The organism is Streptomyces sp. NPDC051987 (assembly GCF_040680735.1).
GTDB lineage: Bacteria > Actinomycetota > Actinomycetes > Streptomycetales > Streptomycetaceae > Streptomyces.
On record NZ_JBFAXI010000073.1, the window covers coordinates 1 to 41,980 of the forward strand.

Below are 41,980 nucleotides of genomic sequence, written 5' to 3' on the forward strand. Positions count from 1 at the left end.
GCGGCGCCCCCCCGCTCTCGCCTCCCACTGCCCCCGCTGCGGGTACCACCGACCGGGGCGGCCGGCCGCCCCACCGCCCCCCCCGCCCCTGCCGCGTTCCCCTGCCGCTTTCCCCTGGCGGGTGCTAGTCCAGCCAGTGCTGGCGGCCGAGGCTGATCAGCCGCATCTGGCGGGTGGCGATCCGGGCGACGCGCTCCCGCTCGGCCTCCGAGGGTTCCGGGGACTCCAGGGTCTCCAGGAACAGTGAGGCGGTGACCAGCATCTGGTCCACGTAGAGGTGGGCGAGCATCAGCAGGTCGTCGTCGTTCCACCCCTCGGCCTCGGGGTCCTTGGCCAGCTCGGTCTTGACCTCGGCGGCGAACCGGGCGAGTTGGTCCCGGATCGCCTTGCGCACCGGCTGCACGCCGCCGTGCCGCTCCCGGGCGATGAACCGGACGTGCGCGGGGTGCGCGGCCACGTGATCGGCGATCAGGCGCACCGCCCGGGGGATGCGCTCCGCGCCGGGTGTGCCGACCGTCGTGCGGACCGTCGGGTGCAGGCTGCCCAGCGCCTCGTCGACGAGGGCGACGCCGAGGTCGGCGGTGGAGCGGAAGTGCCGGTAGAAGGCGGTCGGGGCGACGCCCACGGCCCGGGTGACCTCGCGCAGGCCCAGGCTGCTCAGGCTCTGCTCCTCCAGCAGGGTGAGCGCCGCGTCCAGGAAGGCCTGGCGGGTCTTCTGCTTCTGGGCCTGTCGGATGCCGAGGGTGTGACTCATGTCATCCAGTTAACAACTGTTCTCCGGAATTGGAAAGCCGTGGGAGTTGCTAGACTCGAAGTCAGTGAACAACTGTTACTACAACCGTTCACCCAAATGTAACGGAGGGGGATCGACCCCATGCTGTTCCTCGTCGCCGCACTGATGCTGCTCGGCGTGGTGCTGGGCACCGTGGCCCACGCGCCGCTCGACGTCACCGCCGGCCTCGCCGCCGTGATCGTCGTCTGGCTGGCCGTCTTCGCACTCCGCGAGCGCCTCGCCCGTCGCCGCCACACCTCGGCCAACTGACCGACCGCCCCCGCTCACCTGAGGAGCTGAGCATGATGCAACTCACCGCCCCGGCCACCGCCCGCCCGCAGACCCGCACCCGCGACGCCGACGGCATGGCCGTCGCGTCCTTCATCCTGGGCCTGCTGGGACTCCTCGTCCTGAACCTGTTCCTGGGCCCGATCGCGATCATCCTGGCCCTGGTCTCCCTGTGGCGCGGCACGAAGCGCAGGGGCCGCGCGTACCTGGGCCTGGCCCTGGGCGTGGCGGACCTGGCGGTCCTGGCCGTCGCCATGGAGATGTCGAACACGATCTCCTGGAGCCTGTAGACGTGATCTTTGAAGCGCCGTTCGCAGGAGCGCCCCTTCAGGGGCGCGGGGAACTGCGCGACCAGCCACGGCGTACCGGTAGCCGCACACGGTGATCGCCTCCTACGGCGGCTGGGCGACCCTCATCCCGCCCCCCGTAGAATCGGTCCCACCATGGCCTACCTCGACCACGCCGCCACGACCCCGATGCTCCCGGAGGCAGCCGCGGCCCTCACCGCGCAGCTCGGCGTCACCGGCAACGCGTCCTCTCTGCACGCCTCCGGCCGCAAGGCCCGCCGCACGGTCGAGGAATCCAGGGAGACCCTCGCGGAGGCGCTCGGCGCCCGTCCCAGCGAGGTCGTTCTCACCTCCGGCGGCACCGAGGCCGACAACCTCGCGGTGAAGGGCCTCTACTGGGCCCGGCGCGACGCCGACCCGGCCCGCACCCGGGTCCTGGCCAGCCCCGTCGAGCACCACGCGGTCCTCGACGCCGTCCACTGGCTCGGCGAACACGAGGGCGCCACGGTGGAGTTCCTCCCCGTCGACACCTACGGCCGGGTCCACCCCGAGGCGCTGCGCGAGGCGATCGGCCGCAACCCGGACGACGTGGCCCTGGCCACCGTCATGTGGGCCAACAACGAGATCGGCACGGTCCTGCCGGTCTCCGAACTCGCCGCCGTGGCGAACGAGTCCGGCATCCCCCTGCACGCCGACGCGGTCCAGGCCTTCGGCCAGGTCCCGGTGGACTTCGGCGCCTCGGGCCTCGCCGCGATGACCGTCTCCGGCCACAAGGTCGGCGGCCCGTACGGCATCGGCGCCCTGCTCCTGGGCCGTGAGCACAGCCCCGTACCGGTCCTGCACGGCGGCGGCCAGGAACGGCACGTCCGCTCCGGCACCCTCGACGTCCCGGCGATCGCCTCCTTCGCGGTGGCGGCGCGGCTCGCCGCCGAGCGCCGGGAGTGGTTCGCCCGGGAGATCGGCGCCCTGCGCGACGCGCTGATCGCCGCCGTCCGTGTCGCCGTACCGGAGGCGATCCTCGGCGGAGACCCGGTGGACCGGCTGCCCGCCAACGCGCACTTCACCTTCCCCGGGTGCGAGGGCGACTCCCTGCTCCTGCTGCTCGACGCCCAGGGCATCGAGTGCTCGACGGGCTCCGCCTGCACGGCCGGGGTGGCCCAGCCCAGTCACGTCCTGCTGGCCACCGGCACCGACCCGGACCTGGCTCGGGGCACCCTGCGCTTCTCGCTCGGCCACACCTCCACCCAGGCCGACGTCGAGGCGGTCGCGAAGGCGATCGGCCCGGTCGTGGAGCGGGCGCGGGCCGCCGGGCTCAGCTGACCGGACCGGCGTCCGCGGACGCCGACGGCGGCCGCCGGCAGGGGAGTGCCGACGTCCGCCGTGCGCGGGGCCCCGGGGCGGCGGCTAGCTGTCCGTGACCATGAGGGAGGCCATCATGCCCTCGTCCTCGTGCTGCAGCAGATGGCAGTGCAGCATGTACATGTAGGTGTCGTCGGAGAAGTCGGTGAACTCCATGGCGATCTTGATGGAGCCGCCGCCGACCACCTCGTAGGTGTCGTACCAGCCGAGTTCGACGCCGGTCGGGTCCTCGCCGTTGACGGAGATCAGCTGATACGGGACGTCGTGCAGGTGGAACGAGTGCTCCAGCTGCGTGCTGTTCTTGATCGTCCAGATCTCCTTGGAGCCCAGCGTGGTGCTGATCATGGCCATGGAGGACATGCTCGTGCCCGCCGAGCCGTTGATCAGCATCGTCGCGCCGGACTGGCCGAGGGTGATGGTCCGGGCGGTGAAGTCGCTGGTGTCGTACCGGTCGATGGTCCGCAGCGAGCTGGGCAGGTCGGACGGGGTGTCGGTGCCGCTCGCGGTGACGGTCAGGAAGTCGTACGTGCCGCTGCCGCCGCGCACCCAGCCGGTGGTGACGACGGCCTGCAGCGTGACGTCGTCCGACAGGTCCATCACCATCTCGGCGCGCGCGCCGGCCACCAGGCGGATGGAGGTCACGTCCGCCGCCTCGGCCAGGTAGCCCTGGTCGGTGGCGATCTGCGTCATCGTGCCGCCGTCGCTGCGCTGGATCGTGATGATGTCCGACGGGGAGGCGTTGAGCAGCCGGAACCGGGTCCGGGTCTTGGTCGCGGTGAAGGTGAGGGTGGTGTCGTCGACGTTGGTGCCGTTGACCAGCAGTGGATAGCTCAGACCGCTGCCGAGATAGCCGCTGAGGTTGTACTTGATGTCGCCGGAGCTGTCGACGGCCAGGCACTGGAAGATCAGCGGGATGTCGTCGGTGCCGTAGGTGGTGGGCAGCGCGGCGCTGGTGGTGTTGTCGCTGTCGTCGACGATGATCATGCCGGCCAGACCGTGCACCGCCTGCTTCGCCGTGGTGCCCAGGGCGTGCGGGTGGTACCAGAGCGTCATCGGCTCGTCCTTGACCGTGAAGGTCGGCGACCAGGTGTCCCCGTCGGAGAAGGCGACCTGCGGACCGCCGTCCATCTTGGCCGGGACGTGCGCGCCGTGGAAGTGGACGGTGGTGTCCTCGCCCAGGCTGTTGGTGATGTTGAGGACGTTCGTGTTGCCCTTGGTCCACTTCATGGTCGGGCCGAGGAAGGACTGGTTGTAGCCGGCGGTCGTGCTGGTGACGCCGCTGAGCACCTCGGCGCTGCCGGTCTTCGCCTCCAGCGTGAAGGTGGTGGTGCCGTCGGAGGTGGTGCCCTCCAGGAGGTCCGGGACGGTCAGGGTGGCGGTGTTGGTCGCCGCGCCGGCCTTGTTGCCCTTCGCGTCGGTCAGCAGGGCGAAGGTGGAGCCGGCCGCGGCGACGGCGCCCAGACCGACGCCCGCCATGCCGCCGAGGAACTTGCGCCGGTGAACGCCTTTGCCGCGCTTGGCCTTTGCCTCCTTGGTGTGCTCGCCGTCCGTGCCGCGCCCGGCCTTGGAGTGCTCCGCCTTGGCGGTCTCCGCGCCCTTGACGCGCCGACGCCTGCCGCCGCCGGTGACCTGCTCTTCGCTGCCGTCCGCCTCGAAGGCGGGATCCGTGGTGTGGGTCATGGCCCCGGATGTTTGACCTGAGGACTGTGTGAGATCTGAGGCGAAGTTAGGAGGACGCCGGTGGGACTGTGAAGCAGCCGTGGACGCCAGTGGCGGCGAACTTCCCTGGATCGAAACCGAGTTGAGCAGACGCAGCTGGCGCCCCGGGTGCGGGACGCAACGGACACAGGCGACGCGCAGCGCGGGCACAGGATAACGATCGGGTCACGGGCGGAACCCGGACTCAGGTCTGTCCGACGCGCCGAACAAGCCCCATGTAGCGATCCCAGTCCCAGTACTTCCCCGGGTCGGTGTGGTCCGTCCCCGGCACCTCCACGTGACCGATCACGTGCTCGCGGTCCACGGGCATCGCGTACCGCCGGCATATCGCGGCCGTCAGCCGCGCAGAGGCCGCGTACATGGCGGCGGTGAAGTCCTCCGGGCGGTCCACGAACCCCTCGTGCTCGATCCCGACACTGCGCTCGTTGTACGACCTGTTCCCCGCGTGGAACGCCACGTCCAACTCGCGCACCAGCTGGGTGATCCGCCCGTCCTTGCGCACGATGTAGTGCGCCGCCGCCCCGTGCCCCGGATCCTGGAACGCCTTCACCGCGCTCGCGTAGCCGCCCTGGGTGACGTGGACGACCACCCGGTCGATCGGGTAGTCGTCCGGCCGGTCTGCCGTGCGGTAGTTCGCCGGGGACGCCGCCACCCAGCGCGCACCCGTGAAGTCCACCGCCCCCGCGACCCGCGCTCTGCGCACCCCCGGCAGCCGCCAGTACAGCCGGGACAGCTCGTCCCTGGCCAGCACCGCCGTGCCCACGGCCGCCGCCGCCCCGCCGATCAGCAGCGCCCGCCGCCCGATTCGCCGGTCCTGATCACCCGCCACTGCCCCGTCCACGTCCGATCCACCCCCATGTGACCTCCAACGGATACTCGTGGGCCCCGGTTCCCGCGTCCCCGTACCCTGGAGGGGCTATGACTGACACCCCGCAGCGCATCCGTCCCCTCCGCGTCCTCGCCGCCATGTCCGGCGGCGTGGACTCCGCCGTCGCCGCCGCCCGCGCGGCCGAGGCCGGCCACGACGTCACCGGCGTCCACCTCGCGCTCTCCGCGAACCCGCAGTCCTTCCGCACGGGCGCCCGGGGCTGTTGCACCATCGAGGACTCCCGCGACGCCCGCCGCGCCGCCGACGTCATCGGCATCCCGTTCTACGTCTGGGACCTCGCCGACCGCTTCCGCGAGGACGTCGTGGAGGACTTCGTCGCCGAGTACGAGGCGGGCCGCACCCCCAACCCGTGCCTGCGCTGCAACGAGAAGATCAAGTTCGCGGCGCTGCTCGACAAGGCCCTCGCGCTCGGCTTCGACGCCGTCTGCACCGGCCACTACGCGAAGATCGTGACGCTGGCCGACGGCTCCCGCGAGCTGCACCGCGCCTCCGACATGGCGAAGGACCAGTCGTACGTCCTCGGCGTCCTGGACGACCGGCAGCTCGCCCACGCGCTCTTCCCGCTCGGCGACACCCTCACCACCAAGGACGAGATCCGCGCCGAGGCCGAGCGCCGGGGCCTCGCGGTGGCCAAGAAGCCCGACTCGCACGACATCTGCTTCATCGCCGACGGCGACACCCAGGGCTTCCTCGCCCGGCGGCTCGGCAAGGCCGAGGGCGACATCGTCGACGAGTCCGGGGCGAAGGTCGGCACCCACGAGGGCGCGTACGGCTTCACCATCGGCCAGCGCAAGGGCCTGCGCATCGGCACCCCCGCCGCCGACGGCAAGCCCCGCTACGTCCTCGACATCTCGCCGGTCGACAACACGGTGACGGTCGGCCCGGCCGCCGCCCTCGACGTGACCGGACTGACGGCGATCAAGCCGCGCTGGTGCGGCACCGCCCCCACCGGCCCCGGCGTCTACACCGCCCAGCTCCGCGCCCACGGCGGCGAGACCGAGGTGAGCGCGGCACTGGTCGACGGCGAACTGCGCGTCACGTTCACCGAGCCGGTCCGCGGCGTCGCCCCCGGCCAGGCGATCGTCCTGTACGACGGCACGCGCGTGGTCGGCTCGGCGACCATCGCGTCGACGGTCCGGCGTCAGCCGGTGACCTCGACCTCGTAGAAGCAGAAGTGGTCCTTGATCCGGGCGACGTCGGGCTTCGGCTCCGGATAGGCCCAGACCAGGTCCGGCGCGTCCGGCAGGGACCAGTAGGAGGCGGTCCCCTTGAAGGGGCAGACCGTGTGCGTCTCGGAGGGCGTGAGGAGATCCAGGCGGACGTCCTCGGCGGGGATGTAGTAGCGCACGGGCGACCCGGTCTCCCGCAGGACGAGGGGCCGGTCGCTCTCGGCGAGGACCAGATCGCCGTGCGTCACGCGCACGTGCTGGTCACTGTTCTCGATGGTGATCGTGTGTCCTGAGGTCATGTAAGGGTGACGCCGAGGGACGCCCACTTGTTCCCGACGCTCGGTGCGGCGCCCCCAAGGGGGCGCTGGGGGCACCCCCGGCCGAAGGCTGGGGGAGGAACCGCGCGACCAGCCACAACGCATCCGCGGCCGCCAAGGTCAACGCCTACCCTTTCCCCATGCGCATCTGTGTCTTCCTCTCCGCCGCAGACCTGGACGACCGCTACACCCGCCCCGCCCGCGACTTCGCGAGGCTCATCGGCAAGGGCGGCCACTCCCTGGTCTGGGGAGGCTCCGACGTCGGCCTCATGAAAGTCGTCGCCGACGGCGTCCAGGAAGCCGGCGGCAAGCTGATCGGCGTCTCCGTCGGCTTCCTCGCCAACAAGGCCCGCCCCGGCGCCGACGAGATGATCGTCGCGGCCGACCTCGCGGAGCGCAAACGGCTCCTCCTGGAGAAGGCCGACGCCGTCGTCATCATGGTCGGCGGCACCGGCACCCTCGACGAGGCCACCGAGATCCTGGAGCTGAAGAAGCACGGCCGCACCGACAAACCCGTCGTCCTGCTCAACACCGCCGGCTTTTACGACGGCCTGAAGGAACAGTTCCACCGCATGGAGGCGGAGGGCTTCCTGCCCCGCCCCCTGGCCGAGCTGATGTTCTTCGCCGAGGAACCCGCACAGGCCCTGGCCCACCTGGAGCGCGGTTCCGCCGCCCGCTGATGCGAGCATGGGCCCCATGGCAACTCATGTGATCACCGGTGCCGGTTCCGGCATCGGCGCCGCCGTCGCCCGCCGCCTGCACGCGCGCGGGGACGAACTCGTGCTGCACGCGCGCGACGCGGGCCGCGCGAAGGAACTGGCGGCCGCCTTCCCCGGCGCCCGCACCCTGGTCGGCGACCTGGCGGACCCGGACCGGCTCTCCTGGGCCTTCTCCCACCAGACCCTCCCGGACCGGGTGGACACACTGCTGCACATCGCGGGCGTCGTCGACCTCGGCGAGGTCGGCGAGCTGACCCCGAAGTCCTGGCGGCACCAGCTCAACGTCAACCTGATCGCCCCCGCCGAGCTGACCCGGCACTTCCTGCCCCAGCTGCGCGCCGCTCGCGGCCAGGTGCTGTTCGTGAACTCCGGCGCGGGACTCAGCGCGCACGCGGGCTGGTCGGCGTACGCGGCCTCCAAGCACGGCCTGAAGGCCCTCGCCGACTCCCTCCGCGCCGAGGAGCACGGCAACGGCGTCCGGGTCACCTCGGTCTACCCGGGCCGCACCGCGAGCCCGATGCAGGCGAAGGTGCACCAGCAGGAGGGCCAGGAGTACGACCCGGCGCGCTGGATCGACCCGGAGTCGGTCGCGACCACCGTCCTGACCGCCCTGGACCTGCCGAGGGACGCGGAGATCAACGACGTCACCGTCCGCCCCGGCCCGCGCTAGGACCGCGGGGGGCGCCGGTCCCGCTCAGCGCAGCACCAGCCGCCCCCGGAAGTTCTCCGGCACCGGCGCGAACCGCAGGGCCATGGTGACCGCCTCCGGGCGGTCCACGGTCAGCCGGTAGCGGGTGCACAGCAGGTGGCACAGGGCCATCAGCTGGACGACGGCGATGCTCGCGCCGACGCACTTCTTCGGCGCCCAGCCGAACGGCACGTAACAGGTCCGGTCGGCCGGGCCGTGCGGCGCGCCGGGGAGGAAGCGGTCCGGGTCGAAGTCGTCGGGCCGCTTCCAGACCCGCTCGTCGCGGTGGATCAGGTGCGGGCTCAGCAGGTACCACTGCCCCGGCTCCAGCCGGGTCGTCCCCAGGTCGAACCCGAACGCGGAGCGGCGCACCAGCACCAGCGGCGGGCTCCACATCCGCAGCACCTCCTTCACGAACCGGTGGGTCACCGGGGCCGCCCGGGTGGGCGCCGTACGGAACGCCACCGGGTCCACGGCGCTCAGCTCCGCTTCGAGCCGCCGCCGCCACTCCGGCTGCCGCACGAACTCGTACAGCACGCTGGCCGCGGCGGTGCCGGGCGGGCCGCCGATGGCGGTGAGGACGGTGGTCACCACGTCCAGCGCACGGTCCATGCCGAGTTCCGGCAGCAGGTCCACGAAGGGGTCGGCGAGGTCCGGCTCGCGGCCGCGCCGGCCCCGCGCCCGCTCCCGCAGGACCCGGCGCACCACCAGCCCGGCCCGCACCTGGACCACGACGTGCCGCAGGTGGTGCAGGACGCCGCCCGGCGCGGGCGAGACCAGCCGCGCCAGCTTCATCTCCAGGTCACGGCGGACCAGCTCCGCCTCGCCGCCGGTGAGCCCCGCGAGCGCCAAGGGCAGCAGCGACCGCAGCGCCACGTCCTGCGTCAGCATGGTCAGGTCGGTGTCCTGCCCGAGCCGCGCGTCCAGCACCCGGGTCATGCGCTCGATCAGCAGGCCGTGCTGCTCCGCCGTCGCGAGGGTGTGCAGCTGGGTCATCCAGGCGGCGCGGATCCGGCTCCACCGCATCTCGGGGCTGCGCCGCCGGCGCACCATGTCGACCAGCCGGTCGTGCATGACGTACCGGTGCCAGTTGACGGCGCTGACCCGGCGGGCCGCCTCCGGCTCGAAGACCCCGAGCCGCTGGTCGTCGACCCAGAAGATCCCGTCCTCCTGCGCGCTGCGCAGCCGCAGGGCACTCAGGAAGTCCTCGGGGTGCTGCGGGGTGGTCATCGTGGGCGTTCCCCTCGTGGGAGCGCGGGGAGCCGACCGTCCGTCGCCTCCCCGCGCGGGCCGGTCAGATGTGGTGGTACAGGTACCAGAACTGCCCGTACGTGCGTCGGACGTTGAGGACCGACTTCGTCTTGAGGTAGAGCGCGCGCATGTTCGTTCACCTCCTCTCGGGACAGCCGCCGGGACGGCTCAGCGTCGCGGTGAACCGCGGCGGAGCCAGCGCCGGACCCACCTGGGGCCCGCCGCCGTCAGGGGTGACCGACACCCGCCAGTCACGGGTCAGGAGGCCGACCAGGTCCTCCAGCAGCCGTACGGTGACGGTCGCGCCGGCACAGGTGTGCGGACCGAGCCCGAAGGGCAGGTAGGCCCCTTCGGGCGCGCCCTCGGCCCAGCGCTCGGGGAGGAACTCGTCGGGCCGCTCCCAGTACCCGGGGTGGCGGTGCACCAGGTAGCTGCACACCACCAGCCGGTCCCGCGGCGTGACCGGCGTTCCGCCCAGCTCCTGCGCACGGCTCGGGGTGCGGGCGAACAGCCACGCCACGGGCCACAGCCGCAGTGCCTCGCGGACCGTCCGGCCCGGGTCCGCGGCGGCCCGCTCCGGGTGCGAGCCCAGCAGCAGCACCGACCAGCCGAGCGCGAACCCGATCGACCCGGCCGTGGCGAACAGGAACGACAGGTAGACCTCGACGAGTTCGCCCGGGTCCGCGTCCGGGCCGGCCCCGCCGACGACGACGTCGAGCAGGTCGCGCGGCCCCGCCGGGTGGTCGAGCGGCCGGTCCGCGTGCTGCCGGGCACGGATCTCCGTGCGCAGGGCGCGCAGCGCACGGTGCCGGAACAGCAGCCGGGACGGGGCCGGGTGGCGCCGCCGGGCCCCCGCCAGCACCGCGCGGGAGACGATCGCCTCCACCGTCCGGTGCAGCGGGGGCGGGGCGTCCGGGTGCAGCAGCGCATCGCGCAGGTGGCGCAGGACGAGCAGGTTCCCGGCGTCCGGCCACTCGCTGCGCGGTGCCAGCCGCTCCGCGACCAGCCGCGGCAGGTCGGCCCGGCGGTCGTCGAGGTGACGCTGTATCAGGCCCCGGGCCGCGCGGCCGATGGTGATCTGTGCCGAGCGCGGCCCGAAGACGCCGTGCCGGTGGTGGTAGAAGTCGGAGGTCTCCGCGACGACGCCGTGCCGGTTGCCCATCACCGCCCGCACCGTCGCGGGATCGGCCACGCAGACCGCGCCGCCCCGCGGCGAGCGCCACACGTCCAGGCCGCCGTCGAACTCGGCCTTGAGCAGCGCCAGTTCGTCGTCGGGCGCGGGGCGTTGCGGCGGCGACGTCATGGGTGTCCTCCCTGAGCGGTGGCGGGGACGCGGTCCTCGGGGAGCCGCGGAAGTCAGCGTGCGCGGCGGCCCGCGCCCTGTCGTCCGGTGTGCCGTTGAGCGGAACGGGCGGGCGGGCACGGGCGACGTCAGGCGTGGCGGCCGAGCCCTGCCGTGACGGCCGACGCCGCGCGGCGGGCCGCGTCGGCGAGGCGCTCCAGACGGTGGCCGGGGCCGGTCAGCACGCACAGCGCCGCCACCGGGAGCCCGTCCGCCGCGGTCACCGGTACGGCGGCGCAGCACACCCCCTCCAGGACCTCCTCGTGGTCGTAGGCGGCCCCGGACGCACGGATCCGAGCGGCCTCCTCCGGCCAGCCGCGCGGCAGCGGACCGAGCGCCGGGCCGGGGTGCGTCCAGGCGGCCAGCACCTTCCCGGCCGCCGTGTACCAGGGCCAGACCGCCCGGTCGTCGGGCAGCAGGGACCGCGCGTCCGCGGGCGCCGTCCAGTCCAGGATCAGCGTCTGACCCCGGTGCAGCACGGCGAGCGCCGCCGTCGCCTTGGTGACGGCCGTCAGCCGCCGCAGCGGCCACCGGGCCGCCGCGCGCAGTCCCGGGTACGGCTGCCAGTCGTGGCCCAGCCGGAACATGCCCGGTCCGATGCGGTAACGGCCCGCGCTGCGCTCCACGGCGCCCAGCTCCGCCAGTTGGTCGAGCAGCCGGTACGCGGTCGTCTTGGGCAGACCGCACACCTCGGCCAGCACGGTCACGCCGGCGTCCTGCTCCTGCCGCACGGCGTCCAGCAGCGCGAAGGCCCCCTCCAGGACCCCGCGTCCGGCCACACCCGACAGGGACCCGCCGGGGCCGGTCAGCGGCGCGGTGTCCAGCGGTCCGGTCCGTGGCGGTGCCGAAGCGGTCGCGGTCACCCTCTCCGATCGATGCACGTGTCTACCCCCGTGGTCACGTGTGAGCCCCGGCCGGTACCGGCCGGGGGAGTGCGGTGGCGGGAGCGGAACGCCGACGAACCGGTACGCCGCCACCCGGACCAGGGTGGGCCGCACGCATGGGCCGATTCTTTGCCGAAAGGTTGTCGCCCAGCCCAGGGAGGGGAGGCGACCGTGCAAGCGGGGGCGGCCGCGGATCCCGGGCCGCCCCCGGACGAGGGCCCGTGCCCAGGTTCGACGACGCACGGGTGGCCGCCCCCGCATCACCCGCCCCGGCTTAGGCTCCTCACGTGAACGCACTCTCCGACTTCGGCGCCGCCACAGGCGTCGGCTCGCTTCCCGGCACCGATGCCCGCGAGGCCGCCAAGACCGCGACCGGCAGCTTCGAGGACTTCCCCTTCCTGCCCGAGCTGCCCGCCCGCGGCCCCGGCGCCGACATGATCGGCCGCACCGCGGGCCTGCTCGTCGAGCTGTACGCGCGCGTGGAGCCCAGCGGCTGGCGGATCGGCGACCGGCCGGGCCGGGACACCCGGCGGGCCCGGTCCTGGCTGGGCGAGGACCTGGACGCGCTGGAGGAGTTCACCCAGGACCACCAGGGGCCGCTGAAGGTCCAGGCGGTCGGGCCCTGGACCCTCGCCGCCGCCCTGGAGCTGCGCAACGGCGAGTCGGCCCTCTCCGACCCCGGCGCCTGCCGCGACCTTGCCGCCTCCCTCGCCGAAGGACTGCGGCTGCACCTGGCCGAGGTACGGCGGCGCATCCCCGGCGCGCGCCTGGTGCTCCAGCTCGACGAGCCGTCCCTCACCGCCGTCCTGCGCGGCCAGGTGAAGACCGCCTCCGGCTACCGCACCCACCGCGCGGTGGACCGCCAGATCGTCGAGTCCACCCTGCGCGACGTGCTCGGCGCGCACGCCGACGGGCCGGTCGTCGTCCACTCCTGCGCCCCCGACGTCCCCTTCGCGCTGCTCCGCCGTGCCGGAGCGGCCGCCGTCTCCTTCGACTTCTCGCTCCTCACCGAACGTGACGACGACGTCATCGGCGAGGCGGTGGAGGCGGGGACCCGGCTGTTCGCCGGTGTCGTGCCGGGCACGGACACGGCATTGTCAGACCCTGCCGGTAGCGTCATGGGTGTCAGGACGCTGTGGCGCAGGCTGGGGCTGCGACCGGGGCTTCTCGCGGAGTCCGTCACGGTCACCCCGCCGTGCGGGCTGGCGGGTGCTTCCCCCGCATACGCCCGGCAGGCGCTCGCCCACTGCGTCCGGGCGGCGAGATCACTCGCGGACAACCCAGAGTAACGGGAGGAACACGGTGGCCGGCGACAAGCAGCAGGCTCAGACGGCAGTGCCCGCCGAGGCACGGGAGAAGCACGCGCGGCTCGCCGAGCAGATCGAGGAGCACCGCTTCCGGTACTACGTGAAGGACGCTCCCGTCATCAGCGACGCGGAGTTCGACCAGCTCCTGAAGTCCCTGGAGGCGCTGGAGGAGGAGCACCCCGAGCTGCGCACGCCCGACTCGCCGACCCAGAAGGTCGCGGGCGCGTACGAGACGGAGTTCAAGGCGGTCGAGCACCGCGAGCGGATGCTGTCGCTGGACAACACGTTCAACGACGACGACCTGGCCGCCTGGGCCGACCGGATCCACCGGGAGCTGGGCGAGCAGGAGTACCACTTCCTGTGCGAGCTCAAGGTCGACGGTCTCGCCGTCAACCTCACCTACGAGCACGGCCGCCTCACCCGCGCGGCGACCCGCGGCGACGGCCGCACCGGCGAGGACATCACGCCCAACGTCCGTACCATCGCGGAGATCCCGGACCGGCTGCACGGCGAGCGCGTGCCCGACCTGGTGGAGATCCGGGGCGAGGTCTACTTCCCGATGGAGAAGTTCGCCGAGCTCAACGAACGCCTGGTCGCGGCCGGCGACAAGCCGTTCGCCAACCCGCGCAACGCGGCGGCCGGTTCACTGCGCCAGAAGGACCCGCGGGTCACCGCCTCCCGCCCGCTGCACATGGTCGTGCACGGCATCGGCGCCCTGGCGGGCTTCGCGGGCCTGAACCGGCTCTCCGAGGCGTACGACCTGCTGAAGACCTGGGGCCTGCCCACCTCGCCGCACAACCGGGTGGTCGACGACCTCGACGGCGTACGGGAGTTCATCGCCTACTACGGCGAGAACCGGCACTCCGTGGCGCACGAGATCGACGGTGTCGTGGTCAAGCTGGACGAGATCCGGCTCCAGGGGCGGCTCGGTTCCACGGCCCGCGCGCCGCGCTGGGCGATCGCCTACAAGTACGCGCCGGAAGAGGTCAACACCAAGCTGATCGACATCAAGGTCGGCGTCGGCCGCACCGGCCGGGTCACCCCGTACGCCCAGGTCGAACCGGTCACCGTGGCGGGCAGCGAGGTGGAGTTCGCCACCCTGCACAACCAGGAGGTCGTCAAGGCCAAGAACGTGCTGATCGGCGACACCGTGGTGCTGCGCAAGGCCGGTGACGTGATCCCGGAGATCCTCGGCCCGGTCGTCGACCTGCGGGAGGACGGCAGGGAGCTGCGGGAGTTCGTGATGCCGGCCGAGTGCCCCGAGTGCGGGACCCCGCTGCGGGCCATGAAGGAGGGCGACATCGATCTGCGGTGCCCCAACGCCCGCACCTGCCCTGCCCAGTTGCGCGAGCGGGTGTCGTACCTCGCGGGCCGCGAGTGCCTGGACATCGAGAACTTCGGCGCGGTGGCGGCGGCGGCGCTCACCCGGCCGCTGGAGCCCGCCGACCCGCCGCTGGTCGACGAGGGCGACCTGTTCGACCTCACCGTCGAGAAGCTGCTGCCCATCAAGGCGTACGTCCTGGACCCCGACAGCGGGCTGCCCAAGCGCGACCCCAAGACGGGCGAGGAGAAGGTCGTCACGGTCTTCGCCAACCAGAAGGGCGAGCCCAAGAAGAACACCCTCGCCCTGCTCCAGCACATCGAGGAGGCGAAGACCCGCCCGCTCGCCCGCTTCCTCAACGGCCTGTCCATCCGGCACGTCGGACCGGTCGCCGCCCAGGCGCTGGCCCGCGAGTTCCGCTCCATCGACCGCATCGAGCAGGCGACCGAGGAGGAGCTGTCGCACATCGACGGCGTCGGCGGCATCATCGCGGCCGCGCTCAAGGAGTGGTTCGCCGAGGAGTGGCACCGCGAGATCATCCGAAAGTGGAAGGCCGCCGGAGTCCCGCTGGAGGACGAGTCCACCGGGGAGGACGAGGGGCCGCGTCCGCTGGAGGGCCTCACCGTCGTGGTGACCGGCACCCTGGAGCACTACACCCGGGACGGCGCCAAGGACGCGCTGCAGAGCCGCGGGGCCAAGGTGACCGGCTCGGTCTCGAAGAAGACGTCGTTCGTGGTCGTCGGTGACAACCCCGGATCGAAGTACGACAAGGCGATGCAGCTGAAGGTTCCGGTCCTGAACGAGGACGGATTTGTCGTCCTTTTGGAGCAGGGACCGGACGCGGCGGCCGAAGTCGCCCTTCCGACCGAGGAGTAGGGGTTGAAGGCCACCCGTTCGGCGCATACCAGATGCATACGGGTGGCCGGTACGCAATCGGGCAACCGTCGAAGACCGCTGCCCGTGGACGCCTTCCGCGGCCTACTGTTGAGTTGTGCGCCTGCCGTGCCCGGCTCGGTCGGGGCATTCCCGTGCTCCGGCAGGGCACGGACCGCATGGCGTGGGCACCGCCGGCTGTGAGAGGGACGGGAATGGAACCGACCGAGAGCGCCGCTCCGGGCGCGCGGCTGCCGCTGCGCCGCCGGGCGTGCGCGTGGCGGGGGAGCCGGTGGACGGTGCGGGGCGATCGCCGCTCGGCGGTGCCGGCCATGCCGGGCGTGCCGGTGGTGAGCCTCGCGGCCCAGGCTCGCGACCCGCTGCCGCTGGCCGCCGTCGAGCCGCCGTCCGACCTGGCCGGCACCGGACACGAACGGCACCTGTCCTGGCAGGCGCTGCCCGCGGGCGTCGTCGCGGCCGCGGCGTTCCTGCTCGGCGCCGGTTTCTTCCGCGCCTTCTCCGACAACCACGCCCTCTTCCCGTCCGGCACGGTCGGCTGGTCGCTGGCCGTGCTGACCGGCATCATCGTCGGCCACCTCGTCCTGCTGGGGCGCGCCCGCTGGTGGGGCGGGACCGGCTCGGGCGCCGCCCTCACGCTCGCCGTCCTCCTGCTGTACGGGTGGGTGCCGGCCGGCATGGTCAGCCTCACCGTCGTCGTCCTGGTCGGCATAGCCAGGCGCCACCGCTGGCGGCAGGGTGTCCTGCACGGCGCGGTGGACCTCCTCGGCATCGGGGCCGGTGCGCTGGTGCTCGGCGTGTTCGGCCGCGTCCCGACCGTCGAGTCGCCCTGGGACCCGGCCGGCTGGAGCGTCGCCGCCGCCCCCGAGGTCGTGCTCGTCGCGGTCGCCTACCTCGCCGTCACCCGCGCCCTGCTCTGGTACCTGCACGCCCCGCGCGGCGGCGGCCTGCCCACCGTCGCGCGCACCGCCCTGATGCGCCAGGGCCTGGTCGCCGTCGCCCTGCTCGGTATCGCCCCGCTGATCTGTGTGGTCACCGTCGCCCAGCCGCTGCTGCTGCCGCTCTTCTCCATCCCGCTGGTCGCCCTCGACTCCACCCTGTGGATAGCCCGCGCCCGCGCCGAGGAGCAGCTGCGCGACCCGCTGACCGGACTGCCCAACCGACAGTGGCTCCTGGAGCGGATCTGGACCGCCCTCGACGACGCCGAACGCATCGGCGCCCGCTCCGCCCTCATGCTGATCGACCTTGACCGCTTCCGTTCGGTCAATGACACGCTCGGTCATCTCGCCGGTGACCGGCTGCTGCTGCAGATAGCCGACCGGCTGCGGGCCGCGCTGCCGCGCGGTGCGGAGGCGGCCCGGCTCGGCGGTGACGAGTTCGCGGTCTTACTGCCGGTGGCCGACTCCACGACCTCGGCCACCAGAGTGGCCCGGGGCCTGGTCACGGCCCTCTCCTCGCCGCTCGACCTGGACGGACTCACCCTCGTGCTGGAGGCCAGCGCGGGTGTCGCCGTCTTCCCCGACCACGCGCTCGACGCGGAGGGGCTGCTGCGCCGGGCGGACGTGGCGATGTACCAGGCCAAGCGGGACCGCACCGGCGTGGAGGTGTACGAGTCCAAGCGGGACTCCAACACCCCCGACCGGCTGGGCCTGCTGGGCGACCTGCGGCGCGCCCTGGACGCCCACGAGGTGCAGCTGCACTACCAGCCGAAGGTCCGCTTCGACGGGCAGGTGGCCGGACTCGAGGCGCTGGTGCGCTGGGTGCACCCCGAGCGGGGCAAGGTGCCGCCGGACGAGTTCATAGCGATCGCCGAGTCGTCGGGGCTGATGCCTCATCTGACGGAGTACGTGCTGGAGACCGCGCTCGGTCAGGTCGCCGAGTGGCGCGCGCAGGGGCTGCGGGTGCCGGTGGCGGTCAACGTCTCGCCGCGTGACGTGCACACGCCGGGGTTCGCCGGCCTGGTGGCGGCGCGGCTGGCCCGGCACGGCGTTCCGGCCGGGGCGCTGCAGCTGGAGATAACCGAGCACGTCCTGCTGGAGGACCCGCAGCGGGCCGCCGACACCCTCGCGGGGCTGAACGGGCACGGCGTGAAGATGTCGCTGGACGACTTCGGCACCGGGTACTCGTCGCTCGTGCACCTGCGGCGGCTGCCGGTGAGCGAGCTGAAGATCGACCGGTCCTTCGTGGCCCGGCTGGCGGTCGACAACGAGGACGCGGAGATCGTGCGCTGCACGGTGGACCTCGCGCATTCGCTGGGGCTGCTGGTCGTCGCGGAGGGCGTGGAGGACGACGAGACGTGGGAGCGGCTGCGGGACCTCGGGTGTGACGCCGTGCAGGGGTGGCTGGTGGCCGCGGCTATGCCGCCGGAGGAGACCACGGCGTGGCTGCTGGCCCGGGGGGCCCGGGGGTGGCAGCGGCCGCGGGCGGCGTTGCCGGCCGCCGAGTAGTCGCCCACCTGCCCGCCCGTTCACCTTTCGTCGAGAGCCGCACGTCTCCCGTGGGGGGTGCTGCGCCGTCGGCGGCTGTCGGGGGGACGGTGGCGAGTTCCGCTGTGGGGCCGCTCGCTGTGTTCGGCCGCGGGTCTGCCGTGGGGCGCGGTGGGGTGCGGTGGTGTCGGCGGGTGCGGCGCCGTCGTGGTTGCTCGCGCAGTTCCCCGCGCCCCTGACGGGGCGCTGCCCTTACCGAGTGACGAAGTGGTTGACCAGGAGGGTCAGCCTCGTCTCGTGGGCCTCCTCCGGGAGGCGGCCCGCTGCGCATCAGGGTGACCAGGCCGTGCAGGGCCGCCCAGAACGTCTCGGGCAGGATGCCCGGGTGCTCTCCGTCGGCGGTGATCGGCCCAACCGCCCCGAGGATCTCGGCGAACGCCGCCTGGAGGGGCTCCGGGGCCTCGGGGGTCGCGAACGGGAGGTCCACCAGGTGGGTGAACATCGCGTCGTAGAGGGCCGGGCGGCGGCGGGCGAACGAGGTGTACGTGGCCGCCACCGCCGCCAGTGCCTCCCGGGTGCCCGTCGCCGACGCGCGGGCCGCCCGTAGCTCCACCGCCAGGTCCGCGCAGCCCTGGACAGCCACCGCCGCCATGATCGCGTCCCTGCCCTTGAAGTGGCTGTACAGAACCGGCTGGCTGTACTCGATCTCGACGGCCAGGCGACGGGTCGTCACCGCCTCCCAGCGCTCTGTCTCGGCGAGTTCGCGGGCGGCCGTGACGATCAGCTGCTCCCGCTCCGCCCGCTCGCGCTCCCGGCGGTTCTGAATCGACACGCTTCGGATTCTAGCAGTGCTAGCCAAGCTGTCGATGATCTGATATCTTCGCTATCAGTCCTAGCGATGCTAGAAAACTCTCAGGGGGAGAAGACCATGACCGTCACCGCGTACACCCTCGCGATCCTGCTCGACCTGTTCTGCCTGTTCCTCGGCTACCGGTTCCTGTTCCAGCCGGGCCCCGCCGCCGCCGGTTACGGCGTGCCCGCCGACCCGAAGGGCGACGCCGGCGCCTACCTCACGATCAAGGGCCTCAGGGACGGCACGTACGGCGTCGTGGGGCTCGCGCTGCTGGCCTTCGCCGGTGCGCACGCCGAGGCCTGGTTCATGCTCTGCGTGGCACTCGTACCGCTCGGGGACATGGTGAACGTGCTCCGCAACGGCGGGGCGAAGGCCGTCGCCTACGGGATCCACTTCGCCACCGCGATCGTCGTGCTGATCAGTGCCGCCCTGCTGTTCCTCGTCTGACCGCGCGGCGCACCGTCTTCGACCGGGGGTTCTGCAATGTCGTTGTTCGTACCGAAGTTCGATGAGTCCGTGATCGTGCGGGAGGCCGGCGCCGAGGTGGTCGGCGGTGACCCGGTCGGCGTCAGGCTGCTCGCCGACAGCAGTGCCACCGGCGGCGCCCTGTCCACCGTCCGCGTCACCCTCGGCGAGGGAGCCGACGGCGCCGTACCGCATCTGCACCGCAACTCCGCCGAACTGTTCTACCTGCTCGACGGCGCCGCCGAACTGCTCTCCGGCGACGACGTCGTCACCGCCGAACGCGGCGACCTGGTCGTCGTCCCGCCCGGCAAGCCGCACGCCTTCGCCGCCGTCCCGGGCGCCACCGCGGACATCCTGATCGTCATCACGCCAGGCGTGGAGCGCTTCGAGTACTTCCGCCACCTCCAGCGGCTGCGCCTCGGCGAGGTCACCCCGGAGAGCCTCCTGGAGGTCCAGGAGGTGTACGACAACCACTTTCTGCGCAGCCCGGCCTGGGAAAAGCGCCGCTGAAACCCGATGGATACGGAGCCCGGCCAAACCGTTTAACAGCCACCGGGCCCCGCCCCATAGGATTGGGCACTGGCGTCACATTTCCGCCCGCCTCGCGACGCCTGGCACGCACGCTCGCCGCGTTGCCGAATCGCCCACGTGGCTCCGCCACGAGGGCGCTCCGGCGCCTTGCGATCGCACGCACCGGACGCCGCGAGGCCCGCCCTTCGGACGGACGGCGTAAACGTGACGCCGGCACCCGGCCCCCAACCACACCCACTCACCCCAGAGGAACGCTGCATGCCTGGCATCACGCGCGAGGAGGTCGCCCACCTCGCCCGGCTGGCGCGTCTGGAGCTGAAGCCCGAAGAACTCGAACACTTCGCCGGCCAGCTGGACGACATCATCGGCGCGGTCGCCCGCGTCAGCGAGGTCGCCGACCAAGACGTACCGCCGACCTCGCACCCGCTGCCGCTGACGAACGTCATGCGCGCGGACGAGGTCCGTCCCTCGCTCACCCCCGAGCAGGCGCTCTCCGGCGCCCCGGCCCAGGAGCAGCAGCGTTTCAAGGTGCCGCAGATCCTGGGGGAGGACTAGACAGCCATGACGGACATCATCAAGCTCACGGCCGCCGAGACCGCCGCGAAGATCGCCGCCGGCGAGCTCACCGCCGTGCAGGTCACCGAGGCCCACCTCGCCCGCATCGAGGCCGTAGACGAGAAGGTGCACGCCTTCCTGCACGTCGACCGCGAGGGCGCCCTGGCGCAGGCCCTTGCCGTCGACGAGAAGAAGGCCCGGGGCGAGAAGCTCGGCCCGCTCGCCGGCGTCCCGCTCGCGCTCAAGGACATCTTCACCACCGAGGGCATCCCGACCACCGTCGGTTCGAAGATCCTGGAGGGGTGGATCCCGCCGTACGACGCCACCCTCACCAAGCGGCTCAAGGCGGCTGACGTCGTCATCCTCGGCAAGACCAACATGGACGAGTTCGCCATGGGGTCGAGCACGGAGAACAGCGCGTTCGGGCCGACCGGCAACCCCTGGGACCTCACCAAGATCCCCGGTGGTTCGGGCGGCGGTTCGTCCGCGGCCCTCGCCTCCTTCCAGGCGCCGCTCGCCATCGGCACCGACACCGGCGGCTCCATCCGCCAGCCGGCCGCCGTCACCGGCACGGTCGGCGTGAAGCCGACGTACGGCGCGGTCTCCCGGTACGGCATGGTCGCCTTCTCCAGCTCCCTGGACCAGGGCGGCCCGTGCGCCCGTACGGTCCTCGACGCGGCCCTCCTGCACGAGGTCATCGCCGGACACGACCCGCTCGACTCCACCTCCGTCGACGCCCCGGTCCCGCCGGTCGTCGAGGCCGCCCGCAACGGCAGCGTCGAGGGCATGCGCGTCGGTGTCGTCAAGCAGTTCCGCGGCGAGGGCTACCAGGCCGGCGTCATCCAGCGGTTCGACGAGTCCGTCGCCCTGCTGAAGGAGCTGGGCGCCGAGATCGTCGAGCTGGACTGCCCGTCCTTCGACCTCGCCCTGTCGGCGTACTACCTGATCGCCCCGAGCGAGTGCTCCAGCAACCTCGCCCGCTTCGACGGCCTGCGCTACGGCCTGCGGACCGGCGACGACGGCGGCCACTCCGCCGAGGAGGTCACCTCCCTCACCCGTGAGGCGGGTTTCGGCCCCGAGGTCAAGCGCCGCATCATGCTCGGTACGTACGCCCTGAGCTCCGGCTACTACGACGCGTACTACGGCTCCGCCCAGAAGGTCCGCACGCTCATCACGCGCGACTTCGAGAAGGCCTTCGAGCAGGTGGACGTCATCGTGTCGCCCACCACGCCGACCACCGCCTTCCCGATCGGCGAGCGCGCCGACGACCCGATGGCGATGTACCTGGCCGACCTGTGCACCATCCCGACGAACCTCGCGGGCAACGCGGCGATGTCGCTGCCCTGCGGCCTCGCCCCGGAGGACAACCTCCCGGTGGGTCTGCAGATCATCGCCCCGGCGCTCAAGGACGACCGCCTTTACAAGGTCGGAGCCGCCGTCGAGGCCGCCTTCGTGGAAAGGTGGGGGCACCCGCTCCTGGAGGAGGCACCGTCGCTGTGAGCAACGCACTGTCGAAGGCCAAGGGCTTCAAGAAGTCGAAGTCCGGTACGTACCTGTCCATGGCCACCACCGCGTTCGGCGCGGTGAGCGTGGCCAAGCAGATCAAGAAGGCCCGCGCCGAGCACGACACGCTCCGGCTGATCGACGCCACGGTCTCCGCCGTGGCGATCGTGACCGGCCTCGCGATCCTCTACCGCGAGCTGAAGCGGCTGGGCGACGACGACGTCCTGCTGGGCTGAGAGGGAAGTTTCACCGTGACCACCACGACCGACCTGGTGTCGTACGAGGACGCGCTGGCGTCGTACGACCCCGTCATGGGCCTTGAGGTCCATGTCGAACTCGGCACCAAGACCAAGATGTTCTGCGGCTGTTCGACCGAGCTGGGCGCCGAGCCCAACTCGCAGACCTGCCCGACCTGCCTCGGCCTGCCCGGCGCGCTCCCGGTCGTCAACGCGACCGGCGTCGAGTCCGCGATCAAGATCGGTCTCGCGCTGAACTGCGAGATCGCCGAGTGGTGCCGCTTCGCCCGGAAGAACTACTTCTATCCGGACATGCCGAAGAACTTCCAGACCTCCCAGTACGACGAGCCGATCGCCTTCAACGGCTACCTCGACGTGCAGCTGGAGGACGGCGAGACCTTCCGGGTGGAGATCGAGCGCGCCCACATGGAGGAGGACACCGGCAAGTCCACCCACGTGGGCGGCGCGACCGGCCGTATCCACGGCGCCTCGCACTCACTGCTCGACTACAACCGCGCGGGCATCCCGCTCATCGAGATCGTCACCAAGCCGATCGAGGGCGCGGGGGAGCGGGCTCCGGAGGTCGCGCGGGCGTACGTCCGTGAGCTGCGCGAGGTGATCCGGGCGCTCGGCGTGTCCGAGGCCCGCATGGAGATGGGCCAGATGCGCTGCGACGTGAACCTGTCGCTGCGTCCGCACGGGACCGAGAAGTTCGGCACCCGCTCCGAGACGAAGAACGTGAACTCGCTGCGGTCCGTGGAGCGTGCGGCCCGCTTCGAGATCATGCGGCACGCGGCCGTGCTGAGCGGCGGCGGGACGATCGTCCAGGAGACCCGGCACTTCCACGAGGACACGGGGTCCACGACCTCCGGCCGCGTGAAGGAGGAGGCCGAGGACTACCGGTACTTCCCGGAGCCCGACCTGGTCCCCGTGGCACCCTCGCGCGAGTGGGTCGAGGAGATCCGCGCCGCGCTGCCCGAGATGCCGCTGGCCCGCCGCACCCGGCTGCTCGCGGAGTGGGGCGTCTCGGCGGTCGAGATGCAGGCCATCCAGAACGCCGGCGCGCTGGACCTGATCGTCGCCACCATCGACGCCGGGGCCGACGCGGCCTCCGCCCGCAAGTGGTGGATGGGCGAACTGGCGCGCAGCGCCAACGAGTCGGGCACCTCGCTGGACGAACTGGCGATCACCCCGGCGCAGGTCGCCCGGGTCACCGAGCTGGTCACGAAGGGCGACCTGAACGACAAGCTGGCCCGCCAGGTCATCGAGGGCGTCCTCGCCGGCGAGGGCACCCCGGACGAGGTCGTCGACCGGCGCGGCCTGAAGGTCGTCTCCGACGAGGGCGCGCTGACCGCCGCAGTCGAGGAGGCCATCGCAGGCAACCCGGGCGTCGCCGACAAGATCCGCGGCGGCAAGGTGGCCGCGGCCGGTGCCCTGGTCGGCGCCGTGATGAAGGCGACCCGCGGACAGGCCGACGCGGCCCGCGTCAAGGAGCTGATCCTGGAGAAGCTGGGCGTCAGCGAGGGCTGAGCCGCAGGCGCACCGCCACGGCCCCGGAGGCAGCCCCTCCGGGGCCGGACCGCGTTTCAGGCGGAGGTCCAGACGGGCGGTGAGAGAGGCGTCCTTCGAGTATGCCGGCCGCGGGTGGTCCGTGGCTGGTCGCGCAGTTCCCCGCGCCCCTTTCAGGGGCGTCCACTCGGCGCCCTTCAAGGGCGCGACCAGCCCCCACCGGCCCGCACCCGGCGCCCGGTGCGGGAGAGACGGCGTCGGACCTGACTGAACGGGCTCCTTGTGATCTTCGTAGTGGAAGGCGATGCGTAGCACATCGTTCGGACCGTCAGACAATGCACCCGCCCCGGTCGTCGGCGAGGTGCCGGTCGAGGCTGACCAGCGGAAGGCGGCAGTCGTCGACCTGGTCCGCAGCCGACTGCCCCAGCTGCGGGTCCCGCGCTCGCCCGCCGTGACCGCACCCGCCGATTCCGACACCGACCCCGAGATCACCGGGGCGGAGGCCGCGGACGACGCGGACGTCGAGGACGAGGATCTCTACGAGGACGCCCGCCGGGCCCGCTGGACCGCCACCGTGACCGGGGTGCTGCTCGCCCTGATGGGGCTCACCGCCGCGTCGATGAGAGTGGGCGGCGGCGTGCCCGCCCGGGTGCCGGCCGCCTACGGCTCCGGAGCCGCCGTGTGCGTGCTGGCGGGGACGCTCGGGGCCCGCGGCCGGACCCGCTGGGCCCTGTGGCTGATGATCCTGGGCGCCATGGTGATGGCGCTCGGTGACCAGTTCGACTGACGCGTGTTCCAGTGACGCGTGTTCCAGTGACGCGTCCGCCCCGGACCGGCGCCGACCGCCCGGGTGCCGTGCCGCGCATGAGAGGCTCGGCGGGCCGACCGAGGACGTGATGGAACGGGAGAAGCAGGATGTACGCGATATCGCTGGGTGACGACGGCGCCGAGCTGCGCCCGCTGGAGCCCTGGCACGCCGAGGAGTTCCTGGCCCACCTCGATCGCGGGCGGGAGTTCATCGGACGGTTCATCCCCTTCGGCACCAAGGAGACGGACGTGCCCGCCGCACGGGCCCTGCTCCAGCGGTACGCCGACATGCGCGCCGCCGACACCGGCTCCCTGCACGGCCTGTGGCTGGAGGGCACGCTCGTCGGCGGGGTGCTCTTCCTGAACTTCGACGCCGAACACGGGAACGCCGAGGTGGGCTGCTGGCTGGAACCGGCCGGCACCGGGCGCGGACTCGTCACCCGCGCGATGCGGGTGCTGCTCGACTTCGCGGTCGACCGGCGCGGCATCCACCGGATCGAGTGGGTCGCCGCCTCGGGCAACGAGCCCAGCCTGAACGTGGCCCGGCGGCTGGGGATGACCCGCGATGGCGTACGCCGCCAGGCGCACCCCTATGGTGGCCTACGGCACGACCTGGAGGTGTGGTCGATCCTCGCCCCGGAGTGGCGTGAAGCACGCGCGCGTGCCGCAGCGGACGATCATTAAGACGCCTCTCAGACAGGATCCGTACGGTGCCGGACATGGGAACCAAGACAGCTGACGAGACCGGTGCCGAGACGGGCGCCGAAGCGACGACCGACGAGGAGAAGGTGAGCGTCACCAAGACCGCCGACGACGTGGCGGAGTCCGGCACCGAGGCCGCCGGCGGCACGGCCGCCGGACTCGACGCGGAGGGCGCCGGGGACGTCGAGGACGTCGAGGACACGGACGCCGAGGACGTGGTGGACGACGCCGATCTCGCCGAGGGGCCGTCCGGGGTCGGCCAGGGCGCCGGTGCCGTCGTCTCCGTCGCACTCGGCCTGGTCTCCCTCACGGGTGGCTGGATCGGTACGGTTGCCGCCGCCCGCGAGACCCTCATAGGCCAGCTCCAGACCTCGTCGTCCGCGAGCGTCGCCAAGCAGGTCAAGGAGGTGTACGGCGACGCGTGGGCGACCACCGCGCTGTGGGCCGGCCTGTTCGCGCTGGCCGCGCTGCTCACCGGCGTCGTGGTGCTGGCCCGGCCCGCCTTCGGTGCCCCCGGCAGGCCGCAGGCGCCGTGGATCAAGTCGGTCGCCTGGGCCGGCGTCGCGCTCGGTGTCATCGGCCTGCTGCTGGCCGTCCTCAAGTACTCCGACGCACTCCTCGGACTGCCGTCGACCAGCTGACCGGTCCCCCGACAGCCCAGCTCAGCAGGGGCCTTAGGCCGTCCGTAAGCACCTCGACGGCGGCCTGAGGCCCCTTATGCGTGTCCGGGACCCGGCGGCCCCGCGAAGATGCGGAACTCTCCCGATGTGGCGCACCCCCCTGGGAGAGGAAGGTGGAGGCATCGCAGGAAGCGAAGCCCAACCACCCTCTCTCACAAGGGAATCCACCATGTTCGAGTACGAACTCCACCGGATCCGTTCCGCCGAGCTGCGCCGCCAGGCCGACGAGGCCCGTCTGGTCCGCGAGGCCGTCCGCTCCCGCCGCGCCGCACGCCGTGACGCGGTGCCGGGTGACACGGCGGCGCAGGAGGCCCATACCGACCGTCACGCCCGGCGCCGGCTCCCGCGCGCCGCGTGACCACCGGCCGGCCGGGCGGCGCCGACCGTCCGAAGGCCGGGATCGTGAAAGCCGGGATCGCGAATGCCGGGATCGCGAATGCCGGGATCGCGAATGCCGGGATCGGGGTAGCCCGGATCGAGGCAGCCGGAGTCGAGGCAGCCGCAGTCGAGGCAGCCGGGATCGGGAAAGTCGGGATCGGGGAAGCCGGTGGTCGTACGGGGGTCGGCCACCGGCTTCTCCCATTGCCGTCCACCGGTAAGACAAGCGCACCGGTGCTGTGGAAAACCGCTGCCGTGGGCTCCGGACCCCATGCGATGCTCTGGCCTGTGGAAACCAGGTCCGTGAGTCCCGTGTTCGTAGGCCGAAGCGACGAGTTGGAGACCCTGAACGACGCGCTGGCGCGGGCCGGCGCCGCCGAGCCGCAGGCGCTGCTGCTCGGGGGCGAGGCCGGCGTCGGCAAGACCCGGCTGGTCGAGGAGTTCGCCACCGCCGCCTGCCGTCAGGGCGCGGTCGTCGCCGTGGGCGGCTGCGTGGAGATCGGCGCCGACGGGCTGCCCTTCGCCCCCTTCTCCACCGCCCTGCGCGCCCTGCGGGCCGCCCTGCCCGGCGAACTGGCCGAGGCCGCCGCCGGCCAGGAGGACGAACTGGCCCGGCTGCTGCCCGAGCTGGGGGAGGCCACCTCCGGCCGCCACGACGAACAGGGCATGGCCCGCCTCTTCGAACTCACCGCGCGCCTGCTGGAGCGGGTCGCCGCCGAGCGCACGGTGGTCGTCGCCCTGGAGGACCTGCACTGGGCCGACGCCTCCACCCGCCACCTCCTCGCCTACCTGCTGCGCACCCTGCGCACCGGCCGGCTCGTCGTCCTCGCCACCTACCGCTCCGACGACATCCACCGCCGCCACCCGCTGCGCCCCCTGCTCGCCGAACTCGACCGGCTGCGCACCGTCCGCCGCCTGGAACTCGCCCGGTTCACCCGCGAGGAGGTCGGCCGCCAGATCGCCGGCATCCTCGCCACCGAACCCGACCCCGCCCAGGTCGACGAGATCTTCGAACGGTCCGACGGCAACGCCTTCTTCGTCGAGGAGCTGGCGGTGGCCGCCACCGAGGGCTGCTGCACCGGGCTCACCGACTCCCTGCGCGACCTGCTCCTGGTCCGGGTCGAGGCACTGCCCGAAACCGCCCAGCGAGTGGCCCGGATCGTCGCCGAGGGCGGCTCCACCGTCGAGTACCGGCTGCTCGCCGCCGTGGCCCAGCTCGCCGAGGACGACCTCATCGAGGCACTGCGGGCCGCCGTCGGCGCCAACCTCCTCACCGCCACCCCGGCCGGCGACGGCTACCGCTTCCGGCACTCCCTGGTCCGCGAGGCCGTCGCCGACGACCTGCTGCCCGGCGAACGCTCCCGGCTCAACCGCCGTTACGCCGAAGCCCTGGAGAGCGACCCGACCCTGGTGGCGGCCGACGCCCACGTGACCCGACTGGCCAGCTACTGGTACCAGGCCCATGATCCCGCCAAGGCCCTGCCCGCCGTGCTCGACGCCTCCGTCGTGGCCCGCCGCCGGCACGCCTACAGCGAGCAACTACGGCTCCTGGAGCGGGCCATGGAGCTGTGGGACACCGCACCCGAGGAGGTCCGCGCCGCCCTGCGCCCCGTCGACTTCACCGACGTCTACCCTCCTCCCCCACTGCCCGAAAGGCGTGGGGGGACCCCCAGCGGCTGCGATCCGGCCACCACCCCGCTGAGCTACCTCGACCTGATGGCGGAGGCCGCGGTCGCCGGCCGCTTCTGCGGGGAGCGCGAACGCGCCCTGAAGATCACCAAGAAGGCGCTGCGGCTCCTCCAGGACGAGCACGACCCGCAGCGCGCCGCCTGGTTCTGGGTGCAGCGCTCCCGGCTGGTCCAGGGTCTCGCGCGCGGCGACGGCTGGCAGGAACTCGGCACCGCCCAGGACCTGGTGCGCGGTCTGCCGCCGTCCGAGGTGCACGCCGACGTGCTGGCCAACGTCGCCGCCTGGTCGATGCTGCACGAGCCGGGCCCCGAGGCCTACGCCGCCGCCGAACGGGCCGTCGAGTACGCGCGCATGGTGGGCGCCCGGGAGATCGAGCTGAACGCACGGGTCACTCTGGGCTGCCTCATGGTCGACGCGGGTGACGTCGACAACGGCCTCGCGGAGCTGGAGCGGGTCAAGGACGCCGCCCTCCGGGAAGGCGTCGCCCAGGTCGCGGGCCGCGCCTACACCAACCTCCCCTCCGAGCTGGAGTCGGTGGGCCGTTCCAGGGAGGCGGTGCCGATCCAGCGCGAGGGCATCGCCTTCGCCCGCAGATACGGCCTGCTGGACTCCGAGGCGTGGATCTGGGGCAACCTCTCCGAGTCGCTGTACGCGCTCGGCCGGTGGGACGAGGCCGCCGAAGCCGCCGCGGGCGCCCTCGGCTCCGCGGCGAGCGCCAAGCCCCGGGGCGCAGGCGCCCTGCGCCTCGCCCACATCGCCCTCGCCCGCGGGGACACGGCCGAGGCCGCCCGCCAGCTGGCCATCGCGCACGCCCACTACGGCACCCACGACCCGATGCCCCAGGTGCTGCTGCCGGTCGCCCGCATCGCCGTCGGCGTCGCCGCGGCGGAGGGCAGGTTCCTCGACGCCCGCGCCGAACTGGACCGCGCCCTGGCGGCCGGCTTCCCGCCCGGCACCCACCGCTACGGCTGGCCCCTGCTGCTGGCCGCCGCCACCGCCGAGGCCGACGCCCGCGCCCTGCCGGCGGCGGCCGACGGCCGGGCCGAGGCCCTCGACCGGCTCGCCGAGACCGCCCGCAAGCTCGCCACCGGCACGCCCCTGTGGCAGGCCTACGAGCGCTGGACCCGCGCCGAGCTGCACCGCGCCAGGGGCACCGACACCGCCGCCGTCTGGTCGGACGTGGTCACCGACTTCGAGTGCCTGGACCGCCCCTACGACCTCGCCCGGGTCCGCCGCCGCCTCGCCGAGGCCCTGCTGGCGGGAGCCGGCGACGACGAACGCGACCGCGCGACGGAGCTGCTCCGGCTGGCCGGGGCCGTCGCCGACCACCTCGGCGCCCGCCCGCTCGCCGAGGCCGTCGCCCTCCTCGCCCAGCGCGCCCGCCTCACCCTCACCGCCCGCCCCTCCCACCGGGCCCTCGACCCGGCCGGGAACCTCGGCCTCACCAGCAGGGAGCGCGACGTCCTCCGCCTGGTGTCGGCCGGCCGTACCAACCGCCAGATAGCCGAGGAGCTCTTCATCTCACCGAAGACCGCGAGCGTCCACGTCTCGAACATTCTGGGCAAGCTGGGCGTTGCAGGGAGGGGCGAGGCGGCGGCGGTGGCCCACAGACTGGGGTTGTTCCCCGCCGAGGCCCTCGACCCGACCCGCTAGGGGGACCGGCACAGGAGGCACCGTGTTCAACATGTTCGAGGAGCTTTTCGCACCAGGCCGCAAACACACGCACGACGAGCAGAAACGACTGGAGTTGACCCGGGAGGACGTGGGGGACACGGATCCCGGCCGCGGACCGATAGACCTCGCGTCCGGCAAGGTCGTCATACGGCTTCCGCAGGAGGAGCCCGCGGCGGACCCCGCCGCCGACCCCGCCGCCGATCCCGGGGATGGTCCCGGGGACGACGAGGGGTGAGCGGCGGCACTAGGTCACCTGCAGCTCCAGGATCCGGTCGTCGCCGGCCTTCGGCCTGCCCCGCCCGTCGGTGTTGCTGGTCACCAGCCACACCTTGCCGCCGCCGGCCGCCACGACGGTGCGGAGGCGGCCGTACTCGCCGGTGAGGAAGGCCTGCGGCGCGGTGGCCGCGGTCGTGCCGTCCAGCGGGATCCGCCACAGCCGCTGACCCTTCAGAGCGGCCATCCAGATGACGCCGTCGACATAGGCGATGCCGCTGGGGGAGGCGTCGTCGGTGTGCCACTGGGCGATCGGGTTCACGTACTTCGGGTCGGCGGACCTGCCCTCGGCGTTCGGCCAGCCGTAGTCGCCGCCCGGTTTGATCGCGTTCAGCTCGTCCCAGGTGTCCTGGCCGAACTCCGAGGCGAACAGCCGCCCCTTGTCGTCCCAGGCGAGCCCCTGCACATTGCGGTGACCGTAGGTGTAGACGGGGGAGCCGGGGAACGGGTTGCCGGGAGCGGGGTCGCCCTCCGGCGTCAGCCGCAGGATCTTCCCGCCGAGCGAGCCCTTGTCCTGCGCGAGGCCCCGCTGCCCGCTCTCCCCGGTGCCGGCGTAGAGCATGCCGTCCGGGCCGAAGGCGATCCGTCCGCCGTTGTGGATGAACCCCTTGGGAATGCCCTTGAAGATCGTGTCGGGGGCGCCCAGCTGCTCCTTGGCCGGCTTGCCCTCGTCCCAGAGCATGCGCACGATGCGGTTGTCGGAGGCCGACGTGAAGTACGCGTAGATCATGTGGTCCGAGGCGAAGTCGGGGGAGAGGGCGATCCCCAGCAGCCCTCCCTCACCTGCCGCGGACACCCCGGAGACGACCCCCAGCTCCGTGGTCTTCCCGGTCTTCTCGTCGACCTTGCTGATCGTCCCGTCGTCCCGGTCGGACACCAGCAACCCGGCCCCGCCCGGCAACGGCGCCAGCCCCCAGGGCGACCTCAGTCCCCCGGCGACGGTACGCAGCACCTTCACCGACCCCTTGGCAGGCGCGGCGGACTCCCCGGCCCCGGCCGACGCGGAGGCCCCGGAGGAGTGCGCTGCCGAGGACCCCCCGGCCCAGGACGGCGTGGGCAGAGCACCGCCACCGCCTCCGGAGGAACACCCCGCCACCAGCAGGAGTCCGGCTGCGGCCAACAAGGCGGGCACAGCTCGACGTCGCACGATCATGTCCCCTTCGAACAGCCCCCGATTCCCGACCGACGGTAGTACAACGCTCCCCGCCAGGGGCGCGGGACCGCCGGGCGACCGATGACGCGAACGCCCGCTGAAGCGCCCCTCAAGGGGCGCGGGGAACTGCGCGACCAGCCACGACGGCGCCGCACCGACCACCGGCAGAACGCGGTACCTTCTCGGACCGCTCAGTCCCAAGAGCCCTGCGCAGCAGGCAGCCGGCCCAGCTCCGCCAGGTCCTCCGCACTCAGCCGGACCTCGGCGGCACCCGCGTTCTCGGCCACCCATCGTCCCCGCTTCGCCCCCGGCACCGGCACCACATGCGCCCCCTGCGCCAGCACCCACGCCAGCGCCACCTGAGCGGCGGTGACACCGTCGCCCTCCTGCCGGCCCGCCACCCTCCGCAGACCCGCCACGATCGGCTGGTTCGCCGCCATCATCTCCGCCGTGAAGCGAGGATGCCGCGCCCGCAGGTCGTCCGGCTCGAACCCCTCACCCGGCGTGAGCGTGCCGGTCAGGAAGCCGTTGCCGAGCGGCATCGCCGCGAGGAAGCCCACGCCTCGCGCCGCGCACCACGGCAGCAGCGACTCCAGCGCCTCCGGCGACCACACCGACAGCTCCGCCTGGACAGCGCTCACCGGAAACACCTGCTGCACCCGCTGGAGCTGACGCAGGGTCGCGTCATGCAGGCGCGCGCCCGACCTGCGCCCCCCGCGCGCCCCCACGGCGCACAACCCCAGCGCCCGCACCTTCCCCGCCTGCACCAGTTCCGCCATCGCGCCCCAGGTCTCCTCGACGGGAACCTCGGGGTCCGCGCGGTGCAGCTGGTAGAGGTCGATGACATCGGTCTGGAGTCGGCGCAGCGACGCGTCGCACGCCCGCTTCACATAGCCGGGCCTGCCGTTCGCCACGATGTGCTGGTCGCCCACCAGCAGGCCCACCTTCGTCGACACGAAGGCCTCCGCACGCCGCTCCTTGAGCACCCGCCCCAGCAGCAGCTCATTGGTGAACGGGCCGTACATGTCGGCCGTGTCCAGCAGGGTCACGCCCAGGTCCAGCGCCCGGTGCACCGCCCTCAGCGACTCCTCGCCCCGCTGCCGCGACCCGCTGTACGCCCAGCTCATCGGCATGCACCCGAGTCCGACGGCCCCCACCGCGAGCGCCCCCGCGCCGATCGTCCTGCGCTCCACCAGCCCGTGATCCTCCTTCTTGGGCCTCCAACCTAACCCGCGCGCCGTCACGCCTCTGACATAGCCTCCTGACCATGACCTCCGACGTATGGCTCCCCATCCCGCCGGCCGAGTTCCAGGAGCTCCCAGAAGGCCTCAATTACCTCTTCTGGGACGGTGACCAGGAGTTTCCCGGTGATCCCGCCGACTGCGCCGTGTACGTCGTCCCCTATATGAAGCGGCAGCCGGTCAAGGTGCGGCCGCTTGAGGGGATGCGGAACGTCCGGCTCATCCAAACCCTCACCGCCGGGGTCGACGACATGATCGCCGCGATCGACCTCGTCCCGCCCGGCGTCCTGCTGTGCAACGCGCGCGGCGTGCACGAGGCGAGCACCGCCGAGCTCGCGCTCGCGCTCACCCTGGCGTCCCTGCGCGGTATCCCGGGGTTCGTCCGCGCCCAGCAACGGGAGCACTGGGAGGGCGGCTTCCACCCTGCCCTCGCCGACCGGTCCGTCCTCATCGTCGGCTACGGAGCCATCGGCGCGGCCATCGAGGACCGGCTCGCGCCCTTCGAGGTTGCGCGGGTGGCGCGCGTCGCGCGCTCCGGGCGCGCTTCGGCGCGCGGTCCCGTGCTTCCGCTCACCGCACTTCCCGATCTGCTTCCGGAAGCCGATGTCGTCATCCTCTCCACGCCCCTCACGGACACCACACGTGGCCTGGTCGACGCGGAGTTCCTCGCGCGGATGAAGGACGGCGCCCTGCTCGTGAACGTCGCGCGCGGGCCCGTCGTGGACACCAAGGCCCTCCTCGCCGAACTGGAGAGCGGCCGCCTCACCGCCGCCCTGGACGTCACCGACCCCGAACCGCTGCCGGCCGGACACCCTCTGTGGCAGGCGCCCGGAGTGCTGATCAGCCCTCATGTCGGCGGCCCCACCTCGGCCTTCCTGCCGCGCGCCAAGCGCCTCGTCACCGATCAGCTGAACCGTCTGGTGAACCGGCAGCCGTTGCGGAACGTGATGTTGACGACGGGATCCACCGACAACTGACCGTCGCGGCACACGCGCGCAATCCGTTTCCGGTACGGTCCGCAACCCTCCGGGCGCGGTGCGTGCGCGCATAGCCGCTGGTCGTCACGGAGCGTAGAGAAGCTATGTCCCTGAGTGACGAGACTGGTGTATCGTCCGGGAAGGGGCTGCGCCGCGCACCGTTCGGCGCCGGGGATGGACATTTCAGATTTGTGAGGGGGGCGACGGGCGATGCACGGCCTATGGACGAACGATCCGACGCGGCGGAGCCGCCGGCGGCGACCCTGGCGCACAGCTGCGCGCAGACGCGGCCACCACACCAGCCATCACCACCCCCGGCACAGCGGACGCCGGCGGCATCCCCACCCGGCGCCCCGGGACCCGAGGGACCCCGCGACGGCGCGGACCGGGAGCATCCGGTGACAGCGCCGACGACTGTGACGACCGCCCTCCCCGGAGCGCTGCGGGCCCAGCCTCCGGCGGGAATGCCGCACCCCCGGCCGCCGGTGACCGGCGCCGGGACCGGCATGGTCCGCCAACTCGTGCTGGCCCTGATCTGCGCGGGATACGCCGTCGGTGCCGCGTTCGACTGGGGCTCGAACCAGATCGCCCTGTTCATGGGCGACTTCGGTCTGACCGCGGCCGCCGGCACCGCCGCCGTGTCGTGCTTCCTCTACGCCCGCTCCCCGCGGGTCCGCTTTCGACCCGCCTGGCTGCTGTTCGCCCTCTCCTCGGCGATGGCGGCCCTGGGCAACGCGGTCTGGGGGTGGTACGAGGTCGTGCTCCAGCGGCCCGTGCCCAGCCCCAGCTGCGCCGACCTGTTCTTCCTGTGCTTCGCGCCGCCCGCCATCGTGGGACTGCTGGTGCTGGCCAAGCGGCCGGTGACCAAGGCCGGCTGGATCTGCCTGGCGCTCGACGCCTGGCTGATCGGCGGCTCCCTGCTCACCCTGTCGTGGAGCCTCGCGCTCGCCCAGGCCGCCCGGTTCGACGGGCCGAGCGTCGCGCACACCGCGCTCTCGCTGGCGTACCCGCTGATGGACATCGCCCTGGTCAGCATGGTGCTCGCCCTGCACTTCCGGCGCGCGCCCGGCAACCGCACCGCGGTGAACACCGCGATCGGCGCCCTCGCCCTGACCGTGATGTGCGACGCCCTGTTCACCTCGCCGCTGCTGCACAGCAGTTACCGCTCCGGCCAGCTGCTGGACGCGGGCTGGTTCGCCGGCTCGCTGCTGCTCGCGTACGCCCCCTGGGCCGCGCCCCGGTCGCAGGGCGCCCCCGATCCCGAGGGGCACACGCGCGTGGTCCACGAGCACGTGCCCGGCGGCCGGGCCGCGGCGCCCAAGCAGCCGCCCGCGCCCGCCCCGGGAGGCGACCACAGCCGGTACCCGGCGGGCCGGCCGATCACCGGATCCCTGGCCGCTCTCACCCCGTACCTGGCCGCCGCCGTGTGCACCCTGGGCATCCTCTACAACGTTCTCAACGGCCGAAGCCCCGACCACGTGGTCCTGATCACCGCCGGCTGCGTGGTGCTCGCGCTCGTCGTGCGCCAGGGCATCATGCTGCTGGACAACATCACCCTCACCCAGGAACTGGCCCGGCAGGAGAACCACTTCCGCTCCCTGGTGCAGGGCTCCAGCGACGTCATCATGATCGCCGCGCCCAACGGCATCCTCCGGTACGTCTCCCCGGCCGCCGCCGGGGTCTACGGACGCCCCGCCGAGGACCTGGTGGGCTCCGAACTGGCCAACCTGATCCACCCCGAGGACCTGGGCTGCGTGGTGCACGAGGTGCGCCGCTTCCTCGCCGCCAAACCCCAGGAGGAACCCACCACCCGCATCGAGTGCCGGTTCCGCTCCGGCGAGGGCGGCTGGCTCAACGTGGAGTCCACCGTCAACCGCCACCACGGCGGCCTCATCTTCAACAGCCGGGACGTGACCGAGAGAGTGCGGCTGCAGGCGCAGCTCCAGCACAACGCCGAGCACGACCCGCTCACCGACCTGCCCAACCGCGCCCTGTTCACCCGGCGCGTGCAGCAGGCCCTGTCCGGCCGCCGCTCCTCCGACCGGGGCCCCGCCCTCAGGAACACGGCGGTGCTCTTCATCGACCTGGACGGGTTCAAGGCCGTCAACGACACGATCGGGCACCAGGCCGGGGACGAACTGCTCGTCCAGGCCGCGCGCAGACTCCAGGACGCCGTCCGCCAGGGCGACACCGCGTCCCGGCTGGGCGGCGACGAGTTCGCGGCGCTGATCGTCGGCGACGGCACCCGTGACCGCAGTGCCCGGGAGCGGCACATCCTGGAGCTCGCCGACCGCCTCAGGGTGACCCTCTCCCAGCCGTACGCCATTGACGGCAACGATGTCCGTGTCAACGCCTCCATCGGCGTGGCCTTCGCCGAACCAGGCCTGGGCGCGGGCGAGTTGCTGCGCAACGCCGACCTGGCGATGTACCGCGCCAAGTCGGCCGGAAAAGGCCGCGTCAAGCTGTACAAACCGCAGATGCAGCAGGACGTCGTACGCAAGGCGGAGCTGGCCACCCGGCTGCGGGCCGCCCTGCACGACGGCGAGTTCGCGCTGCTGCACCAGCCGGTGGTGTCCCTGGAGAACGGCCGGATCGACTCGGTCTCCGCGCAGGCGCGCTGGCGCTCCTCGCAGGGGGTGCTGTTCACGCCGGCCGAGTTCCTGCGGGTCGCCGAGGACAGCGACAAGACCGCCGAGCTGGACCGCTGGATCCTCCAGGAGGCGGTCGAGCAGGCCGCCGAGCGGGCCGCGAGCGGGCTCCTGGTGCCGGTCGCCGTACGGACCTCCGCGCGGCGGCTGCTCGACCGGTCCTCGCCGCTCGGCTCCGTCGAGGCCCTGCTCACCCGGCACGGGCTGCCCTCGGGGGCGCTGATCCTGGAGCTGTCGGACACCGATCCCAGGATCCCGCTGGACGAGCTGGAGCGGCGGCTGACCGCGCTCAGCCGGCACGGTGTCCGGATCGCCCTGGACGGCTTCGGCAGCGGCTATGCGGCGATCACGGCGCTGCGGAAACTCCCCGTCGACGTGCTCAAGCTCGATCGCGGTCTGGTCGAGGGGGTGGTCGAGTCGCCCCGGCTGCACAAGATCACCAGCGGACTGCTGCGGATCGCCTGCGACCTCGGCCTGGAGTCCGTGGCCGGGGGCGTGGACCTGCCCGAGCAGGTCACGGCGCTGCGCGCGATGGGCTGCACGCACGGGATGGGCATGGCGTTCTCCGGTCCGGTGGACGAGTACCGGCTGCGCCGGGCGCTCGGTTCCGGCCACTATCCGGTCCCGCACGCACCGGCCGAGCCGGCCTTCGCGGGCGGCGGCGGAGGGGAACGCACCCTGAAGAGAGTCCCGGGGGTGTACACCAGTGGTGTGCCCGCCGTGCTCGGCGGCGGAAGTTCCCTACGCTCACATAATGAGACTCCCGTCCCACCCACTTGACACGTGGTGCGCGTCGGAGGGAGGGTCAGTCCCATGCGCACCCGAATTCTCGTACTTGGACAGCGCGTCGGCTGAACTGGGACCCACTGGACATGGCTCCGGAAACCCCAGCGACCACACCGGCGCGCTCCCCTCGCTTGCCTTCTGGCACGAGGGGTTTTTTGTTGCACCAGCACCATCCGTACGGCAGCGAAAATCCGTACGAACCTCGCGAAAACCCTCAGCATCGAGAAGAGAATGCCGATGACCGAGCAGAGCGCCGCGGCCCACCATCCGCAGCCGCGGCCCCGTTCCGGAGGACAGCAGTCCGCCCCCGTCGAGCACGTCACGGGTGCGAAGTCCCTCATCCGCTCGCTTGAGGAGGTCGGCGCTGACACGGTATTCGGCATCCCCGGCGGCGCGATCCTGCCGGCCTACGACCCGCTGATGGACTCCACCCGGGTGCGCCACGTCCTGTGCCGGCACGAGCAGGGCGCCGGACACGCGGCCACCGGCTACGCGCAGGCCACCGGCAAGGTCGGCGTCTGCATGGCGACCAGCGGGCCGGGCGCGACGAACCTGGTGACGCCGATCGCGGACGCGCACATGGACTCGGTGCCGCTCGTGGCGATCACCGGGCAGGTCGCGTCCTCCTCGATCGGCACGGACGCCTTCCAGGAGGCGGACATCGTCGGCATCACCATGCCGATCACCAAGCACAACTTCCTGGTCACCAAGGCCGAGGACATCCCCCGGGTGATCGCGCAGGCGTTCCACATCGCCTCCACCGGCCGCCCCGGCCCGGTCCTGGTCGACATCGCCAAGGACGCCCTCCAGGCGAAGACCACCTTCTCCTGGCCGCCGGTCATGGACCTGCCCGGCTACCGTCCGGTGACCAAGCCGCACGCCAAGCAGATCCGCGAGGCCGCCAAGCTGATCACCTCCGCGAAGCGGCCCGTCCTCTACGTCGGTGGCGGCGTCATCAAGTCGCACGCCACCGCCGAGCTCAAGGTCCTCGCCGAGCTCACCGGAGCGCCCGTCACCACCACCCTGATGGCGCTCGGCGCGTTCCCCGACAGCCACCCGCTGCACGTGGGAATGCCGGGCATGCACGGTGCGGTCACCGCCGTCACCGCGCTGCAGAAGGCCGACCTGATCGTCGCCCTCGGAGCCCGCTTCGACGACCGCGTCACCGGCAAGCTGGACAGCTTCGCCCCGTACGCGAAGATCGTCCACGCCGACATCGACCCCGCGGAGATCGGCAAGAACCGCGCCGCCGACGTGCCGATCGTGGGCGACGCCCGCGAGGTCATCGCCGACCTGATCCAGGCGGTGCAGAAAGAGCACGGCGAAGGCCACCGGGGCGACTACACCGCCTGGTGGAAGGACCTCAACCGCTGGCGCGAGACGTACCCGCTGGGCTACGACCTGCCCGACAACGGTTCGCTCTCGCCGCAGCAGGTCATCGAGCGCATCGGGCAGCTCGCCCCGGAGGGCACGATCTTCGCGGCGGGCGTCGGCCAGCACCAGATGTGGGCCGCGCACTACGTGCAGTACGAGAAGCCCGCCACCTGGCTGAACTCCGGCGGCGCCGGAACCATGGGCTACGCGGTCCCGGCCGCCATGGGCGCCAAGGCCGGCGCCCCCGGCCAGACGGTCTGGGCGATCGACGGCGACGGCTGCTTCCAGATGACCAACCAGGAACTGACCACCTGCGCCCTGAACAACATCCCCATCAAGGTCGCCATCATCAACAACGGCGCCCTTGGGATGGTCCGCCAGTGGCAGACCCTCTTCTACAACCAGCGGTACTCCAACACGGTGCTGCACTCCGGGCCCGACGACGTCAACCCGGACGCCCGCGGCACCCGGGTCCCCGACTTCGTCAAGCTGTCGGAGGCCATGGGCTGCTACTCCATCCGCTGCGAGTCCCCGGACGACCTCGACAAGGTCATCGAAGAGGCGAACTCCATCAACGACCGCCCCGTCGTCGTCGACTTCATCGTCCACGAGGACGCCATGGTGTGGCCGATGGTCGCCGCCGGCACCTCCAACGACGAGATCATGGCCGCCCGGGACGTCCGCCCCGACTTCGGCGACAACGAAGACGACTGAGCGAGAGACGTAAGAGAGAGACGCAGAAAAATGTCCAAGCACACGCTCTCCGTCCTGGTGGAGAACAAGCCGGGCATCCTCGCCCGGATCGCCGCCCTGTTCTCCCGCCGTGGCTTCAACATCGACTCGCTCGCCGTCGGGGTCACCGAGCACGCCGACATCTCCCGCATCACGATCGTGGTGAGCGTCGACGCCCTGCCGCTGGAGCAGGTCACCAAACAGCTCAACAAGCTCGTCGAGGTCCTCAAGATCGTCGAACTGGAGCCGGGTTCGGCCGTTCAGCGGGAACTCGTTCTGGTGAAGGTGCGCGCCGACAACGAGACGCGCTCCCAGATCGTCGAGATCGTCCAGCTGTTCCGCGCCAAGACGGTCGACGTCTCCCCGGAGGCCGTCACTATCGAGGCGACCGGCAGCAGCGAGAAGCTGACCGCCATGCTCAAGATGCTGGAGCCCTTCGGTATCAAGGAACTCGTGCAGTCCGGCACGATCGCGATCGGGCGCGGCGCCCGCTCGATCACCGACCGGTCCCTGCGCGCCCTCGACCGATCTGCGTAAGGCTTGAGCCAGGCTGACACGGGCGGCCGACCGACCTTCCCGGCGCGCCGGCCGCCCGTATGCCGAGACCCCGAGACTTCCCTTCCGCCCGCCGTCATACGGTGGGACGCAACACCTGCACACCAAGGAGAGAACCCAAAGTGGCCGAGCTGTTCTACGACGCCGACGCCGACCTGTCCATCATCCAGGGCCGCAAGGTCGCGGTCATCGGTTACGGCAGCCAGGGCCACGCCCACGCGCTGTCGCTGCGCGACTCGGGTGTCGACGTGCGTGTCGGTCTGCACGAGGGCTCCAAGTCCAAGGCGAAGGCCGAGGAGCAGGGCCTGCGTGTGGTGACCCCGTCGGAGGCCGCCGCCGAGGCCGACGTCATCATGATCCTCGTCCCGGACCCGATCCAGGCCCAGGTCTACGAGGAGTCCATCGCCCCGAACCTGAACGACGGCGACGCCCTGTTCTTCGGCCACGGCCTGAACATCCGCTACGGCTTCATCAAGCCCCCGGCCGGCGTCGACGTCTGCATGGTCGCCCCCAAGGGTCCGGGCCACCTGGTGCGCCGCCAGTACGAGGAGGGCCGCGGCGTGCCCTGCATCGTGGCCGTCGAGCAGGACGCCACGGGCAACGGCTTCGCGCTGGCCCTGTCCTACGCCAAGGGCATCGGCGGCACCCGCGCCGGCGTCATCAAGACGACCTTCACCGAGGAGACCGAGACCGACCTGTTCGGTGAGCAGGCCGTCCTGTGCGGTGGCACCTCCGCCCTGGTCAAGGCCGGCTTCGAGACCCTGGTCGAGGCGGGCTACCAGCCGGAGATCGCCTACTTCGAGTGCCTGCACGAGCTGAAGCTGATCGTCGACCTGATGTACGAGGGCGGCCTGGAGAAGATGCGCTGGTCGGTCTCCGAGACCGCCGAGTGGGGCGACTACGTCACCGGCCCGCGGATCATCACCGACGCCACCAAGGCCGAGATGAAGAAGGTCCTCGCCGAGATCCAGGACGGCACCTTCGCCCAGAACTGGATGGACGAGTACCACGGCGGCCTGAAGAAGTACAACGAGTACAAGAAGCAGGACTCCGAGCACCTGCTGGAGACCACCGGCAAGCAGCTGCGCAAGCTGATGTCCTGGGTGAACGAAGACGCGTGAGCCAGGTGACAGGGCCGGGGTGAGCGCCCCGGCCCTGTTGTCCGTCCCGTCGACTCCCAGACGGGTGATCCTTCCGCAGAGGCGCAGGACGACCGGCACCACGCCACTACACTGCCGTACTACATACGCGTCAGGCCCACAGCGTCGTGCGTCTCCACGCGGCCAGTACCCCTCCACCGCCAGCGGCCGTCGGGACGGCCGTCCGCATTGGACCTGTGAGGACTCACGTGAGCTCGAAACCTGTCGTACTCATCGCTGAAGAGCTGTCGCCCGCCACCGTCGACGCGCTGGGCCCGGACTTCGAGATCCGGCACACCAACGGAGCAGACCGAGCCGAACTGCTCCCCGCCATCGCCGACGTGGACGCGATCCTGATCCGCTCCGCCACCAAGGTCGACGCCGAGGCCATCGCCGCCGCCAAGAAGCTGAAGGTCGTCGCACGAGCCGGCGTCGGCCTGGACAACGTCGACGTCTCCGCCGCCACCAAGGCCGGCGTGATGGTCGTCAACGCCCCGACCTCGAACATCGTGACCGCCGCCGAACTGGCCTGCGGTCTGCTCATCTCCAGCGCCCGCCACATCCCGCAGGCCAACTCCGCGCTGAAGAACGGCGAGTGGAAGCGCAGCAAGTACACCGGCGTCGAGCTCGCCGAGAAGACCCTCGGCGTCGTCGGCCTCGGCCGCATCGGCGCCCTGGTGGCGCAGCGGATGTCCGCCTTCGGCATGAAGGTCGTCGCGTACGACCCCTACATCCAGCCCGCCCGCGCCGCCCAGATGGGCGTCAAGGTGCTGTCGCTGGACGAGCTGCTCGAGGTCGCCGACTTCATCACCGTGCACCTGCCGAAGACCCCCGAGACGGTCGGTCTGATCGGCGACGAGGCGCTGCGCAAGGTCAAGCCGTCGGTCCGGATCGTCAACGCCGCGCGCGGTGGCATCGTCGACGAGGAGGCGCTGTACGCGGCGCTCAAGGAGGGCCGGGTCGCCGGCGCCGGCCTCGACGTCTACGCCAAGGAGCCGTGCACCGACTCCCCGCTCTTCGAGCTCGACCAGGTCGTCTGCACCCCGCACCTCGGCGCCTCCACCGACGAGGCGCAGGAGAAGGCGGGCATCGCGGTCGCCAAGTCCGTCCGCCTCGCCCTCGCCGGTGAGCTGGTCCCGGACGCGGTGAACGTCCAGGGCGGTGTCATCGCCGAGGACGTCAAGCCGGGCCTGCCCCTCGCCGAGCGCCTCGGCCGCATCTTCACCGCACTCGCCGGTGAGGTCGCGGTCCGCCTCGACGTCGAGGTCTACGGCGAGATCACCCAGCACGACGTGAAGGTGCTGGAGCTGTCGGCGCTCAAGGGCGTCTTCGAGGACGTCGTCGACGAGACGGTGTCGTACGTCAACGCGCCGCTGTTCGCCCAGGAGCGCGGGGTCGAGGTGCGGCTCACGACCAGCTCGGAGTCGGCCGACCACCGCAACGTCGTGACCGTGCGCGGCACCCTCGGCAGCGGCGAGGAGATCGCGGTCTCCGGCACGCTGGCAGGCCCGAAGAACGTGCAGAAGATCGTCGCGGTCGGCGAGTACGACGTCGACCTCGCGATCGCCGATCACCTGCTGGTGCTGCGGTACGAGGACCGGCCGGGTGTCGTCGGCACCGTCGGCCGCATCCTCGGGGAGGCCGGCATCAACATCGCCGGTATGCAGGTCGCCCGTGCGGCGGCCGGCGGCGAGGCGCTGGCTGTGCTCACCGTCGACGACACGGTGGCCTCCGGCGTGCTGGCCGAGGTGGAGGCGGAGATCGGGGCGACGTCGGCTCGTTCGGTGAACCTGGTCTGATTTTTTGCCCGCCCGCCCACCCGACTCGGTGGGCTGGAAGGCTCGCGTCATGTCCTCAAACGCCGGACCGGCGGGGGGGATCAGAAAGGAAG

The 41,980-nt window shown here is 72.1% G+C and carries 37 protein-coding genes and 1 pseudogene; 27 read left to right on the forward strand and 11 right to left on the reverse strand.

Annotated features, from left to right (window positions below; genetic code table 11):
• Positions 1–124 precede the first annotated feature (124 nt).
• Positions 125–754 (reverse strand): TetR family transcriptional regulator, encoded by a 630-nt coding sequence (locus AB0M11_RS30030; protein WP_365710965.1) that lies wholly within the window; start codon positions 752–754, stop codon positions 125–127.
• Between the two features lie 120 nt (positions 755–874).
• On the opposite strand from AB0M11_RS30030, the gene AB0M11_RS30035 reads away from it, so the two are divergent.
• From AB0M11_RS30035 to AB0M11_RS30045, 3 genes are all read left to right on the forward strand, one after another.
• Positions 875–1,042 (forward strand): hypothetical protein, encoded by a 168-nt coding sequence (locus tag AB0M11_RS30035; protein WP_089098627.1) that lies wholly within the window; start codon positions 875–877, stop codon positions 1,040–1,042.
• Between the two features lie 35 nt (positions 1,043–1,077).
• On the forward strand, positions 1,078–1,350 hold the full coding sequence (locus AB0M11_RS30040) for a DUF4190 domain-containing protein (protein ID WP_365711031.1): 273 nt from the start codon (positions 1,078–1,080) through the stop codon (positions 1,348–1,350).
• 153 nt (positions 1,351–1,503) lie between these two features.
• Positions 1,504–2,667, forward strand: a complete 1,164-nt coding sequence (locus AB0M11_RS30045; RefSeq protein ID WP_365710967.1) for a cysteine desulfurase family protein — start codon at positions 1,504–1,506, stop codon at positions 2,665–2,667.
• Positions 2,668–2,751: 84 nt separating this feature from the next.
• Here AB0M11_RS30045 and AB0M11_RS30050 read toward each other — a convergent pair whose 3' ends face one another.
• Together AB0M11_RS30050 and AB0M11_RS30055 are read right to left on the reverse strand one after the other, a co-directional pair.
• Entirely contained in the window at positions 2,752–4,386 is a 1,635-nt protein-coding gene (locus AB0M11_RS30050; protein ID WP_365710969.1) for a multicopper oxidase domain-containing protein, read from the reverse strand.
• 223 nt (positions 4,387–4,609) lie between these two features.
• Entirely contained in the window at positions 4,610–5,266 is a 657-nt protein-coding gene (locus AB0M11_RS30055; RefSeq protein WP_365710972.1) for an N-acetylmuramoyl-L-alanine amidase, read from the reverse strand.
• A gap of 77 nt (positions 5,267–5,343) precedes the next feature.
• Here AB0M11_RS30055 and mnmA point away from each other — a divergent pair, with 77 nt between their 5' ends.
• The gene (gene mnmA, locus AB0M11_RS30060; protein WP_365710974.1) at positions 5,344–6,480 is read left to right on the forward strand and encodes a tRNA 2-thiouridine(34) synthase MnmA; all 1,137 of its coding nucleotides are present in this window, start codon (positions 5,344–5,346) and stop codon (positions 6,478–6,480) included.
• Here mnmA and AB0M11_RS30065 read toward each other — a convergent pair.
• The gene (locus AB0M11_RS30065) at positions 6,456–6,782 is read right to left on the reverse strand and encodes a DUF427 domain-containing protein (protein WP_365710976.1); all 327 of its coding nucleotides are present in this window, start codon (positions 6,780–6,782) and stop codon (positions 6,456–6,458) included. The genes mnmA and AB0M11_RS30065 overlap by 25 nt on opposite strands.
• A 158-nt stretch (positions 6,783–6,940) precedes the next feature.
• Here AB0M11_RS30065 and AB0M11_RS30070 point away from each other — a divergent pair, with 158 nt between their 5' ends.
• Together AB0M11_RS30070 and AB0M11_RS30075 are read left to right on the forward strand one after the other, a co-directional pair.
• On the forward strand, positions 6,941–7,480 hold the full coding sequence (locus tag AB0M11_RS30070; protein ID WP_365710978.1) for a TIGR00730 family Rossman fold protein: 540 nt from the start codon (positions 6,941–6,943) through the stop codon (positions 7,478–7,480).
• Positions 7,481–7,487: 7 nt separating this feature from the next.
• Positions 7,488–8,189 (forward strand): SDR family oxidoreductase, encoded by a 702-nt coding sequence (locus AB0M11_RS30075; RefSeq protein WP_365710980.1) that lies wholly within the window; start codon positions 7,488–7,490, stop codon positions 8,187–8,189.
• 24 nt (positions 8,190–8,213) lie between these two features.
• Here AB0M11_RS30075 and AB0M11_RS30080 read toward each other — a convergent pair whose 3' ends face one another.
• The 3 genes from AB0M11_RS30080 to AB0M11_RS30090 all read right to left on the reverse strand — a co-directional run bounded on the left by AB0M11_RS30080 (position 8,214) and on the right by AB0M11_RS30090 (position 11,663).
• Entirely contained in the window at positions 8,214–9,437 is a 1,224-nt protein-coding gene (locus tag AB0M11_RS30080; protein ID WP_365710982.1) for a cytochrome P450, read from the reverse strand.
• 157 nt (positions 9,438–9,594) lie between these two features.
• A complete protein-coding gene (locus tag AB0M11_RS30085) occupies positions 9,595–10,761 on the reverse strand; it encodes a cytochrome P450 (RefSeq protein WP_365710984.1) in 1,167 nt (388 codons plus the stop codon).
• 128 nt (positions 10,762–10,889) lie between these two features.
• Positions 10,890–11,663 carry a helix-turn-helix domain-containing protein gene (locus tag AB0M11_RS30090; protein WP_365710986.1) on the reverse strand — a complete coding sequence of 258 codons (774 nt, stop codon included), beginning with the start codon at positions 11,661–11,663 and terminating at the stop codon, positions 10,890–10,892.
• Positions 11,664–11,971: 308 nt separating this feature from the next.
• On the opposite strand from AB0M11_RS30090, the gene AB0M11_RS30095 reads away from it, so the two are divergent.
• The 3 genes from AB0M11_RS30095 (at position 11,972) to AB0M11_RS30105 (ending at position 17,650) form a co-directional block, all read left to right on the forward strand.
• A complete protein-coding gene (locus AB0M11_RS30095) occupies positions 11,972–12,973 on the forward strand; it encodes a methionine synthase (RefSeq protein WP_365710988.1) in 1,002 nt (333 codons plus the stop codon).
• A 13-nt stretch (positions 12,974–12,986) separates the two neighbouring features.
• Complete coding sequence (gene ligA / locus AB0M11_RS30100) at positions 12,987–15,188, forward strand: NAD-dependent DNA ligase LigA (protein ID WP_365710990.1); 2,202 nt, start codon at positions 12,987–12,989, stop codon at positions 15,186–15,188.
• Between the two features lie 212 nt (positions 15,189–15,400).
• Complete coding sequence (locus AB0M11_RS30105; RefSeq protein ID WP_365710992.1) at positions 15,401–17,650, forward strand: bifunctional diguanylate cyclase/phosphodiesterase; 2,250 nt, start codon at positions 15,401–15,403, stop codon at positions 17,648–17,650.
• A gap of 231 nt (positions 17,651–17,881) precedes the next feature.
• Here the strand turns inward: AB0M11_RS30105 and AB0M11_RS30110 are convergent.
• Positions 17,882–18,461: pseudogene (locus AB0M11_RS30110) on the reverse strand (TetR/AcrR family transcriptional regulator).
• Between the two features lie 96 nt (positions 18,462–18,557).
• Here AB0M11_RS30110 and AB0M11_RS30115 point away from each other — a divergent pair.
• From AB0M11_RS30115 to AB0M11_RS30160, 10 genes are all read left to right on the forward strand, one after another.
• Complete coding sequence (locus AB0M11_RS30115) at positions 18,558–18,929, forward strand: DUF4267 domain-containing protein (RefSeq protein ID WP_365710994.1); 372 nt, start codon at positions 18,558–18,560, stop codon at positions 18,927–18,929.
• A 36-nt stretch (positions 18,930–18,965) separates the two neighbouring features.
• Positions 18,966–19,457, forward strand: coding sequence for a cupin domain-containing protein (locus tag AB0M11_RS30120; RefSeq protein WP_365710996.1), 492 nt, complete (start codon positions 18,966–18,968; stop codon positions 19,455–19,457).
• A gap of 279 nt (positions 19,458–19,736) precedes the next feature.
• A complete protein-coding gene (gatC, locus tag AB0M11_RS30125) occupies positions 19,737–20,033 on the forward strand; it encodes an Asp-tRNA(Asn)/Glu-tRNA(Gln) amidotransferase subunit GatC (protein WP_007384860.1) in 297 nt (98 codons plus the stop codon).
• Between the two features lie 6 nt (positions 20,034–20,039).
• Positions 20,040–21,533, forward strand: coding sequence for an Asp-tRNA(Asn)/Glu-tRNA(Gln) amidotransferase subunit GatA (gatA, locus tag AB0M11_RS30130; RefSeq protein WP_365710998.1), 1,494 nt, complete (start codon positions 20,040–20,042; stop codon positions 21,531–21,533).
• Positions 21,530–21,772 carry a hypothetical protein gene (locus AB0M11_RS30135; protein WP_046726919.1) on the forward strand — a complete coding sequence of 81 codons (243 nt, stop codon included), beginning with the start codon at positions 21,530–21,532 and terminating at the stop codon, positions 21,770–21,772. The genes gatA and AB0M11_RS30135 overlap by 4 nt, the downstream gene beginning before the upstream one ends.
• A 15-nt stretch (positions 21,773–21,787) precedes the next feature.
• Positions 21,788–23,302, forward strand: coding sequence for an Asp-tRNA(Asn)/Glu-tRNA(Gln) amidotransferase subunit GatB (gene gatB / locus AB0M11_RS30140; protein WP_365711001.1), 1,515 nt, complete (start codon positions 21,788–21,790; stop codon positions 23,300–23,302).
• A gap of 466 nt (positions 23,303–23,768) precedes the next feature.
• Positions 23,769–24,068, forward strand: coding sequence for a hypothetical protein (locus AB0M11_RS30145; RefSeq protein ID WP_365711033.1), 300 nt, complete (start codon positions 23,769–23,771; stop codon positions 24,066–24,068).
• Between the two features lie 128 nt (positions 24,069–24,196).
• Complete coding sequence (locus tag AB0M11_RS30150) at positions 24,197–24,772, forward strand: GNAT family protein (protein ID WP_365711003.1); 576 nt, start codon at positions 24,197–24,199, stop codon at positions 24,770–24,772.
• Positions 24,773–24,807: 35 nt separating this feature from the next.
• Complete coding sequence (locus tag AB0M11_RS30155) at positions 24,808–25,431, forward strand: hypothetical protein (RefSeq protein WP_365711005.1); 624 nt, start codon at positions 24,808–24,810, stop codon at positions 25,429–25,431.
• Positions 25,432–25,639: 208 nt separating this feature from the next.
• Entirely contained in the window at positions 25,640–25,828 is a 189-nt protein-coding gene (locus AB0M11_RS30160; protein WP_365711007.1) for a hypothetical protein, read from the forward strand.
• Here the strand turns inward: AB0M11_RS30160 and AB0M11_RS30165 are convergent.
• Positions 25,795–26,040 carry a hypothetical protein gene (locus AB0M11_RS30165; protein WP_365711009.1) on the reverse strand — a complete coding sequence of 82 codons (246 nt, stop codon included), beginning with the start codon at positions 26,038–26,040 and terminating at the stop codon, positions 25,795–25,797. The genes AB0M11_RS30160 and AB0M11_RS30165 overlap by 34 nt on opposite strands.
• Positions 26,041–26,124: 84 nt before the next feature.
• Here AB0M11_RS30165 and AB0M11_RS30170 point away from each other — a divergent pair, with 84 nt between their 5' ends.
• Together AB0M11_RS30170 and AB0M11_RS30175 are read left to right on the forward strand one after the other, a co-directional pair.
• On the forward strand, positions 26,125–29,190 hold the full coding sequence (locus AB0M11_RS30170) for an AAA family ATPase (protein WP_365711011.1): 3,066 nt from the start codon (positions 26,125–26,127) through the stop codon (positions 29,188–29,190).
• 22 nt (positions 29,191–29,212) lie between these two features.
• Positions 29,213–29,446, forward strand: a complete 234-nt coding sequence (locus tag AB0M11_RS30175) for a DUF6191 domain-containing protein (RefSeq protein WP_365711013.1) — start codon at positions 29,213–29,215, stop codon at positions 29,444–29,446.
• 9 nt (positions 29,447–29,455) lie between these two features.
• Here the strand turns inward: AB0M11_RS30175 and AB0M11_RS30180 are convergent, their stop codons facing one another.
• Together AB0M11_RS30180 and AB0M11_RS30185 are read right to left on the reverse strand one after the other, a co-directional pair.
• On the reverse strand, positions 29,456–30,637 hold the full coding sequence (locus AB0M11_RS30180; RefSeq protein ID WP_365711015.1) for a PQQ-dependent sugar dehydrogenase: 1,182 nt from the start codon (positions 30,635–30,637) through the stop codon (positions 29,456–29,458).
• A 191-nt stretch (positions 30,638–30,828) separates the two neighbouring features.
• The gene (locus tag AB0M11_RS30185) at positions 30,829–31,830 is read right to left on the reverse strand and encodes an aldo/keto reductase (RefSeq protein WP_365711017.1); all 1,002 of its coding nucleotides are present in this window, start codon (positions 31,828–31,830) and stop codon (positions 30,829–30,831) included.
• A gap of 74 nt (positions 31,831–31,904) precedes the next feature.
• Between AB0M11_RS30185 and AB0M11_RS30190 the strand changes: the two genes are divergently transcribed.
• From AB0M11_RS30190 to serA, 6 genes are all read left to right on the forward strand, one after another.
• The gene (locus AB0M11_RS30190; RefSeq protein ID WP_365711019.1) at positions 31,905–32,855 is read left to right on the forward strand and encodes a 2-hydroxyacid dehydrogenase; all 951 of its coding nucleotides are present in this window, start codon (positions 31,905–31,907) and stop codon (positions 32,853–32,855) included.
• 398 nt (positions 32,856–33,253) lie between these two features.
• A complete protein-coding gene (locus AB0M11_RS30195) occupies positions 33,254–36,283 on the forward strand; it encodes an EAL domain-containing protein (RefSeq protein WP_365711021.1) in 3,030 nt (1,009 codons plus the stop codon).
• A gap of 243 nt (positions 36,284–36,526) precedes the next feature.
• The gene (locus AB0M11_RS30200) at positions 36,527–38,377 is read left to right on the forward strand and encodes an acetolactate synthase large subunit (RefSeq protein WP_365711023.1); all 1,851 of its coding nucleotides are present in this window, start codon (positions 36,527–36,529) and stop codon (positions 38,375–38,377) included.
• Positions 38,378–38,407: 30 nt separating this feature from the next.
• A complete protein-coding gene (ilvN, locus tag AB0M11_RS30205) occupies positions 38,408–38,932 on the forward strand; it encodes an acetolactate synthase small subunit (protein WP_365711025.1) in 525 nt (174 codons plus the stop codon).
• Between the two features lie 140 nt (positions 38,933–39,072).
• Positions 39,073–40,071 carry a ketol-acid reductoisomerase gene (ilvC, locus tag AB0M11_RS30210; RefSeq protein WP_365711027.1) on the forward strand — a complete coding sequence of 333 codons (999 nt, stop codon included), beginning with the start codon at positions 39,073–39,075 and terminating at the stop codon, positions 40,069–40,071.
• Positions 40,072–40,298: 227 nt separating this feature from the next.
• A complete protein-coding gene (serA, locus tag AB0M11_RS30215; RefSeq protein ID WP_365711029.1) occupies positions 40,299–41,888 on the forward strand; it encodes a phosphoglycerate dehydrogenase in 1,590 nt (529 codons plus the stop codon).
• Positions 41,889–41,980: the final 92 nt, after the last annotated feature.

Bases quoted from the DNA above. Each gene is read 5' to 3' on its own strand.
- AB0M11_RS30030 (WP_365710965.1), bottom strand. From the start codon at position 754: ATGAGTCACACCCTCGGCATCCGACAGGCCCAGAAGCAGAAGACCCGC.
- AB0M11_RS30035 (WP_089098627.1), top strand. From the start codon at position 875: ATGCTGTTCCTCGTCGCCGCACTGATGCTGCTCGGCGTGGTGCTGGGC.
- AB0M11_RS30040 (WP_365711031.1), top strand. From the start codon at position 1,078: ATGCAACTCACCGCCCCGGCCACCGCCCGCCCGCAGACCCGCACCCGC.
- AB0M11_RS30045 (WP_365710967.1), top strand. From the start codon at position 1,504: ATGGCCTACCTCGACCACGCCGCCACGACCCCGATGCTCCCGGAGGCA.
- AB0M11_RS30050 (WP_365710969.1), bottom strand. From the start codon at position 4,386: ATGACCCACACCACGGATCCCGCCTTCGAGGCGGACGGCAGCGAAGAG.
- mnmA (WP_365710974.1), top strand. From the start codon at position 5,344: ATGACTGACACCCCGCAGCGCATCCGTCCCCTCCGCGTCCTCGCCGCC.
- AB0M11_RS30065 (WP_365710976.1), bottom strand. From the start codon at position 6,782: ATGACCTCAGGACACACGATCACCATCGAGAACAGTGACCAGCACGTG.
- AB0M11_RS30070 (WP_365710978.1), top strand. From the start codon at position 6,941: ATGCGCATCTGTGTCTTCCTCTCCGCCGCAGACCTGGACGACCGCTAC.
- AB0M11_RS30075 (WP_365710980.1), top strand. From the start codon at position 7,488: ATGGGCCCCATGGCAACTCATGTGATCACCGGTGCCGGTTCCGGCATC.
- AB0M11_RS30080 (WP_365710982.1), bottom strand. From the start codon at position 9,437: ATGACCACCCCGCAGCACCCCGAGGACTTCCTGAGTGCCCTGCGGCTG.
- AB0M11_RS30085 (WP_365710984.1), bottom strand. From the start codon at position 10,761: ATGACGTCGCCGCCGCAACGCCCCGCGCCCGACGACGAACTGGCGCTG.
- AB0M11_RS30105 (WP_365710992.1), top strand. From the start codon at position 15,401: ATGGAACCGACCGAGAGCGCCGCTCCGGGCGCGCGGCTGCCGCTGCGC.
- AB0M11_RS30115 (WP_365710994.1), top strand. From the start codon at position 18,558: ATGACCGTCACCGCGTACACCCTCGCGATCCTGCTCGACCTGTTCTGC.
- AB0M11_RS30120 (WP_365710996.1), top strand. From the start codon at position 18,966: ATGTCGTTGTTCGTACCGAAGTTCGATGAGTCCGTGATCGTGCGGGAG.
- gatC (WP_007384860.1), top strand. From the start codon at position 19,737: ATGCCTGGCATCACGCGCGAGGAGGTCGCCCACCTCGCCCGGCTGGCG.
- gatA (WP_365710998.1), top strand. From the start codon at position 20,040: ATGACGGACATCATCAAGCTCACGGCCGCCGAGACCGCCGCGAAGATC.
- AB0M11_RS30150 (WP_365711003.1), top strand. From the start codon at position 24,197: ATGTACGCGATATCGCTGGGTGACGACGGCGCCGAGCTGCGCCCGCTG.
- AB0M11_RS30155 (WP_365711005.1), top strand. From the start codon at position 24,808: ATGGGAACCAAGACAGCTGACGAGACCGGTGCCGAGACGGGCGCCGAA.
- AB0M11_RS30160 (WP_365711007.1), top strand. From the start codon at position 25,640: ATGTTCGAGTACGAACTCCACCGGATCCGTTCCGCCGAGCTGCGCCGC.
- AB0M11_RS30170 (WP_365711011.1), top strand. From the start codon at position 26,125: ATGCTCTGGCCTGTGGAAACCAGGTCCGTGAGTCCCGTGTTCGTAGGC.
- AB0M11_RS30180 (WP_365711015.1), bottom strand. From the start codon at position 30,637: ATGATCGTGCGACGTCGAGCTGTGCCCGCCTTGTTGGCCGCAGCCGGA.
- AB0M11_RS30190 (WP_365711019.1), top strand. From the start codon at position 31,905: ATGACCTCCGACGTATGGCTCCCCATCCCGCCGGCCGAGTTCCAGGAG.
- AB0M11_RS30200 (WP_365711023.1), top strand. From the start codon at position 36,527: ATGACCGAGCAGAGCGCCGCGGCCCACCATCCGCAGCCGCGGCCCCGT.
- ilvN (WP_365711025.1), top strand. From the start codon at position 38,408: ATGTCCAAGCACACGCTCTCCGTCCTGGTGGAGAACAAGCCGGGCATC.